Source organism: Alkalibacillus filiformis, assembly GCF_030814115.1.
Lineage (GTDB): Bacteria > Bacillota > Bacilli > Bacillales > Alkalibacillaceae > Alkalibacillus > Alkalibacillus filiformis.
Map to the genome: position 1 here is coordinate 1 of NZ_JAUSUP010000002.1, position 57,168 is coordinate 57,168.

Annotated in this window: 64 protein-coding genes and 1 riboswitch; of the genes, 22 read left to right on the forward strand and 42 right to left on the reverse strand. The window is 38.6% G+C overall.

The window, feature by feature from the left end; translation table 11 throughout:
* Window positions 1–161: 161 nt before the first annotated feature.
* From J2R98_RS05550 to J2R98_RS05595, 10 genes are read right to left on the reverse strand one after another with little or no spacing between them, the layout of a single operon-like run.
* Window positions 162–1,079 carry a type II secretion system F family protein gene (locus tag J2R98_RS05550; RefSeq protein ID WP_307066938.1) on the reverse strand — a complete coding sequence of 306 codons (918 nt, stop codon included), beginning with the start codon at window positions 1,077–1,079 and terminating at the stop codon, window positions 162–164.
* Window positions 1,080–1,082: 3 nt separating this feature from the next.
* Complete coding sequence (locus J2R98_RS05555) at window positions 1,083–2,054, reverse strand: type II secretion system F family protein (protein WP_307066939.1); 972 nt, start codon at window positions 2,052–2,054, stop codon at window positions 1,083–1,085.
* A complete protein-coding gene (locus J2R98_RS05560) occupies window positions 2,051–3,520 on the reverse strand; it encodes a TadA family conjugal transfer-associated ATPase (protein ID WP_307066941.1) in 1,470 nt (489 codons plus the stop codon). Before J2R98_RS05560 ends, J2R98_RS05555 begins: the two co-directional genes overlap by 4 nt.
* Before the next feature lie 15 nt (window positions 3,521–3,535).
* Window positions 3,536–4,348, reverse strand: a complete 813-nt coding sequence (locus tag J2R98_RS05565) for a CpaE/TadZ family protein (RefSeq protein ID WP_307066943.1) — start codon at window positions 4,346–4,348, stop codon at window positions 3,536–3,538.
* Between the two features lie 23 nt (window positions 4,349–4,371).
* Complete coding sequence (cpaB, locus tag J2R98_RS05570; protein ID WP_307066945.1) at window positions 4,372–5,046, reverse strand: Flp pilus assembly protein CpaB; 675 nt, start codon at window positions 5,044–5,046, stop codon at window positions 4,372–4,374.
* 9 nt (window positions 5,047–5,055) lie between these two features.
* A complete protein-coding gene (locus tag J2R98_RS05575) occupies window positions 5,056–5,955 on the reverse strand; it encodes a pilus assembly protein TadG-related protein (RefSeq protein WP_307066946.1) in 900 nt (299 codons plus the stop codon).
* 14 nt (window positions 5,956–5,969) lie between these two features.
* Window positions 5,970–6,353, reverse strand: coding sequence for a TadE/TadG family type IV pilus assembly protein (locus tag J2R98_RS05580; protein ID WP_307066948.1), 384 nt, complete (start codon window positions 6,351–6,353; stop codon window positions 5,970–5,972).
* Entirely contained in the window at window positions 6,353–6,868 is a 516-nt protein-coding gene (locus J2R98_RS05585) for an A24 family peptidase (RefSeq protein ID WP_307066950.1), read from the reverse strand. The genes J2R98_RS05580 and J2R98_RS05585 overlap by 1 nt, the downstream gene beginning before the upstream one ends.
* Window positions 6,869–6,912: 44 nt before the next feature.
* A complete protein-coding gene (locus J2R98_RS05590) occupies window positions 6,913–7,110 on the reverse strand; it encodes a Flp family type IVb pilin (protein ID WP_307066952.1) in 198 nt (65 codons plus the stop codon).
* Between the two features lie 14 nt (window positions 7,111–7,124).
* Window positions 7,125–7,466, reverse strand: a complete 342-nt coding sequence (locus J2R98_RS05595; protein ID WP_307066953.1) for a DUF192 domain-containing protein — start codon at window positions 7,464–7,466, stop codon at window positions 7,125–7,127.
* A 150-nt stretch (window positions 7,467–7,616) separates the two neighbouring features.
* Window positions 7,617–7,703: riboswitch (cyclic di-GMP riboswitch) on the reverse strand.
* Between the two features lie 353 nt (window positions 7,704–8,056).
* Between J2R98_RS05595 and J2R98_RS05600 the strand changes: the two genes are divergently transcribed.
* A complete protein-coding gene (locus J2R98_RS05600; protein ID WP_307066955.1) occupies window positions 8,057–9,406 on the forward strand; it encodes a hypothetical protein in 1,350 nt (449 codons plus the stop codon).
* A gap of 53 nt (window positions 9,407–9,459) precedes the next feature.
* Here the strand turns inward: J2R98_RS05600 and J2R98_RS05605 are convergent, their stop codons facing one another.
* The gene (locus tag J2R98_RS05605; RefSeq protein WP_307066957.1) at window positions 9,460–9,750 is read right to left on the reverse strand and encodes a 4a-hydroxytetrahydrobiopterin dehydratase; all 291 of its coding nucleotides are present in this window, start codon (window positions 9,748–9,750) and stop codon (window positions 9,460–9,462) included.
* 12 nt (window positions 9,751–9,762) lie between these two features.
* Window positions 9,763–10,206: an SRPBCC family protein gene (locus tag J2R98_RS05610; RefSeq protein ID WP_307066959.1), complete on the reverse strand. Its 444-nt coding sequence runs from the start codon at window positions 10,204–10,206 to the stop codon at window positions 9,763–9,765.
* A 159-nt stretch (window positions 10,207–10,365) separates the two neighbouring features.
* On the opposite strand from J2R98_RS05610, the gene J2R98_RS05615 reads away from it, so the two are divergent.
* Window positions 10,366–10,836, forward strand: coding sequence for a GNAT family N-acetyltransferase (locus tag J2R98_RS05615; RefSeq protein WP_307066961.1), 471 nt, complete (start codon window positions 10,366–10,368; stop codon window positions 10,834–10,836).
* Between the two features lie 603 nt (window positions 10,837–11,439).
* Here J2R98_RS05615 and J2R98_RS05620 read toward each other — a convergent pair.
* From J2R98_RS05620 to J2R98_RS05630, 3 genes are all read right to left on the reverse strand, one after another.
* Window positions 11,440–12,216 carry a putative bifunctional diguanylate cyclase/phosphodiesterase gene (locus J2R98_RS05620; RefSeq protein ID WP_307066963.1) on the reverse strand — a complete coding sequence of 259 codons (777 nt, stop codon included), beginning with the start codon at window positions 12,214–12,216 and terminating at the stop codon, window positions 11,440–11,442.
* Window positions 12,217–12,223: 7 nt separating this feature from the next.
* The gene (locus tag J2R98_RS05625; protein WP_307066965.1) at window positions 12,224–12,859 is read right to left on the reverse strand and encodes a GAF domain-containing protein; all 636 of its coding nucleotides are present in this window, start codon (window positions 12,857–12,859) and stop codon (window positions 12,224–12,226) included.
* A 169-nt stretch (window positions 12,860–13,028) separates the two neighbouring features.
* On the reverse strand, window positions 13,029–14,735 hold the full coding sequence (locus J2R98_RS05630) for a sigma-54-dependent transcriptional regulator (protein ID WP_307066967.1): 1,707 nt from the start codon (window positions 14,733–14,735) through the stop codon (window positions 13,029–13,031).
* A 210-nt stretch (window positions 14,736–14,945) separates the two neighbouring features.
* Between J2R98_RS05630 and J2R98_RS05635 the strand changes: the two genes are divergently transcribed.
* The 3 genes from J2R98_RS05635 (at window position 14,946) to J2R98_RS05645 (ending at window position 17,139) form a co-directional block, all read left to right on the forward strand.
* Window positions 14,946–15,476: a GbsR/MarR family transcriptional regulator gene (locus J2R98_RS05635; RefSeq protein ID WP_307066969.1), complete on the forward strand. Its 531-nt coding sequence runs from the start codon at window positions 14,946–14,948 to the stop codon at window positions 15,474–15,476.
* Between the two features lie 18 nt (window positions 15,477–15,494).
* The gene (locus J2R98_RS05640) at window positions 15,495–16,166 is read left to right on the forward strand and encodes a cysteine hydrolase family protein (protein ID WP_307066971.1); all 672 of its coding nucleotides are present in this window, start codon (window positions 15,495–15,497) and stop codon (window positions 16,164–16,166) included.
* An 88-nt stretch (window positions 16,167–16,254) separates the two neighbouring features.
* The gene (locus J2R98_RS05645) at window positions 16,255–17,139 is read left to right on the forward strand and encodes a glycine betaine ABC transporter substrate-binding protein (RefSeq protein ID WP_307066973.1); all 885 of its coding nucleotides are present in this window, start codon (window positions 16,255–16,257) and stop codon (window positions 17,137–17,139) included.
* A gap of 143 nt (window positions 17,140–17,282) precedes the next feature.
* Here the strand turns inward: J2R98_RS05645 and J2R98_RS05650 are convergent, their stop codons facing one another.
* The 5 genes from J2R98_RS05650 to J2R98_RS05670 form a co-directional block, all read right to left on the reverse strand.
* Window positions 17,283–18,143, reverse strand: coding sequence for a MurR/RpiR family transcriptional regulator (locus J2R98_RS05650; RefSeq protein WP_307066975.1), 861 nt, complete (start codon window positions 18,141–18,143; stop codon window positions 17,283–17,285).
* A 22-nt stretch (window positions 18,144–18,165) separates the two neighbouring features.
* Complete coding sequence (locus tag J2R98_RS05655; RefSeq protein ID WP_307066976.1) at window positions 18,166–19,542, reverse strand: aspartate aminotransferase family protein; 1,377 nt, start codon at window positions 19,540–19,542, stop codon at window positions 18,166–18,168.
* A 275-nt stretch (window positions 19,543–19,817) separates the two neighbouring features.
* Window positions 19,818–20,144 carry a DUF6241 domain-containing protein gene (locus J2R98_RS05660; RefSeq protein ID WP_307066978.1) on the reverse strand — a complete coding sequence of 109 codons (327 nt, stop codon included), beginning with the start codon at window positions 20,142–20,144 and terminating at the stop codon, window positions 19,818–19,820.
* A gap of 404 nt (window positions 20,145–20,548) precedes the next feature.
* On the reverse strand, window positions 20,549–21,013 hold the full coding sequence (locus tag J2R98_RS05665) for a hypothetical protein (protein ID WP_307066981.1): 465 nt from the start codon (window positions 21,011–21,013) through the stop codon (window positions 20,549–20,551).
* 57 nt (window positions 21,014–21,070) lie between these two features.
* A complete protein-coding gene (locus J2R98_RS05670; protein WP_307066983.1) occupies window positions 21,071–21,733 on the reverse strand; it encodes an HAD family hydrolase in 663 nt (220 codons plus the stop codon).
* A 121-nt stretch (window positions 21,734–21,854) separates the two neighbouring features.
* On the opposite strand from J2R98_RS05670, the gene J2R98_RS05675 reads away from it, so the two are divergent.
* Entirely contained in the window at window positions 21,855–22,457 is a 603-nt protein-coding gene (locus tag J2R98_RS05675) for a YczE/YyaS/YitT family protein (protein WP_307066985.1), read from the forward strand.
* Between the two features lie 15 nt (window positions 22,458–22,472).
* On the opposite strand, the gene J2R98_RS05680 is transcribed toward J2R98_RS05675, so the two are convergent.
* Entirely contained in the window at window positions 22,473–23,000 is a 528-nt protein-coding gene (locus J2R98_RS05680; RefSeq protein WP_307066987.1) for a hypothetical protein, read from the reverse strand.
* Window positions 23,001–23,162: 162 nt separating this feature from the next.
* On the opposite strand from J2R98_RS05680, the gene J2R98_RS05685 reads away from it, so the two are divergent.
* Window positions 23,163–24,689, forward strand: a complete 1,527-nt coding sequence (locus J2R98_RS05685) for a BCCT family transporter (RefSeq protein WP_307066989.1) — start codon at window positions 23,163–23,165, stop codon at window positions 24,687–24,689.
* Window positions 24,690–24,743: 54 nt separating this feature from the next.
* On the opposite strand, the gene J2R98_RS05690 is transcribed toward J2R98_RS05685, so the two are convergent.
* Entirely contained in the window at window positions 24,744–24,959 is a 216-nt protein-coding gene (locus J2R98_RS05690; RefSeq protein ID WP_307066991.1) for a DUF6366 family protein, read from the reverse strand.
* A gap of 95 nt (window positions 24,960–25,054) precedes the next feature.
* On the reverse strand, window positions 25,055–25,633 hold the full coding sequence (locus J2R98_RS05695) for a YusW family protein (protein ID WP_307066993.1): 579 nt from the start codon (window positions 25,631–25,633) through the stop codon (window positions 25,055–25,057).
* Between the two features lie 168 nt (window positions 25,634–25,801).
* Here J2R98_RS05695 and J2R98_RS05700 point away from each other — a divergent pair, with 168 nt between their 5' ends.
* A complete protein-coding gene (locus J2R98_RS05700; protein ID WP_307066995.1) occupies window positions 25,802–26,125 on the forward strand; it encodes a nucleoside triphosphate pyrophosphohydrolase in 324 nt (107 codons plus the stop codon).
* Between the two features lie 29 nt (window positions 26,126–26,154).
* On the opposite strand, the gene J2R98_RS05705 is transcribed toward J2R98_RS05700, so the two are convergent.
* Window positions 26,155–27,144 carry an HNH endonuclease domain-containing protein gene (locus J2R98_RS05705; RefSeq protein ID WP_307066997.1) on the reverse strand — a complete coding sequence of 330 codons (990 nt, stop codon included), beginning with the start codon at window positions 27,142–27,144 and terminating at the stop codon, window positions 26,155–26,157.
* Between the two features lie 178 nt (window positions 27,145–27,322).
* Between J2R98_RS05705 and J2R98_RS05710 the strand changes: the two genes are divergently transcribed.
* Window positions 27,323–27,541, forward strand: coding sequence for a hypothetical protein (locus J2R98_RS05710; protein WP_307066999.1), 219 nt, complete (start codon window positions 27,323–27,325; stop codon window positions 27,539–27,541).
* A gap of 60 nt (window positions 27,542–27,601) precedes the next feature.
* Here the strand turns inward: J2R98_RS05710 and J2R98_RS05715 are convergent, their stop codons facing one another.
* The 3 genes from J2R98_RS05715 to J2R98_RS05725 form a co-directional block, all read right to left on the reverse strand.
* On the reverse strand, window positions 27,602–28,192 hold the full coding sequence (locus tag J2R98_RS05715) for a histidine phosphatase family protein (protein ID WP_307067000.1): 591 nt from the start codon (window positions 28,190–28,192) through the stop codon (window positions 27,602–27,604).
* A 107-nt stretch (window positions 28,193–28,299) separates the two neighbouring features.
* Window positions 28,300–28,872 (reverse strand): hypothetical protein, encoded by a 573-nt coding sequence (locus J2R98_RS05720; protein WP_307067002.1) that lies wholly within the window; start codon window positions 28,870–28,872, stop codon window positions 28,300–28,302.
* A 340-nt stretch (window positions 28,873–29,212) separates the two neighbouring features.
* Window positions 29,213–29,689 carry a PaaI family thioesterase gene (locus J2R98_RS05725; protein WP_307067004.1) on the reverse strand — a complete coding sequence of 159 codons (477 nt, stop codon included), beginning with the start codon at window positions 29,687–29,689 and terminating at the stop codon, window positions 29,213–29,215.
* Between the two features lie 97 nt (window positions 29,690–29,786).
* On the opposite strand from J2R98_RS05725, the gene J2R98_RS05730 reads away from it, so the two are divergent.
* Complete coding sequence (locus tag J2R98_RS05730; protein ID WP_307067006.1) at window positions 29,787–30,077, forward strand: hypothetical protein; 291 nt, start codon at window positions 29,787–29,789, stop codon at window positions 30,075–30,077.
* A gap of 27 nt (window positions 30,078–30,104) precedes the next feature.
* On the opposite strand, the gene J2R98_RS05735 is transcribed toward J2R98_RS05730, so the two are convergent.
* Entirely contained in the window at window positions 30,105–31,280 is a 1,176-nt protein-coding gene (locus J2R98_RS05735) for a pyridoxal phosphate-dependent aminotransferase (protein WP_307067008.1), read from the reverse strand.
* 104 nt (window positions 31,281–31,384) lie between these two features.
* Between J2R98_RS05735 and J2R98_RS05740 the strand changes: the two genes are divergently transcribed.
* Window positions 31,385–32,173, forward strand: coding sequence for a carbon-nitrogen family hydrolase (locus J2R98_RS05740; protein WP_307067010.1), 789 nt, complete (start codon window positions 31,385–31,387; stop codon window positions 32,171–32,173).
* Window positions 32,174–32,264: 91 nt separating this feature from the next.
* Here the strand turns inward: J2R98_RS05740 and J2R98_RS05745 are convergent, their stop codons facing one another.
* A complete protein-coding gene (locus J2R98_RS05745; RefSeq protein ID WP_307067012.1) occupies window positions 32,265–32,423 on the reverse strand; it encodes a hypothetical protein in 159 nt (52 codons plus the stop codon).
* 447 nt (window positions 32,424–32,870) lie between these two features.
* Here J2R98_RS05745 and J2R98_RS05750 point away from each other — a divergent pair, with 447 nt between their 5' ends.
* On the forward strand, window positions 32,871–33,083 hold the full coding sequence (locus J2R98_RS05750; protein WP_307067014.1) for a hypothetical protein: 213 nt from the start codon (window positions 32,871–32,873) through the stop codon (window positions 33,081–33,083).
* A gap of 108 nt (window positions 33,084–33,191) precedes the next feature.
* Window positions 33,192–33,683, forward strand: a complete 492-nt coding sequence (locus tag J2R98_RS05755) for a spore coat protein (protein ID WP_307067015.1) — start codon at window positions 33,192–33,194, stop codon at window positions 33,681–33,683.
* A gap of 50 nt (window positions 33,684–33,733) precedes the next feature.
* On the opposite strand, the gene J2R98_RS05760 is transcribed toward J2R98_RS05755, so the two are convergent.
* Both J2R98_RS05760 and J2R98_RS05765 read right to left on the reverse strand, forming a co-directional pair.
* On the reverse strand, window positions 33,734–34,264 hold the full coding sequence (locus J2R98_RS05760) for a chromate transporter (RefSeq protein WP_307067390.1): 531 nt from the start codon (window positions 34,262–34,264) through the stop codon (window positions 33,734–33,736).
* A complete protein-coding gene (locus J2R98_RS05765) occupies window positions 34,264–34,830 on the reverse strand; it encodes a chromate transporter (protein WP_307067016.1) in 567 nt (188 codons plus the stop codon). The genes J2R98_RS05760 and J2R98_RS05765 overlap by 1 nt, the downstream gene beginning before the upstream one ends.
* Before the next feature lie 135 nt (window positions 34,831–34,965).
* Between J2R98_RS05765 and J2R98_RS05770 the strand changes: the two genes are divergently transcribed.
* Entirely contained in the window at window positions 34,966–35,415 is a 450-nt protein-coding gene (locus J2R98_RS05770; RefSeq protein ID WP_307067018.1) for an Lrp/AsnC family transcriptional regulator, read from the forward strand.
* Window positions 35,416–35,453: 38 nt separating this feature from the next.
* Here J2R98_RS05770 and J2R98_RS05775 read toward each other — a convergent pair whose 3' ends face one another.
* The gene (locus tag J2R98_RS05775; protein ID WP_307067020.1) at window positions 35,454–37,067 is read right to left on the reverse strand and encodes a gamma-glutamyltransferase family protein; all 1,614 of its coding nucleotides are present in this window, start codon (window positions 37,065–37,067) and stop codon (window positions 35,454–35,456) included.
* Between the two features lie 820 nt (window positions 37,068–37,887).
* On the opposite strand from J2R98_RS05775, the gene J2R98_RS05780 reads away from it, so the two are divergent.
* A complete protein-coding gene (locus J2R98_RS05780) occupies window positions 37,888–38,472 on the forward strand; it encodes a TetR/AcrR family transcriptional regulator (RefSeq protein WP_307067022.1) in 585 nt (194 codons plus the stop codon).
* A 7-nt stretch (window positions 38,473–38,479) separates the two neighbouring features.
* On the opposite strand, the gene J2R98_RS05785 is transcribed toward J2R98_RS05780, so the two are convergent.
* Window positions 38,480–39,241, reverse strand: a complete 762-nt coding sequence (locus J2R98_RS05785; RefSeq protein ID WP_307067024.1) for an SDR family NAD(P)-dependent oxidoreductase — start codon at window positions 39,239–39,241, stop codon at window positions 38,480–38,482.
* 668 nt (window positions 39,242–39,909) lie between these two features.
* Between J2R98_RS05785 and J2R98_RS05790 the strand changes: the two genes are divergently transcribed.
* Window positions 39,910–40,470: an ATP-binding protein gene (locus J2R98_RS05790; protein ID WP_307067026.1), complete on the forward strand. Its 561-nt coding sequence runs from the start codon at window positions 39,910–39,912 to the stop codon at window positions 40,468–40,470.
* A 14-nt stretch (window positions 40,471–40,484) separates the two neighbouring features.
* Window positions 40,485–40,982 carry a GNAT family N-acetyltransferase gene (locus tag J2R98_RS05795; RefSeq protein ID WP_307067028.1) on the forward strand — a complete coding sequence of 166 codons (498 nt, stop codon included), beginning with the start codon at window positions 40,485–40,487 and terminating at the stop codon, window positions 40,980–40,982.
* A gap of 626 nt (window positions 40,983–41,608) precedes the next feature.
* Here J2R98_RS05795 and J2R98_RS05800 read toward each other — a convergent pair.
* From J2R98_RS05800 to J2R98_RS05820, 5 genes are all read right to left on the reverse strand, one after another.
* Window positions 41,609–41,986, reverse strand: coding sequence for a VOC family protein (locus J2R98_RS05800; RefSeq protein WP_307067030.1), 378 nt, complete (start codon window positions 41,984–41,986; stop codon window positions 41,609–41,611).
* A gap of 18 nt (window positions 41,987–42,004) precedes the next feature.
* Window positions 42,005–42,940: an acetamidase/formamidase family protein gene (locus tag J2R98_RS05805; RefSeq protein ID WP_307067031.1), complete on the reverse strand. Its 936-nt coding sequence runs from the start codon at window positions 42,938–42,940 to the stop codon at window positions 42,005–42,007.
* A gap of 387 nt (window positions 42,941–43,327) precedes the next feature.
* Complete coding sequence (gene aceA, locus J2R98_RS05810; protein WP_307067033.1) at window positions 43,328–44,608, reverse strand: isocitrate lyase; 1,281 nt, start codon at window positions 44,606–44,608, stop codon at window positions 43,328–43,330.
* Window positions 44,598–46,175, reverse strand: a complete 1,578-nt coding sequence (gene aceB / locus J2R98_RS05815; RefSeq protein ID WP_307067035.1) for a malate synthase A — start codon at window positions 46,173–46,175, stop codon at window positions 44,598–44,600. Before aceB ends, aceA begins: the two co-directional genes overlap by 11 nt.
* 301 nt (window positions 46,176–46,476) lie before the next feature.
* The gene (locus J2R98_RS05820) at window positions 46,477–47,331 is read right to left on the reverse strand and encodes a patatin-like phospholipase family protein (RefSeq protein WP_307067037.1); all 855 of its coding nucleotides are present in this window, start codon (window positions 47,329–47,331) and stop codon (window positions 46,477–46,479) included.
* A 133-nt stretch (window positions 47,332–47,464) separates the two neighbouring features.
* Here J2R98_RS05820 and J2R98_RS05825 point away from each other — a divergent pair, with 133 nt between their 5' ends.
* Entirely contained in the window at window positions 47,465–47,857 is a 393-nt protein-coding gene (locus J2R98_RS05825; protein ID WP_307067039.1) for a hypothetical protein, read from the forward strand.
* Between the two features lie 166 nt (window positions 47,858–48,023).
* Window positions 48,024–48,350, forward strand: coding sequence for a hypothetical protein (locus J2R98_RS05830; protein ID WP_307067041.1), 327 nt, complete (start codon window positions 48,024–48,026; stop codon window positions 48,348–48,350).
* A 48-nt stretch (window positions 48,351–48,398) separates the two neighbouring features.
* Here the strand turns inward: J2R98_RS05830 and J2R98_RS05835 are convergent, their stop codons facing one another.
* Window positions 48,399–48,899: a hypothetical protein gene (locus J2R98_RS05835; RefSeq protein ID WP_307067043.1), complete on the reverse strand. Its 501-nt coding sequence runs from the start codon at window positions 48,897–48,899 to the stop codon at window positions 48,399–48,401.
* Window positions 48,900–49,174: 275 nt separating this feature from the next.
* On the opposite strand from J2R98_RS05835, the gene J2R98_RS05840 reads away from it, so the two are divergent.
* The 3 genes from J2R98_RS05840 to J2R98_RS05850 are packed head-to-tail and all read left to right on the forward strand — an operon-like array spanning window position 49,175 to window position 52,217.
* Window positions 49,175–50,224 carry an MMPL family transporter gene (locus J2R98_RS05840; RefSeq protein WP_307067045.1) on the forward strand — a complete coding sequence of 350 codons (1,050 nt, stop codon included), beginning with the start codon at window positions 49,175–49,177 and terminating at the stop codon, window positions 50,222–50,224.
* Window positions 50,205–51,626, forward strand: a complete 1,422-nt coding sequence (locus J2R98_RS05845; protein ID WP_307067047.1) for an efflux RND transporter permease subunit — start codon at window positions 50,205–50,207, stop codon at window positions 51,624–51,626. The genes J2R98_RS05840 and J2R98_RS05845 overlap by 20 nt, the downstream gene beginning before the upstream one ends.
* 30 nt (window positions 51,627–51,656) lie before the next feature.
* On the forward strand, window positions 51,657–52,217 hold the full coding sequence (locus tag J2R98_RS05850; RefSeq protein WP_307067049.1) for a TetR/AcrR family transcriptional regulator: 561 nt from the start codon (window positions 51,657–51,659) through the stop codon (window positions 52,215–52,217).
* Window positions 52,218–52,366: 149 nt separating this feature from the next.
* Here J2R98_RS05850 and J2R98_RS05855 read toward each other — a convergent pair whose 3' ends face one another.
* The 3 genes from J2R98_RS05855 to J2R98_RS05865 form a co-directional block, all read right to left on the reverse strand.
* Window positions 52,367–52,963, reverse strand: coding sequence for a PH domain-containing protein (locus J2R98_RS05855; protein ID WP_307067051.1), 597 nt, complete (start codon window positions 52,961–52,963; stop codon window positions 52,367–52,369).
* 73 nt (window positions 52,964–53,036) lie between these two features.
* Window positions 53,037–53,696, reverse strand: a complete 660-nt coding sequence (locus J2R98_RS05860) for an HAD hydrolase-like protein (RefSeq protein ID WP_307067052.1) — start codon at window positions 53,694–53,696, stop codon at window positions 53,037–53,039.
* A 280-nt stretch (window positions 53,697–53,976) separates the two neighbouring features.
* Window positions 53,977–57,132: a DEAD/DEAH box helicase gene (locus J2R98_RS05865; RefSeq protein ID WP_307067053.1), complete on the reverse strand. Its 3,156-nt coding sequence runs from the start codon at window positions 57,130–57,132 to the stop codon at window positions 53,977–53,979.
* Between the last annotated feature and the right edge of the window lie 36 nt (window positions 57,133–57,168).

A 57,168-nucleotide genomic window follows, 5' to 3' on the forward strand; every position in this document is an offset into this window, starting at 1 on the left:
TACCCATTTTATCCCTCCTCATTGCCCAAAATTAGATTAAATACATTGTAAGCTTTTCCAATTTTGGTGTCCAAAGGATTAAGGGGGCTTAAAAGCTCAAGCACTTTTTATCAGCGCCCGACCCAATTTATCGGCGCCCACGAATTTTTATCAGCGCTCAATTAGAACACTTCTAAAATCTGAATAACGGCTGGGCCTAACAATACAATAAAGATCGTTGGGAAAATGAAAAGCACGAGTGGGAACATCATTTTAATTGGGGCTTTCATTGCCGCTTCTTCTGCACGTTGCTTCCGTCTCTGCCTCACTTCTTCTGACTGGACGCGGAGGATCTGTACCATACCGACACCGAGCTGTTCGGCTTGGATGACACTTCCGACTAGTAATTTAATGTCATCCGCTTCAAGTCGTTCTCGCACACCAGCTAGGGCTTCTTTTCGTGTTTTACCTAATTTCAACTCTTCTAAACAGCGGCGAAACTCCGATGCTAATACACCTTCCTGCTTTGAGATCACCTTACTTAAAGCTGAGTCAAAACCTAAACCTGCTTCCATACTAACGGCTAACAAGTCGATAAAATCCGGTAATTCTTTAATCGCCCTCTCGCTACGCACTGCCGTCTTCCATTTCAAATAAGCATAAGGTAAATAGACAGCAAATGCGAACGCCAATATGATAATGAACAGACTGCGTCCAAAAGAAACGTTACCAACAATCGATAACCCGACTGCAATGAACGGAAACGATATGACTAAGATAAGCTGGACGAGCCTGTACTCAAACGGTGACATCCCAAATGGACTACCCGCTCGAAGTAATTTCAACTCCAACTCTTGTTCTTTTGCTTGCGAAATATTACGTCTAAAACTTTTGCGAAACTGTTTTAACTTAGGAGCGAAAAGGCGTTGAAATAAAGATGGCGCTTTCTCTTTTACTGGTTCTTGTTCACCTTTCCCTTGTTCTCCTTCATCAATGACCCAAGCGCGGCGTCGATTGTGCTTTTCTTTACGTTCCTTACTATACAGCACAACGCCTATTGTAAATAAAGTCATTGTTAATACAAATAATAGAACCTCCATCTACTACACCTCAATTGACGTAATTCGCCGAACTAATAAAAACCCAATCGTTGCCGAAATTGCTGCGAGTATTAATAAGATAACACCGATCGGTTCAATAAACATAACCGTCATATAACTTGGGTTCACGACATAAAGCATTCCCATCAAGATCACAGGTAACAAGCCTACGACAAGACCAGACATGCGACCTTGAGCTGTTAACGTTTGGATTTGGCCTTGAATTTTCACACGTTCGCGGATCGTAAAAACAATCTGTTCAAGTACAACGGCTAAATTACCGCCAACTTGACGTTGAATGACAATGGCTTGAATCATTAAGTCTAAATCATCACTCGGAACACGTTCTTTCAAACGGTTCAAGCTTTCTTCGAGAGATGTGCCATATTGCATTTCTTTCAACAACAAATCAAGTTCTTCTTTCACAGGGTAAGGTGATTCATTTCGGACATTTTGTAAGGCTTGCGGAAAACTAAACCCTGCTTTAAGGGCACTCACAATAGACGAAATCATTTCAGCTAAATGATCATTAAATAGTTTGATCCGCTTTTTCTTTTTGTACGATACAACGACATTCGGAATAGAGCGTCCGACAATAAAACCAATAATTAAAAATATAAAGTGATTAAAAATGAGATAAGCAATACCACCGGTTAATAAAATAGAGATCCACTTAAACATAATGAACTCTTCAGGTTTAAGTGGGATTCCCGCTTGATGCAAATCCATCTCTAACTTAGAACCCTTATCTTTCTTTTTTAAGCTTTTACGGATTTTCTCTTTCGTTAAGCGGAATTCCACCATCATTTTTCGCTGTTTGTTACGTTCACCTTTGTCCATGTTTTCTTCTTCAAACAAGTATTGATTAACTCTCTTTTTCATTTGATCATTTCTTAGCAGCACTTTTGAAAACAACGCCAGAATAAATAGGGTGACGGTTAAGAAGAACGTCCCGAATAAAAGCGCATCGATCATACGCCCCACTCCTCTTGTTCAACAAAAACATTAGCAGGGATTTTAACGCCAGAACGTTCAAGTTGCTCATAAAACTTCGGCCTTACGCCAGTTGGAACTAAATGACCGATAATTTTCCCTTGTTCATCGACACCTTCTTGTTTAAATTCAAAAATATCTTGTAAAACAATGACATCGCCTTCCATCCCTTGTACTTCAGTGATCTTTTCAATACGACGTGTTCCATCTTTAAAACGTGATTGTTGGACAATGACATCAATCGCTCCTGAAATTTGGTCACGAATCGCTTTAATCGGGAGCTCTACTCCTGCTAGTAACACCATCGTCTCAAGACGTGATAACATATCACGCGGACTGTTAGAGTGACCGGTAGCAAGCGATCCATCATGACCTGTATTCATCGCTTGAAGCATGTCTAGTGCCTCAGCTCCACGCACCTCACCAATTACGATACGATCTGGGCGCATACGCAGTGAGTTACGAACGAGATCACGAATCGTAATCGCACCTTTTCCTTCGATATTTGGTGGACGTGACTCGAGTGACACGATGTGGTCTTGTCCTAATTGCAATTCCGCTGCGTCTTCAATCGTCACAATGCGTTCATCATTTGGGATGAAGTTCGATAACACGTTTAACGTCGTCGTTTTACCTGAACCTGTACCACCACTAACAAACATATTCAAACGTGCTTTAACACACGCATCGATAAACGTGGCCATCTCCCGTGTTAACGTCCCGAAGTTAATTAAATCTTCAATTGTAAAGGGGTCAGCTGAGAATTTACGAATTGTAATCGTCGGTCCATTTAAAGCAAGCGGAGGAATAATCGCATTTACACGTGACCCATCAGGAAGGCGTGCATCAACCATCGGGCTCGTCTCATCAATACGTCTTCCAATCGGTGCGACGATTTTTTCTATAACGTGTAAAACGTGGTCATCGTCACGGAATTTAATGTCCGTAAGTTCAAGTTTACCATCGCGCTCACAATAAACTTGTTCTGGTCCATTCACCATTACTTCACTTACTGATTCATCATGTAATAGCGGATTAATCGGCCCAAAGCCTGTTAAGTCGTTTAACAGCTCGTCGATTGCTTTTTTCCGGTCAACATTACGAAACGAGTCATATTCTTGAATCGCTTCAATTGTGATGTCTTCAACAATCGATTTTAAATCTTCAAGTTCCTCATCACCTTTTACTTCTTTTAAAATTTCACGGTGGACGTAGTTTTTAAATTCTTGATGTTGCTTTGCTTTCTCAGGGTTTTCACTCTGTGTTGTCACAACTTGTTTCGGCTTCGATTTAGCTGGTGTTTCTGTAACAGCTTGTTGTTCTTCATAAACTTCTTCAACTGACGGTTCTTGTTCTTTCAACGCCACGTCACTTTGGCTCTCTTGCTCTTGTTTAGCTGGCTGCTCGTTGTTCTGCTGTTTTTGCTGTAAACGCTCTAGTAAACTCAACTTCTGACACCTCCTTTATGACTTGGAAAAGACCTTAGATAAGAGTGAACTTTTTTTCTTCTCGCTTTTCGTCCTATCTGTCACTGTTAAACTTTGTGCTAGTTTAAAAATACTCTTCGATACGTCTGATTTACTATGACTGACCGCAACTGGTACGCCTAAGTTTAAGGACTGTGCTGCGATTTTAAAGTTGTTCGGAATATAATAGGCTGATTCAACTTTCAACATTTCTGGTACCTCATCAGCTTTAATCAGACTTTCCATGTTATGCCGATTGATGACAAGTTCAGTTCTTTCCCCTAAGCCTAATTGTTCAATAGTCTCTAGTAACTTTTTCGTATGGCGTAAAGAGGCGACTTCTAACGTTGACACGGTTAAGATGCGATCAGCATTTTCAATTAAGTCGACCATCTGCCCCGTTAAACCTTGACCAGCATCTACGATTATATAGTCATATTGCTCTTTTAAAAGCGGCATTAATTTCTCAATTACTTCAGTTGTGACCAATTCTGCATATTGTGGTTGTTCAGGTGCTAACAACAAGTCAACACCTGACTGATGTTTGGCAATATAGTTTCCGAGATTGTAAGAGTCGAGTTGATTGATTTCCTCAGCTAAGTCTTTAATTGTTAAAGGAGGCTTCACATCAAACGCAAGGCCGATATCACCAAATTGAAAATCACCATCAAGAACACAAACGTCAACATTCTTCTTATTTAATGCGACAGCTAAATTCACAGCCATAAATGTCTTACCGATCCCGCCCTTAGCGCTACATATTGAAATAACTTCCCCTTGTTTATGTATACGTTCTGTTTCGTGTGGCACTTTAATCCCTCCCAACTACCACTCTATGACTCATCTTCGTTGTTCGAAGTATTACGTGAGTGAACGATGAAATGAATCGAACCCCGCTCATCAGCATTAACTAATTCAACAGCATCACTTTGGTCTAACTCCAATGTCATTGAACTGTATTCAACGAACTGCTCGCCAGCTGAATTAGCGACTAGCTCACGCCCGACAGCTAATACACGAACCTCTTCTAATATCACTTCTGAAACTTCCTCATCATCTTCTTCATACGTTAAAATGGCATCCACATAGTCTTCAGGATCGATTAAATTGGATACTGACCTAACGATATCAACCCCGACAGACACACCTCGATAACCTTCTTGCACTTTCTTTGAAACGAGCTGTGTTTCATCCATTTCAGAACGAAGACGATGCTCTAACATCACTTCGCCAGCTTCAATAGTTGTCGTTGCAATTTGACCAACAATCTCGTCAGTCGACTGTATAGCCGTTGAGTGGGCTTGTTCAGCCGGCATTGAGACAACCTCTACATCCTCATCAGAAATGATCTGATTTTCTGAAATGACTTGTGTTGCTTGGACAACATTGACTAACTCGACTTCTTCCTCAGCCACTTCTGGTTCATCTACTTGTGTAGAATAAAAAAAGATAGCGGTCGTAATGATTCCCATTAAGATCGCTACTAAAAATAACATTCTCGACTGCATATTCATCACCTACTCTGAAAGTCTAACTGTAAATGCTCCTTTATCTGGTGCTTCATCTAACTCAAACCCTGTACCTGTTCTTTCTATAAATTCCCCTTTGATTGTTTTTTCCTGACTATCCATTGGCTCTGTAATATAAAAGTATGCAAACCCGGTAATTTCGACTTCTTTCATTTGATTTTGGTCATGGTTGTGAGGTCGATAAACGGGCACTAGTAAAATACGTGGACAGTCCCTTTCATACATGTTGTCACAACTATCAATTAAAATATCAACTGCTTCCTCTGTAGGACCTGCTATATTACCCGTCTGTGTTTCAACGACTTCACCAATAGCTAATTCTTCTTGGAAACCATTTAATAGATTATCCTTGTATGTGCTAGCACCTGGGCCTTCTAATGCCAATACGCCAAAGTTACCTGTATCAACGTCTTCTTCATCAACTTTTAATTCATACTCTTCCCCATAATTAAGCTCAATCGATTCGTCAATCCCTAATGGTGCAGCACCAACCGCGCGCCCTATATTGCCTAAACTCGCTGTTGCTCTTGCTCCAATTTCTACTGAATCGATGCCAAACAAACTCATAAATGTCGTATCATACGTTCGCCCAAGCTCGACGGTCACTTTCTCACCCATATTGATGATATGACCGACCTTTGAATCAAGCTCATTATGATGAACAAGCGTCTCTTCTAAAATGTTTAAGACGTGACTTTCATCCTCTTCCGTTAACTCTTGTGCACTAGAGATCGCAGCTGCATTAGCTGTCTTTTGCAAATGCGTTCGCTCAGAGAAATACATGCCACCATCAATGACTAAACCTAATAAAGCAATTAAAGCTGTTAATGAAACAGCGGCAATGACGATCGTTGCCCCTTCTTCCTTCCGTCTAAATTGCTTTAACATCACTTTTTCTCCTCTCACTCAATGCGAATGGTCGAATCAGATGACAACGTCACCGCATCAGAAAAAATTTGACTCGCAAATGGCGTAAATGGTTCAATCGGATAGTTTAACGTGACCGTGACGTACTCACCAGGACTCCGTAAGTCTTCACTAGGAGATATTTCCACTACTAATTGGTCACTACTGCCTGTATGAAAATTCTCTTTCGCAAATTCCGTAATCGCCTCATCTTCATAACCAAACCCGCCTAATCTCACAGTCTCTTGTGCTGTAAAATGCAGGCCTGTATACGTATAAAGCATCCGCCCAACATCAAAGACACCAACTAGCATGAACAAGAGAAGCGGAATGATTAGCGCAAACTCAACCATCGATTGCCCTTTTTCATTACGTCTCATTACATCACCACTCCATCTAATAGAAATGAAGCGACTGCCCCACCGACAATCGCCACACCGTATGGAAACGTCATCTTTAAGGTGCTTTGCTGATTAAACTGTGGTTTGATTCCATATCTCATATTTAAAATGGCTCTAAACAAGTTACGCACCCGTTGAATTAAACCTTTTCGGAATATAAGCATAGCCAATCCGACTAATCCACCTAATAGTGCCATGTAAATAGCTGTAACAACGACAAATATTGGACCTTGAAATGCACCAATAACCGCTAACAACTTCACATCACCTGCTCCCATTCCACCCATCAGATATGGAATTAATAGAATTGCAAATCCTATTAAACTACCTAATAAAGCATCACCTAACCCACTTAATCCGTAAAAAAAAGAATTGAGAAGCAGAGCAGCGACAAAAGCAGGTAAAAGAACTTTATTATAAATTTTGCGTTCTTTTAAGTCTGTCACTAAACAAATAAGTAAAACAATAAATAATAGCGCATTTATAACCGTCATGTGCTCTGCCTCCAATCAGTAAGAAAATTAAGCTAGGTAGGGAATTATTCAGTCTCCACGTCTTCAGCACCAGGAGCTTCTCCAAAGTTATCAATTACTTCGTTAAATACACCCATGATTTGCTCTCCAAAAGTAGCAAGTACAGCTACAACACCAACAGCAATAACACCAAGTACTAGCGCATATTCCGCCATACCTTGTCCTTCTTCTTCTAATAAGAATTCTTTGAAAAACTGTTTCATCATTAAACACTCCTTTAATTTTTTTGAATTTCGAACTTGTCACCGATTTGTGTATCGGTCTTCTCAATGACGCCTGATTCGACTTCTATGACTGACTTTGCATGTTTTCTAATTTTCCCGAAACGGTAAGGGGACAACCGCTGATCGAGACCGACGACTTCAAGGGATTCATTAATGTAAATGACATCAATCGGAAATCTCATGAAAAATGTGTGTACCGACTGGCAGGGTATAATGTGCAATCCACAACCTGAGTTAAGACTTTTTTGAAACATAAGGCCTTTTAGCCGTTTCAAAAACGTATCCGCAGCCTTTAACTCACTGGCAATTTCCGTACCGTTTCTCAGGTTGATCACTTTCACGACTTCACCTCCGTGAATACAAATTAAACCCCGCCAATACCAAAAGGCGGGGTTTGACTCGTGGAAGAGAATAAACGATACGACAGCAAACGCGTCGGAATTTGCTAAACCTATCATTTAACCTCTATCGCACTTCCCTGATCCTTCGGTAACTGGCTAGCATCGTGCATTTGCACGGAAGCCCCTATAGCTTTGCGTCACTGGTTTTCACCAGCTTTGCCTTTATCGAGATACAGCAACTATTCGATTACTTGCATATCTCTTAATTTACATAATAGAGAAAAAGCATCAAAGGATAAATAAGGAAATGCGACTATTTTCGTCATTGTGTTTAGCGATGAAACAGCAAATTCATTCAAAACTCATAGTCCATTTTACAGACTAAAATGTCTGAAAATTGTCGAAAATTGATTTTCTATAGAAAAAAATATAAAATTACTAGTCTTAAAGACTCTGTTTTTTTAATTTCGTATTTTTTACAAATTTCTGTCCGTTTTTATAAAAATATGCCAAATGAACTAACCTTTCATTAGAATAATAGTTTGTTACAATGAAAGTTAGACTTTAAAAAGCGAGATGAAACTATGACGAAGCTTAAATTCTACTTATATACATCATTCGTAGCGTTATATATGATTAACCTGTTTGCTAACAGCGAGATTTTGACTTACACCCAAGGAATGATTGGGGTTATAGCGCTTGTCGTTTCAGTTTATGGTGCTAGTAAGACGTATCAAATCATCGGGGTTGTTTTTACAATCATCGCAACTCTATTATTCGCGACACATGACATACCAATTACAAACACCCTCCCCTATTTCACGTCAATGGGGCTATTAATATCGTTGTTATATGTTATACCTTTCATAAACCATTACATGATTGTTGGACGGTTTGACCAGTCGCTGTACAAAATCTTACAATCTAACACACAAAACCTTGGGAAATTTTATACGAAATCTTATTTAACGAGTTATGCGTTAACGTTGTTTATTTTTATTTCGATGATCCCGATGTCTTATCAGTTTATTAAAGATCGGACAAAAGACTTCAATGACCATTTGACACACCAGTTTGCGACACGTTCCATTTTAAGACCGTTAGCTACTGCAAATGTATGGAGTCCTATTGAAGTCTACACTGCTCTAGTCGTCGCTATTACAGGAGCCTACTACTTACAATTACTGCCGATTTTATTAGCTTTTTCGATTATTATGGTGATCATCGACCTTTTAATTAACTATAATCGTTACAAAGGTTACACCATTTCTACTGAAAGCGACTCCAATCCCTTAAGTCGAGAAACGGTCCGTAAACTAATTCTACTCGTTGTATTTCTCGTCCTGTTTGTTACGACTGCTACGGTGACACATCGGGCATTAAATCTTGAGTTTTTCGATGCCATCGTCTTAATCATCATTCCATATACGCTCGTGTGGGCACTAGTGACAAACCGCTTCACGACACTCATTCGCTACAATCAGAAAGTATGGGATGGTCAACTATGGACGATGCAAAATTTCATGATGTTATTGTTACCTGTTGGCTTCTTCAACGAAGTCGTTACTGATACAGGCGTTTTCGATCAACTGCTCGAAGGCTTATCGTGGTTACAACACCAACCGCTACTCCTGTTCATATTCATTATGTTCAGTTCAATGACGTTAGCTTTTTTCGGGTTCCATCCATTAGTGACGTTAAGCTTAATTGGATTGTTTGTAACACCATTTTTAGACACCATTAGCCCACTAAGTATTTCGATTGTGATGATTATCTCTGTCGTACTAAATGACATGACAGGTACATTTAACATCCCAATTACGATGCTTAACCAGTACTTTAAACGTAACCCATATCAACTGACTTCATGGAATATTGGCTATGCACTCATTTTTGGTACTGTCGGCATCGCCATTGCATACTTGTTCATTTAAAATAAATCACCCCTGAAAGTTAGAAGTTAAGATCTAACTCTCAGGGGTGTTTTTTACTTATAGCCATATAGCTCATCACAATATTTTGCTAATGAGAGGTCTTTTTCCGTAATGCCACCTTCATCCCATGACGTCCACTTCACGGTCACCGTTTTATAATCAATAACAATGTGAGGGTGGTGATCTTTTGCCTCTGCTTGATTAGCGACTTGCCTTACAAAATCAATACCAACTAAATACTCATCAAACTTGAATTGCCGCTTCAACGTCCTACCTTGCTCAAGCTCCCATTCCGTTAATTTCTCTAACGAACTTTGAACATCAGCATCTGACAGTTTCGCCAAAATATTGCCTCCTTACTTAGATTCATTCAATTCTTCAATATATGCTTTTACTTTATTTAAATGTTCCCCATCTTCTTTAATTATAATCTTTTTAATTAAAGGTTTATAAATTAAGTTTCTTAAACCTGATGTCGTGATGTTTCCATCAAAATTAACCGTCGTCTGACCATCATGCTCTACGAACGTATAACGATACGTTAGGTACAGCTTATTTTGCTCACTTTTGACAACAAACCGTTGATTCGGTTCATACTCGATGACTTCCCACGTATTATTAACGTTCTGCCCCTTAATGTGACGCGTTTCAGTCATTTTCGTCCCTTCAGTCACTTTATCTTGATTAAGCTTTAAATCAATTATATGATCTAACTTTTCCACTGCATACTCATATCTTGATATAACTCGAAAAACTTGATCAATTGGCGCATCAATTGTAATAGATCTTGTAAAGCTCACAGCTCAATCCCCCCTAAAACTCCCTCTATTTCATATGACTATTTTAACATAAGCGACGTGTAACTTTCATAATAGAAAAAATATTCCCAAAGTCTATTGTCGTTCGTTCAACGTAAGAGTAAAATAAGACTAAAATTCAATAAGCTAGGTGATGAAGTCATGCAAATTAGAGAGATTGAAGACCGAGATAATAAAGCTATGGAGCATATTATTAAAAAATCACTAGAATCCTTTAACTTAGATATACCTGGAACAGCTTACTTTGACCCTGAATTAAGTAACTTAACTGAACATTACGCTAAACAATCAAAAGCGCAATACTGGGTCATCGTTAATGACGAAAATGATGTATTAGGCGGTGTCGGCATTGGACCATTCCAAGACGACATTAGTGAGTTGCAAAAGCTATACGTTAAACCCGAGGCACAAGGGTTAGGTTTATCCAAAAATCTAATGGAAGTGGCACTTAATTTTGCCAAACAACATTACACACACTGTTACTTAGAGACGATGGAAATATTACATGCCGCTAATCATTTGTATGTCCAATTCGGCTTTGAACAACTTAAGCAACCGTTAGACGGATCAGACCATGGTACAATGGATACATGGTTTATTAAAGAGTTATAAAGGTGATTTAATATAGGGGCTCAACATAAATGTTACAGTAGTCAATTCCCCTCTCGTTTAACGATTACTTGAAAGCTCTCGAATCCTGTTAATGTCATGTCATAATGTATAAGCACGCAAATCCCTTTGTTTTAGCGGTTTAAAACAAGGGTAACAAGCGTTACTTTCGGTTAAAGCACAGAGTTGGTATCAGGTGAGGAGCGAAGGTGGCGACTCCAGGTCGGCTAAAAGCGGTCACGTCCTGTGACCAACGCCGACATTAGACCGTCCGGGTCGTCACGGGAACAGCACGAGGCTCGAGACCCCACAGGCCCCGCCTTTTGGGCCGAGTGATGCACCTGCGTCTACAAGCAATGCTTCGAAGAAGGCTTCCTCGGTGCAAGTTTCACAGATGCAGTTTCGATGAGGTTGCCTGGCTCGAGCCGTGCCCCTGCATAGAAAACACTGCGACAAACGACCTTAGGGAGTTTGAGCAGATGTTGCACTTGTGCCCTGTGGGTAAAAGCGTCCACCGAGAGCGGATCACATGATACCAACGGTTAAGGTTGAGAACGTAAAAAACAGTCCAATGAAAGGATATTCCCAACATTGAACTGCTTTTTATTAAGCCAAACTTTCTTGATCTAGTACTTTCACAGTTGTAATATATTGCTTAACTTCATCTAGACTCATCGGTTTTTGGAAGTGATAACCTTGGAAGTACTCACATCCCATAGCTTTTAACGTCGTAAATTGCTCTTCATACTCAATACCTTCAGAAACAACTTTCAAATCTAGGTCATGAGCCAATTTAATAATCGTCTCACAAATCGTTCTGTCTACAAAACCATCATGAATATTTTTCACAAAGGAACCATCTAGTTTGATCGTATCTAACGGTAAGTTTCTTAAATAATTTAAAGACGAGTAAATTGTTCCAAAATCATCAACCCATACTTGAATGCCTAACTCTCGTAATTGCTCGATTACTTGGGCAGCTTCTTTTAAATTAATCACTAAAGACGATTCTGTGATCTCTACAGCTAACAAATCAGCTGGAAATCCTGTTCTCTCTAAAGTTGCTTTCAGCTCTTCTACATAGTGACCTTTAACGATATGTTTAGCCGATACGTTAACTGACAGAATAAACTTCTGCCCTAACGCATCCATTAATTGCTTCATCTCACGACATGCATACTCACAGACGTAACGATCGATCTCATCGACAAACCCTTCTTCTTCCGCAAAAGGAATAAACTTATTCGGCGGAATCGTCCCTTGTTCAGGGTGTGGCCAACGTACGAGCACTTCAAAACCATAGACTTTACCACACCCACTCATTAACGGTTGATAGTTCGGGCGAATTTGACCTTCTTCAATACCGCGACGAATCATGAACATATATTTCTCATTTCTCACGGTCTGAGAGTGTAGATGGCCAATTGACCTTCTCTGGGTCTTTATATGAATCTTGTAAATTAACATGACGTTGATTGGCTTCAATATAATTGGTCACAATCAAGGTAATTAACTCTTTAAAAGATTCAATTGTCGCTAATTCCTCATCGCTCGGCTCTCTTACCTCTGTAGAGTACATTGCGAATACACCCACAACATGATTGCTTTCAGGCGCAAAGATTGGAACCGACCAACACGATTTAAGTTCTAACTCTTCAACTACACTTCGAAAAGGGTCCCATTTCTCATCTATACTAATATCAGTCGTGACAACAAGCTCTCTGCGACAAGCAGCCGTACCACAAGTACCCATACCTTCATACAGTTCGATCCCTGTATAATGACCCATCATTTCTTCAGGCAAACTATGAGTAACACCACCTGTAAAATGAGTACCTGTCTCATCTAACAGCATAATCGTACCTTTAGACGATTCAAAACGTTGTTCAAAAAATTTAATCGCTTTAATTAATACATCTTTTAATGGTACACCATCACTTATATATTCCGTTATATATTGATACCCTTCCACAAACTCTTCAGGGGTTAATACAAATTGATTTTGATCCCGATCATAATCACTCATGTTACGGGCCTCCTAACCATACTTTAGACTCAGATTACACGCAAAATTATTTATATTTAATATTTCCTCTTTCATATATATCAATTCCACTGTTATATATAGACTTTAGAATTAGAACTAAATATCTAAATAAAACCACATGTTTTCCAGTGTAACATATTATAATACCTTAAGCTCTTTTTAATTTACGCCATAATGTTGAACGATTTATTCCTAGCCTTTTAGCGGCTCTCGATTGATTATAATTTTCTTCTTCTAACACAGATTCAATCACTTGAATCTCTATATCCTCAAGTGTTCCTTCTAACTGATAAATTGACGCAGTACGTGAATCACGCTTTTCCTTTAAATATCGTTTAACGTGATCAGCTTTCAACACATACCCTTTCTCAGCTAGTACAACGGTTTGGATGAACGACCTTAACTCCCTCACTTGTCCAGGCCAATCATACTTAGCTAATTCCTTAACGACATCACCTTGAACTTTAATAACACTAGTTCCTAAGTTTTGATGAAAATGGGCAACAAATAAAGTCAACAATCCCTTTAGATCTTCCTCACGCTCATTAATAGATGGAACGAAAATTTCTAACGCCTTATAAGACAATCGCGAGTCAAAACGGTGTAATAAAGACTCTGTCACAGACAATACCACTTTAATATTGGCTTCAATCGCTTTATTTAAAAAACGACTTAACAAATTCAAACGTTCAATTGCAAGCTGAGAGGTATGACGCAAATAGATCGTTCCTACATGCGAGGCTAACAGTTCATCTAAATACTCATACTGGCAACGGTTTAAGTCAACTTCGAGGAATGTTTTCCCAGTTTGACTTAAGTCATGCATATACTGAGCTAGCAAACCTCTCCCAGTCCCTGGATCACCAACTAAGAAAAATAAATTGTGCGTCTCTAAACCACTATGAATGACTCGCATAACAGCACTCATCGCTTCACTCTCAGCAATTACAGTCGGCTTTTGTTTAACTTCAATCTTTTGAACCCAAGAAAGCTGACTTAATAAATCATTATTCGTAAAAAAACTTAAAAGAAAATAATGCTCACCATTATTTTGTAAAGTCTCTATCTTTATATCGACTTGTTCGTTTTCCTTTACATAATATCGCCAATTAATTTTGTTTGTAAGAGAAACTTCTTTCGTAATACTCATAATTTCCTCTTCGTCGATCGGACACGAAGAAAAACGATCCCATACATCAATTAGCACTTCACCATTTCGGTTAACAATCATAAAGTCATCGTACTTCTTATGGATAATATCCGACAGCAACTCGATTTTAGATAAGTTCCATTCATAAAACTCATATTGTTTCTTCGCAAAATCAATAGCATCTATCACTGTCTCTCGTCCGGTTTGAATTAAGAAGCTTTCTAGTCCATGGTGTTTAGCTGACTCTGAGGTACCTACATCACCTAAAATTAATTCATAGCCTAATTCCTTTAACTGAATAACAGTTGGTTCAATCTCATCTATATGTTCAATCGTAAATACATCAACAGATAAATCCAAAATATCAATAATAGCTTGAGCACCTAACGTCATTGTAGGATAACAAACGATTGCCTTCTTTTGGTCAAAATCGTTCGCCATTGTTAAAACACGCAACAAATCATAACCAGAAATCGAAACATCGATCACTGGTATATTCGTCATCTCACGAATTAAGTGTGCCGTTACAGCACGACTTATGATGACATCATAGCCTTCTTCTTCAGCACGACAAGCTATTCTAGCTCCTTCTTCCATATTACCAACTTCAATAGATAAGTCGACTCCGTAAATTTCATCACGGCACTCTTCAATAAGCGGAACCATTGATGCATAAGGTGCAATGAATTTCACCTTTATGTTCATATTTACAACACCTCTATATTAAATGTTTATTTTTTATGTTTAGTAATTGCAATATACAACATAAACCGATATATTTCGACTGTTTTAAGCATTTTTTCAACAAAATAAGACATAATAAATAGACCCACACTTGACATTTTGAATTATACGTTTAAAATGTATTATATAAATTAAATTATTTAATTACCTTTCTGAAAGGTGGATTTCTAAATGAGTGAAGACTTAACGCGCGTACATGAGTCTGAAGACGTCATGATTAGTGCGATTGCTCAGTCGATGACTGTCTACGGGGTTTCTGCTTCTGTTGGGCGAATTTATGGAGTCCTTTATTTCTCAGAAGAACCATTAACATTAGATGAGATTAAAGACCAAGTTGCCATGAGTAAAGCAAGTGTGAGCAATGGCATAAGAGAGTTAATAGAAACGGAAATGGTAACGAAAGTTTGGAAGAAAGGCGAACGTAAAGATCATTTTATCGCCGAAAAAGACTTCCTAAGAAATTTCATTAACTTCTTTGTGAAAACGTTACGTGTCGAACGCAACTTAATTAACAAAGCCATTGAACAGACCGAACCAACGATTTCAGAAGTTGCAGAACAGACCGAAGATGAAGAAGCTGAGCGAATCGCTAAACGAGATTTAGAACTGATCCAAGAATCAAAAGACTACCTAGATTGGTTAATGCGTCTAGCAAACTCTTTAGAATCAGGCAAAATCTTTGAACATCTACCGAAGAAATAGACAAAAAGGGGACATTCTATGAAGAAAAGCGATTCAGCCTTAGTGTTAATTGACTTACAAAAAGAATCAAACTTTGGCTTAGATCATATGGAAGAAGTCATTAAAAATACTGAAAAGCTATTACCAGCTTTTCGAGCGTCTAATTTACCTATTATTTATACACGTCATATTAATAGAGCTGACGCTGTCGGCTTATCAGAAGGCGAACCATTAAACGAAGATGGATCACCTTTCTATTATCATGACGGCACAGACCAAATTGAAATCTTTGACGAGATAAAACCAGAAAAAGATGAAATCGTCATCGATAAATACCGTTGGAGTGCTTTTCATGACACTAGTTTAGATCTTATGCTAAAAAGCTTAGGCGTCAAACACTTATACATTGGCGGTGTTGTAACAGATGGTTGTTTAATGACATCAGTGTTTGATGCATATTTTAGAGATTATCAAATTAATTTGATCCATGATATCACTTCAGCAAGTAATGCAGGTGCCCATCAGTCAGCGATTTTAACGATGACGAATTGGGTTTACAACATGAAGATTTATGACACAGATCAGCTTATCAAGAAGTTAAATGGACAATCACACAATTTCTTTGAAACAGATCGCGCTGATGCGATGCAATTTACAGCAGAAACGATGCAAGATCAATTTAATAAAATTGTTAGCAAACTAGCTGAATAGTTAGTTTCTAAATATAAAGAAACAATCACTTAGTTGAATCACTTTACAATCACTTAATTCAATTAACAGAAAGGGAGTTTTTGTTAACATGAAGAAACTTATTGCACTTACTGCAATGATCACTATGCTTATTCTTGCAGCATGTGGTGGGGATAACGGACAAGAAGGTACAGAAGAAGCTTCAGAAGAAAAAGGAGAAATCGTATTTGGCCAGACATCTTGGACAAGTACAGAAGCACCAACACAAATTGCAAAGCAAATTTTAGAAGAAGTTGGTTATGATGTTGAGATTACTTTACTAGACCAACCCGTTATTTGGGAAGGTTTAGAGAACGAAGAGATCCACTTCTTTATGGATGCTTGGCTTCCATACACAGAAGCTGCACTATGGGAAGACTATCAAGATACACTACAACAAGTATCAACAAGCTATGAGGAAGTTCCTCTAGGCTGGGTTGTTCCAGAATATGTTGACGCCGATACAATTGGTGACTTAGAAGGTCGCGCTGATGAATTCGATGGCGAAATCGTTACAATCGGTGAAGGTGCAGGCATTGTTGAATTAACGTATGACGTTATGGAAGAGGAAAACTATAACCTAGATGGTTTCGAAGTGACGCCAACTAGTGAAGCAGCTATGTTAGGTGTTATGAACTCTAAGATCGATAACGAAGAACCATTTATCATTACAGGGTGGAGACCACACTCTATGTTCGCACAGCATGATCTTAAATTCTTAGAAGATACAGAAGGTCACTTCCAGTATGATAATGTTTACGTTCTTTCATACCAAGGTATTGAAGATCAACCAGAACATCAAGAAGCATATGACATCTTATCTCAGTGGAGCATCGACGTTGATGACTTAGAAGAAATGATGTATGACTACGAAAACAACGATGTTGACTTCGAAGACTCTGCAGCAGAGTGGATTGAAGAAAACCGCGACACTGTAGATGAGTGGATTAACTAAATTTGTGAGCAATTCCCCTAAAATAATTATATAGTGTTAAGAACAAATGGGCGGGCGCTGAAGTATTAGCGTTCGCCTATTTGTTTATGAAAAAAGCCAGGGACCCCCTGACTTTTTTCGTCATTTCCTCGGAAATATTGTCCCTATTTGTCTAAATCATCACTAAAGATATTAAAACGGTCCCACACAACTTCTAACTCTTCTAAATGCTGTTCAATCTCTTTACGTTTACGACGCCCTACTGCTGTAATCAATGCGTTAATTAAGCTTAACGGAGCAACAAACGAATCGATCAATGATGACATGTCACTCCTAGCACACAATGACACATCAGCATATGGAATGAGTGGTGACATTCTATTATCAGTAATAGCAACCACCTTCGTTCCACGATCATGAGCAAATGAAACAGCCTCAACTGTATTTTTCGTATAACGCGCAAAACTTAAGCCTATAACAACATCATCTTCATCAAGGCGGAACAACTTCTCTGACACACCGTGCGGATTACGAATAAGTTCCGCGTTTTCTAACATGACATCAAAATAGAATTCTAAAAAAGACCCAAGCGAAACAGCACTTCGATTAGCTACTATAAAAATGCGCTTCGCATTCACAATTAAATCAACGGCTTGATTAAAGTCATCCATATTTAACTGCTGCGTCATTTCACGAATGCGATCGATGTCCTCTTCAAACATCTCAACTGTTGCTTGTCCTTCTTCATCATAAATATCTTCAGAGATTTTGAGTTGTTCAACAGTCGTTAATTGCTTTTTCATTGCATCTTGAAGTGACTTTTGGAACTCAGGATAGCCACTGTAACCTAAATAAGTGGCGAAGCGATACACGGTCGCTTCACCAACTCCTACTTGCTTAGCCAATTCTCCAACTGTCAAGAACGGAACAGAGTTCATATGGCTTAACACGTATCGTGCAATTTCACGCTGTGACTTGCTCATGTCAGGAAGTTTATTTGTAATTACTTGATACAAATCAGCCATAAAACTCCACCCCTTAAAAATTTTATCTTAAACGTTGTATTGCTTGTTCATGTGCATCGATTGTTGCCTGTATATCCTCATCACTGTGGACAGTGCTCATTGAATAACGGTTTCCAGGCTTAGTATAAATGCCAAGGTCTAGTAATTCATAATCTAATTGTTTTCTTAAATTCATATCTGCTTGACTTAAGTCACGATAATTTTTTACCGCTTGATCTGTAAATACTATATTAAAGATACTTCCCATACCAATCGTTTGCATTGGAATTGAGTAACGATCATATAAGTTCTCCAGCTCATTTCGTAGATACTCAGTCTTCCTCAACAAGTCATCCATAACGCCAGGTTTCTCTAATTCTTCAATCGTCGCAAGTCCTGCAGCTAATACCGTCGGGTGACCATTATATGTGCCACTATGGAATAAGGCACGATCTGTAGCTTGCTGACTACCACCTGAAGTTAAGATGTCTTGACCTCTTTCCGGCGACATTAAATCCATTAACTCAATCTTACCACCAAGTGCACCAACAGGGAAACCTCCACCTAACACTTTTCCTAGTGCTGTTAAGTCAGGTTCTACACCGTATAACGATTGTGCACCTCCAACATTTAAACGGAAGCCTGTTTTGACTTCATCAAAAATTAATACAATCCCTAACTCTTCTGTCACTTCTCTTAAACCTTTCATAAACGACTCATCAGCAGGGATAAAGCCACCTTGAACAGGCTCTAAAATGACAGCGGAAATCTCATCCTGTCTCGCTCTTAAAATTTTCTTGGTTGCTTCTATATCATTGAACGGTAACACAACGGTATGCTCTAAATGATAGTCTGACATTCCACTCGACTCAGCAACAGCATTCGGTTGATTCACTTCACCTGCTTGCTCCATATCTGGGTTAACACTTACAAGCATTTGATCATAACCACCATGATAATGCCCTTCAAACTTCGCGACTTTACCCTTTCCATTGTAAGCCTGAGCTAATCTAATACCTAAAAGCGTCGCTTCTAACCCTGAGTTTGTAAAACGAATTTGGTCCATACCAGGGAATAGGTCTACTAGTTTTTGCGCCATTTGGTACTCTAAATTGTGAGGAGCACCAAAGACAAACGAACCACACTGGCCCATCTGTTTATACACTGCATCTTTAACCGCTTCATGACCATGCCCTAGAATTAAAGCACCATAACATAATAAATAGTCTATATAATTATTGCCATCAACATCTGTTAACTGACTTCCTGTTGCTTGATCCATAATAATTGGATGCGGCGCAAAGTGTTTAATATTAGCCGTCACCCCACCTGGAATTACAGACTTCGCTTGCTCATAAGCCTGCTTCGAACCTCTCGTCTTATCTTCAAAATTCATCTCTCGCACAACATGTGCACTCATTTTCCACACCCTTTTGTCTTTTGTGAAATTATCATTTCATATATCTATTTATATGATAATTTTATTTCATTATCACAAACTTTTCAAGGAAAATGAAAAATTTATTTCATGAATTTTGAGTGTGATGGGTATTTTTCAGTCGAACGCCCAATTAATTAAGCGTTCGCCTGATTATTGAGAATTTCGCCCGATTATTTAGATTTTCGCCTAATAAATTAAAAAATCGCCTAATTGTTAAATAATTAGGCGATTTTCCAAGACGAAATCAAATAAGGTTAATCCAAATAAACATCTCGATACTCTTCATAGGCTGTTTCATCTTGGCTTAAATTTGCTTCAATGTAAGATCGCTCTTCCTCTTCACTTAAAATCCCTGTCGCTTCGCCAATTTCACCATTTTGCATATTCCATATCACATTATGGTCTTCATCAGCACGTGAAAAGTCACCTTGAGACCAGCGATTCAATATATCCAAGTACACTTCACCCCCTGGCATTTCTCCACGAGCTTGTTCTACCCCTTCAATTAGCCACTGGATTCTTTCATCCGTAATTAAATAGAATCCCCTTTTAATATCGGCCTCGATCTTTTGATGCGACATTTTATGGATGTAGTCTCTTACCTCGTATTTAGTCAAATCAGACTGACTGACAGGGTCTCCAAAAGGGGTTAACTCTACCGTATGTACTTCCCCTCTTTCAATCTCTTCACCATCCTCTTCTTCCTCTGAATCTACAATTCGCCCAACAGGTAAAGCTTCACGTTCTTCATCTTCCTGATGCTTCTGTACGGTCTAACAAAACGACAACAGCAAAGAAAACAACAATTGATAGTAAAATCGTTAATAAGGTTACTACGATCCATTTATATATTGTCATGGTCATCACTCCGTACCAATAGCATACAATTTTGTCCACATTTTTTACAGGTGTTTTCCTGGTATTTCCGTACAAAAAGTCCTACAATTCCCGACAAAAAAAGAAGCCCGTTTAAACTCGAGCCTCTTTAATGAAGGTCATACACAATCCACGCTAATACATCACTCAACAAGTTCAATTCAACTATAAGATCTTCTATATACCGCTCTTCCTCACTAAAAGTTATAACATGGTTTCTTAAAACTTTTAGCATTGATGTTTGGTTGTTCACCACACTAAATACATTACTCCATTCCTCTTCAGTTATTTCGTCTAATTCTTCTTGGCTTAAAATTTCAGTTTCAAGGAGGTCAATAATGCGATGTGCACGAGCTTGAGCATTACCAGCTGGTTCGTCAGTTGTTTTACTTTCAAAATCAATGTCATACTCCTCTTCCAACTCAACTAAACTAGTTGTGAAACGCTCAATGCTTTCATGGTGTGACCCTCCTATACCACTTTCTTGGTTAGCGTTAGATGCGAGATTTGGATATAACAAAAATATTATAGTTGTAAAGGCAATAAGCACACTAACTGAGACAACAGCCAACACTTTGTTACTCAGAGAAAATCACCTACTTTAAGATTTGATCCCTACACGGAAATCCTTTTAAAACACCGGCCAACTTTTTTGCGTTGCTAACTTCGCCATATTTTCATCAGGATTCACGACGATTGGGTAGTCGACTAGATCCAATAACGGCGCGTCCGATTCGCTATCCGCATAGGCATAAAGCGTTTCAGACTCCTCGTCCTTCTCATTTCTTTCAAGCCAAGCACGTAGTTGGTTAACTTTTTCATCTCCATTTACAATACGTCCCATCTTACCAACACAGACACCCTCATCATCGAAAACAAGTTGCGTACCAATCGTCGCGACGTTTTCTAACCCGACTTCACGAACGAACGCATTTAAAAAAGGCATTAATGCACCTGATAAGATGACAATGTCATCACCGTCTGCTTGGTGACGCTTAACCTTTTCTACTAACTCACGGTTTACTTTTTCTAGATCTCCTCTAGCTAACTCATCAAAAAACGATGCTAAATCTTCTTGTGTCTTACCTTTAAACGACTTCACGAAGCCATGGAAAAACTGGTGCTTAAACGCCTCTTTCCCTTTAAAAATTCCGACGAACACACTCTTAACTAACCCAGCGCTAACTACAGCCCACTCTTTTACACCGTACTCTTTTTTAGCAACTTGAAACATCACTTTAAACGAATTGCCTTGATACAACGTGCCATCAAAATCAACTGTTACAACTGCCATACAAACACTCCATTCGACTTGTTCTTCTTACTATTTTAGCATACTAAATTCCATATATCACCAGCTGAGGTTCCGTGTTACAATATAATTTATTTATAAAAAGCAAAAAGGGATGTTCCATATGATTTTTAAACAATTGATCATCTTCTTCACCGGTCTAGTTATATTTGCATATGGCATATCACTTGCCATTCAAGTGCAATACCTCGGTATTCACCCTTGGGATGTATTAAGCATTGCTCTCTTTGACCTAATCGGGTTAACAGTCGGGACTTGGACGATCATCATTGGCCTCGTCATCATGATTTTTACATTTTTCACAAGACGTCAGTATATCAATGTTGGGACATTCCTTAATGCCTTTTTAGTCGGTGTGTTTGTGGATCTGTTTCTATACTTACAATGGTTCCCTGTTGGAAATACATTAGTTGAGGATATCGCTATTATGCTGTTAGCGATCGTCGCGATGGGCGTTGGAGGCGGAACATATTCTGCTGCACAAATCGGGCTTGGCCCTCGTGATGGTTTCATGCTTTCAATCGCTGATTTAACCGGTAAATCGATTCAAAGAATTCGTATTTATGTCGAGTCCTGTGTACTTCTAATTGGATTAGTTTTAGGGGGACCTGTCTTTGTCTTCACGTTCATTTTCACGCTGATTCAAAGTCCTATTTATCAAAAGATTTTTCTTAGCATTAAGCCGTATACGACGTGCATTCAGTAAACTAAGTGGTTCTGGTTATTCGTTTGAAAAGATGAGCTCACCTTCAATCGAATAGCCTTTAACCTCTGGTGTTCTATGTTCATCTCGCAATATGTAAAAAATACTTCTGTCATTTCCATCAACGACCTCTGCTACTTCCCCATCTACTTTGATCGTGTCGACCTTCGAATCCCATACTTCACCATAAACCAGCCATTCTTCATCCATTCCCCTAACTGTTGCTGGAAGTACTTTTTCTTTATAAACAGAAAGTTGGTCGGCTTCATAGTACTCTCCTCCACCAATCCCTGTTAAATAACGCCACTGTCCATCATCTTCTTCAAAATAAGCTGTTGCTAACATGGCATCATTAATCCCTTGAAATGGCCTCGTATAAAACATCATGCCAAAGTCATCAAACTCTTTTGTTTTCAAAACATCAATGACCTCAAAATCATTTGAAGACGCTTCTATTGCCGCTTCCATCGATGAATTCACTTCTTCTTGGTCACCACAAGACACTAACAAAATACTAAGCGTAAGTAGAGTAATTAAACGAAACATACTAAATCTCCCCTAAAACAGATTATTTACACTATTGTGCGTACTACTTTAACACAAAATTTTCCATTAAACATCAGTTGCTCGATAAACTTTTTAAAAAAACGTTTTTGTACTAAAACTTTGTGAAATATATAAGTAGAGTTGTTTGAAAGGAAGATGCCAATGAAGTGGAGTGAAAAATTGAATCATTACAGTGTTTTTATCGTCTCAGCAGTTGTTGTGTTAGCTATAGTCATTTGGGGAGTTGCCGCTCCAGAGGCGATGACAAACACAATGGAATCTATAATGAAGATAATGATCGAACAGTTTGGCTGGTTTTACGTTCTAGCCACAGCTTTGTTTGTAGGTTACTGTTTATTTTTAGGATTTGGACCATACCGCCATATGAAATTAGGCCATAAAGGCGAAAAGCCCGAGTATACATACTTCACTTGGTTAGGCATGTTATTTGCAGCAGGCATGGGTGTTGGTCTTGTGTTCTGGGGTGTGGGTGAGCCGTTATCCCATTTCAACGATCCACCTGAAGGTATTGAACCGGGCAGTCAAGAAGCTGCTAACTACGGAATATTATATGGGATTTTCCACTGGGGGATTCACCCGTGGAGTATTTATGCCATCGTAGCCCTAGGACTAGCCTTTGCTAAGTTCCGTAAAAATTTACCCGGTCTGATTAGCTCTGCCTTTTACAATGTCATTGGTGATCAAATCTATCGTTGGCCTGGTAAGACGATTGATATAATCGTTATTATCGCAACGACGATTGGAATTGCCACATCATTTGGTATGAGTACCCTTCAAGTCGGCAGTGGTTTATCACATGTGTTCGGCATTGAAAGTGGTAATATGGTTTACTTAATGATTATTGCAACAGTGACGTTTATTTTCTTACTGTCAGCCGTTACTGGTTTAAATAAAGGGATGCGCTATTTAAGTGTTTCTAACTTAGGCTTAGCAGGTATTCTTCTTATCGCTGGCCTTGTGTTAGGACCGACTATTTTCATCTTTGAACAAATTGTTCGTGCAATCGGGCAGTATACGACTAGCTTACCAGAACTAAGCTTTATGACAACACCTTACACAGATAACGAATGGATGGGAGATTGGACGTTATTTTACTGGGCTTGGGTGATTTCTTGGAGTCCATTTGTCGGTACTTTCATCGCCCGTGTGTCAAAAGGACGCTCACTACAAGAATTTATTATAGGCGTTCTATTTGTCCCAACAGTTATTACTATTTTATGGTTTGTCACTTTTGGCGGGACAGGTTTGCATTTAGAGTTAAACAATGACCTGGGCATAGCTGAAACAACCGCAGAAACACCTGAAGTTGGGATGTTTTTAGTTCTTGAACATCTACCTGGTAGTTTACTATTAAGTATCGGCGCGTTAATACTGATTACGATTTTCTTTATTACATCAGCGAATTCAGCTACCTATGTTCTCGGAGTATTCTCATCGGAAGGTGACTTAAATCCGAAAAGCTCAACCTTAATCGTATGGGGGCTACTCATTTCATCCATTGCGACAGTCTTACTTCTAAGTGGTGGTTTACAAGGATTACAAGCAACCGCAACGATCACGGCTTTCCCATTTACCTTTTTAATGATTCTATTAATGTATGCAATCTATAAATCATTAAAACGCGAGGGGCTACAGAAACATAAAGTCGAAGAAAAAGAAGACTGGTAAACGTAACAAAAGCTCTTGGATCTATTCCAAGAGCTTCATTTATGGCGTTCACTTTTAATTGAAAAACAAGGCGTATGCGAAAAATGCTACAACCAGAACAATGATTAATATTCCAGTCCCCTTCCAACCAAGACCACTCGCTAAGTCAGCCGCACTACCATGACTCGCTCGGTTTAACGAATCACTTAAATTGCCACCTGGGTTATTTCTCAACTCTTCTTGCCTCATTCTTTCTTGGCGTTCTTCTGGAGACTCCTGATTCCGACTCATATGATCACCCCTATAACTATTTCATTCTATAGAGGCGATCAGTATTCCTTCAACAAAAAACACGCGAATTCAATAGAACTCACGTGTTAGAACGATTAATAATCTTCTTCAATTTGCAAAATCTCGCCATCTTCAAACTCGACATCTAACTCTATTTCTTTAACCTCACCTTCCATGATCTCAAGGTGGTCATAGATTCTTTGGAACACTTCATCTTTAGACATATTCGGTGAAAACTGTACCGCTTCAAACATTCTTTCAAGCTCTTCTATCGCCTGTTGCCCTTCACGATCAGATTCTTGACCGTTATCTACTTCAACTTCAGCTTCTTTATCTCCATTATCACCAAGCTCATATTCAAAGCTCCACTCACCGCCGTCTTCAAACTCCATCTCTAATTCAAACTCTTTAATCCCATAATTACGTCCCTCTTCGGCCTCTTCTTCCATTTCCTCAGATTCTTCATGCAAGTCCTCATCTTGATCTTCTAACCCAGTACCCTCTTCATCATCACGGTTTTGTGACTCACTTGTATCTTCTCCAGCTTCCATATCACCTTCCTGATCCTCAGGTGCCGGATCTTCCATTCCTAAGCCGTCATCAGGCTCATCTGTCGTTCCACAAGCCGCTATGACTAACATTGAACTTAATAGCAACGTCATAAATAACTTCATCTAAATACACTCCTTGTTGTCTCATTTGATGCCACAATCTTTTCTTACCCAATTATTCACTTTTTTATGCTCTAAGATAGGGGTATTTTTCCAAAATAGGAATAAAGACTAGAAATGAAATTGAAGCTGTCAGATAAATTGATTACAATGGAGGAAAGGAGTGAAATTATGCCAACATATAACAAACTAGTCAGAGACAAAATTCCTCAAATAATTGCAGCAACTGGAAAGAGTTATACAACAGATATACTTTCTGAAGAAAAGTACATAAAAGAACTTAAAGCTAAACTTAGTGAAGAACTTAATGAATACTTACAAACCAACGAAGATAACGAAGCATTAGAAGAATTAGCAGATGTTTTAGAGTTGATTCACAGTCTAACTAAAGTTCACGGTTCATCTATTGAGCAATTAGAAAAGATTAGAGAGGAAAAAGCACAGCAACGTGGTGGATTTAATGAGAGAGTTTATTTAAAAGAGGTTGAGGGTTAAAATAATAGCTTAGGAATCATCCCAAGCTATCATTTGGGTACCCAAATATCATCAAAACCATTTTTTATCGAGTAATCATATAGAAGTATAATTTTTTGCTCATGGTAATTTTTAAGTAGCGAGTTTGATTCGTCATGGGCTCTTTTCTTCAAATGATCATTTCGGTCGATAATTGTTTCTAAATAACCTCGTTCTGGAAGCTTATCACTTTTAGAACTATTACAAGCACCACAAGCCATTACCAAATTCCATACTTGATCAGACTGAACAAAAGACCAAGGGATAAAGTGGTCAACATGACTACTGCGATTACTTTTAGTTAAGTCTTTACCACAATAAAAACACTCTGCCTCAAAATAACTTAACAAAATACGCTCGAAAGGTTTTAAGGTACCTCTCTTAGCGATACTTTCAACTTTTTCTAATAAGTATTGAGTAGATGGATACTCATTCAATTCTTCTACCATTTTGGCCATATGATAGTTTGTAAGGTTCACTAACAACCTTTGATACTTCATCATGAACTCACGAACAGCTGGGTGAAATCTAAAATACTCTCTTTTGTGATCAAACTCATAAAATAACCCTTTTGTATCACCCCATAAGGCACCAAACACATTTTCTTTCATTACACTTTTTACCTTTGAAACTAGTTTTAACTGCAGTTCGTGGTTAATCTTATCGAAACTAAAATCTTGTGGTATACCATGTTCGCTCTGAAACTTTTTCATTTCAGTTACAACTCTAGCATTTTTCGGACCTCTGTTCTGTTTAACCAAATCGTGATGAATAATTAAATTCCAATATATTTTCGCAAATGCATATGCTAACTGGTCATAGCCAAGTTCCAGATTGTCATTTACTTGATATAAGTTTTCTATTAGTGATTTAATTAACGCGTATTTGTATGTAGATGATTTAGCTGACTTATTGGATAAAACATTAGTAAAAACTCTCCAAATATCTTCATCTATTAAGTAACTTTCATTCAATTCTCCAACTTTTAACTTATGTCCCAACTAAAGCACCACCAAACCCAGTAAATGTAAAAGTTTTATTTTCACTCTATAATAACATACTTAAACACAGGACTATATTTTTCTACTTACCTTCCTTAACAATAACAAACTGAAAAAGGAATTCCCCAAACTTTGTCGTAATAGTATAGAGTATAAGTCTTTAGTTGGAGGGGTTTGTATGGCATCGAGACAGTTGATCATTCCTGGTGGTTTGTTGCTAGGGATGGGTATTGGAATGCTTTTTGGTGAGACTGGTGCTGGTATGTTTATCGGGATTGGTTTAGGGATGTTAATTAGTGTTTTGTTAACATTTTCGAAAGGGTCCAGTGAACGTAATCTTGAAAAGCGGGTTGCCGAGTTGGAAGAGAAGTTAGAACAAGATGAAGAATCTGCTTAACAATGTTAATACTAGTTGGGTCTACGTTGCGTTTGACGTAGACCCGTTATTTTTCTCAACTTACAAATGAACTTGTGAGTTTGAGAACTTTATTATTCTTTTATTGTCCTTAACTTGCCATAAATGCACACCTGTATCACCCGTATGTAAGACAACATTCGTATCCATTGGTAGGTTCATGAAGCTTTGATACAGCATATTGATCGTGCCACCATGAGCAACTATGACTATTCGTTCCGCTTCTGTTTCCATCAGTTTAGACCAAAATGTTTCGATCCTCGCTCTGAAATTGATCATTGATTCACATTCGTAAAGTTCATCATGTCGCTTACGCCCTTCTTTAGGAAGAGGGTATTTTTCTTTGGCTTCTGATTTTAATTCTCCTGCTAACTGACCATTGTTCCATTCCATTAGCGCACTGTCTTGTTCAACCGAGACACCAACATGGCCAGAAACTGTCTCAGCTGTTGTTAAAGCACGCTTTAATGGACTTGAAATGATCCTGTCGATTTCGTAATGATCCCGAATCCACGCAGCGAGATTCGCGGCTTGATTTTTCCCAAGATCGGTTAATGGAAAATCCGCTCGCCCTTCATGTCTATTTTCAATGTCTGCGACTGATTGGCCGTGTCTTACAATTAGTAGTTCCATTCCCCCACCCCTTTTAGTTTATTGTATAAGAATGGAGGTAGAACATCTAGCTTCCCTTTTACATTTTTTTCTTTTCCACAAGAAAAAGAGCACCCGCAACAGATGCTCTAAGAGTTCTTAATCGCTCGATCCCTCGATTTTATTAACGCTCTTACAAACCAATAAGTGATATAAGCAGATACAAGGTCAATTATAAAAAGGTAAATGTAGTGGAAACCGCCACCCATATGTGTGATGCTGAACAATATTTCTATTGGGGCAATTACAAAAGCAAAGATGGCACTTAACCCTGCCGCCCAAATATAAAAGTTTTTTCCATTATTTGTACAGTATTGGTAGACGAGCATAAAAGCCACTGGTAAAGCTGATGCTACCATTGTAAAAGCTGAAGGTAACATTGTGGTAATGAAGTGTAAATTTCTAAACAAAACTTGTGATTCTAGGTAGTTACTAGAGTAATTCCAAAGCATATGAATCAAAAGGCCAAAGAATAATATTTCAAACATTCGTGTACGATCAATGGCGAAATACAAAATAATTAGAGGTGCAATAAGCAAAATTACATTGGCCCAAAACTGCCACGTATCCCATGATGAATACTCATGCCAGTAACTCTCTGTCAGTTGACTCAGCCGTTCGGTCAGCTCAAAAATTCGATTCCAATACTCTTCATACGTCACAAAAGCAACCCCCGAACTTGTAAAAAATTCTACTTACTTAATTTTAGTTAAAGTAGAATTTTTATACATGTCGAAGTTATATTGTTCGGTATAAATCACTGCTTATTCGGTAATGATTTGCCCTATTCGGTATTAAACTCCGCTTATTCGGTAATTATTCCTTCTATTCAGTATTAACCCCCGCCTATTCGGTAATTATTCCTTCTATTCGGTATTAACCCCCGCTTATTCGGTAATTATTCCTTCTATTCGGTATTAACCCCCGCTTATTCGGTAATTATTCCTTCTATTCGGTATTAATCACTGCCTATTCGGTAACTATTACGTCGCTCGCCTATCACTAAGCCCCAAACCCTTCTGGCATGACAGCTGCAACGACAAGTCCTTTGGCAACAAGCTCTTCTCCAGCGTACACTTCTGTATGGACGTTAAATTTTTTCGGATGAACTTCTTCAACTTGTCCTGTCGCTCGCAGTTCCACATTTTGAGGTGTTGGCTTTAAGTATTGCACTTCAAGTTTTGCCGTGACAAACCGTGGTGGTTCCACACCCTCTTCTGGCTCGAATCCATTTTTACGATGCAAAGCTAAGGAAGCTGAACCTGTGCCGTGACAATCAATTAGTGATGCTAACAACCCTCCATAGACGAAACCAGGAATGGCTGTATGTTCTGGTTCTGGTTTATATAGTGTTAACGTCTCTTCTCCATTCCACCCTGTACGGAAACCGTGGCCTAACTTATTATTGCGACCACACCCATAGCAATGAGCAAGATCCTCTGCATAATAATCTTGTATAGCGTGTTTAATCGTTTCCACAGCGAATCCCCTTTCTAGATCTAGATTAAATATTCGAAATTTTAACAAAATATGATACAATATAACTATACTGATATAATTTATAAGGAGCGATTTTATGAAAAGATTCATCTTCTCAGTCATCATGACAATCGCAGTTTTGTACCTCATCATTTATGCGATTTACCACTTTACTGACTTTCACCTCATGAGTATCGCTTTTGTTGTCGGTATTGTGTCTTGTGTATTTACTTATAGTGGATCAACACCGCTTTCGACGAAGGTCTTTGATGTTGCAACAAGAGGTAATGCGGCCCAGCAACAAATGGATAACGACTTCATCATTTCACCATCATTTCTCGGTTCTATCTTAACGCTATTATCTTCATTTATTGTTTTATTCGTCTAAAAGCTCGCGACAATTAGCGGGCTTTTATTACTTCTTTAAAACACCCAAACGACCGACACGCTCCATCGCTTCTTCTAATCGCTCTGGCTCATCGAGTAAGCCGATCCTGACATAACCTTCACCTGTTTCACCAAAGCCTTTGCCTGGAGCGACGACGACGTGTGCTTCATTTAATAAAAGGTCAGCAAATTGCTCTGACGTATAACCGTCAGGCACTTTAAACCAAGCAAAAAAAGTCCCTTTAGGTCCTGTCACATCCCAACCAATTGATCGCGCTGCTTTTACTAATGCATTTCGCCTCGTTTCATATGTCTCGACTAACATATCTACAGCAGACTGAACACCTAACAAAGCCTCTGCCGCCGCTTCTTGTACCGCACCAAATAAGCTGACATACAAATGATCTTGAATTAAATTTAAACTTTCAATGACTGACGAATTCCCTACGGCAAAACCAACACGCCAACCAGCCATGTTATACGTTTTGGACAATGTGTACATTTCAATGCCAACGTCTTTTGCCCCTTCTGATTCCAGGAAGCTTGTCGGTTTTTTACCATCAAAGCCAATGGCACCATAAGCAAAGTCATGCACGACACAGATGTTATGCTTATTCGCTACACTTACTGTCTCATCAAAAAATTCACGTGTCGCAACTGCTGATGTTGGGTTGTTTGGGTAATTCAAAAACATTAATTTCGATAAATTAAGCGCTTCATCACTAATTGCATCATAATCTGGTAGAAAGTGATTCTTTTCTAAAAGCGGGAAAAAGTGTGGTTTGGCATCAGCTAATGCGATTCCAGACATATAATCCGGATACCCTGGGTCAGGTAGTAATGCTGAGTCACCAGCATTTAATAAGCATTGACTAATCTCAACTAAGCCTGTTTTCGTGCCAAACAGAACAGCGACTTCTGTCTCAGGGTCAACGTCAACACCGTATTCGCGTTTATAAAACTTTGCCACCGCTTCTTTTAAAAATTGGTGCCCGCGAAAAGGTGAGTATTTATGATAATCAGGGTTTTCTGCTGCTTGTTGCATCGCTTTAACAATGTGATCAGGTGTAGGTTGATCGGGGTTTCCTTGTCCTAAGTTAATGACATCATGCCCTTCACGTTTTAACGCCTGTGTTTTACCAACTAAACTAGCAAAAAACTGCTCAGGTAGGCGCTTTAACGCTTCTGACTGTTCAAATCGCATCTCATGTCCTCCTTACCGAATTCACTCATTACTTTGAAGGTTATATGCTTTTTCATCTTTTGTAAAGACAGAAAATTCTAAACAGATTGAATGGAGGTGCTTTCATGCAAGTTTCTTTACTACAGCTAGATTTAGCTTTTGGTGATGTTGAAGCGAATAAGGAGAAAATTACACACAAGCTTCATAAAATTCCTAACGACACTGATGTCATCGTTTTGCCGGAATTATGGAATACGTGTTATGACTTACAGCGACTTGACCAGCTAGCTGATTATAATGGCTGGGATTCTCGTGCTTTTTTAAGTCATTTAGCGTATCGACATAAAGCGGCTATTGTTGGTGGGTCAGTTGCAAAGGTTGGAGAGTCAGGTTTTACAAATACGATGTACATTTACAACGAGAAAGGTCATTTCATTAATGAGTATAGTAAAGCTCATCTTTTTCCACTAATGAATGAACAGAAATATTTTAAAGCTGGTGATGGTGATGGACTATTTGAAGTGGGCGGCATCCCAAGCGCTGGGTTAATTGGTTATGATTTGCGGTTTCCTGAATGGGTACGCGCACATGCCGTTCAAGATGCTGAAGTGATTTATATTGTCGCTCAATGGCCTAAAGATCGAATCAACCATTGGCGCACACTACTTCAAGCTCGGGCGATTGAAAATCAGTGTTTCGTTGTGGCATGTAACCGTGTAGGAGGAGGTCCGAATTTTTCTTTTGGTGGTCACTCCATGGTGGTTGGTCCAATGGGTGAAGTGGTCGTTGAAGGCAGTGATGAAGAAGACATCCTAACAGCAGCGTTAGACCTGGATCAAGTTGCTAAAGCGCGGGATATAGTGCCTGTTTATAACGATATAAGAAATGACCTTTATGATCTTCGTTTGAGGTAAAAAAATATGCCGGTCAGTGCGAACACTAACCGGCTTAGGCGTTTCATCTATATGAATAGTATGAATTGAATTGATTATCTATCTAACTAAATTAGCGGTGTGCTAGATCCATTTCAGCTTCAGCTTGAACTGGTTCTAGGCGTAGATCTGATTTCTTCTTCTTAATGCGCGTCACAATACTGTCCATGAAATACACCGTCGCTAAAAAGAAAAACACAATCGTTGAAACAAGAATTAAAGATGTTGTCATAACCATCTACCCCTTTCCAGCAAATTTTACTGTTTAACAGTATTTCCTACTATATAGTACCACATTTTATTATAATTTCAAGTTATAAGTATCATTCTTTTAAAAACTTTCAAATCCTTATAAATGCTATCAAATGCTCGGAATTTGCATCAAGTGTCAAGAATGCGCTCTTAACGGCATTGTAAGCGCTTCCTAAATACGATCAACACTTTAATTTTAGGCAAAATCGGCTTATAACTCGTTATTTCCACCCCCTCTATAACCGTTAGATTTTCGGACAAGTTACAAAAAAGGGCTACTTAAAAACAGTTTGTTTTACTTCCATAAGATTGGAGCCCCTTCGTTTCTCTTTTAAAACTCATAATGTAAATGTGAGAAGGTAGGGTTATAGATTTAAAGAACATCTCCTACTAACAATATATTAACTTCTTAATGGAGGTGACAGGTATGAGTGATCAAAACAATAAAATGCCAGAAGATTTACAAGTAGTATCCAATAAAGTAATTGATTTATTAGTAGATACAACATTCAAGAAGCATGACGTGAAACTACAAGAAACACAAGTAGACGATGAAACTAAAAACCAGTTGAAAGAGTTAGTAGAAGACCTACAAAAGTCGGTCAAATCGCTTCAAAAGCACAATAATAATGATAATTAATGAATTCTACTAAGCCTATATGCTAGTAAAATAATGGATTGGCCTTTCCTAGTATTCAACCATTTTCATATGTAAGTAGTGTACGAAATAATAGAGGAGGGAAATAGAATGGCAAAGAAGCAATACTTTGCATCAGCACCTGGTGCATACAACAATGCTAATACAAACCAACGTGCACGTGCTCCAAAAAGATTTAATGCACTAGACCCAAAATCTTGTCACCCATTTGATGACAACACACAACAAGCAAATCAATCTATTAAAACGACTCAGCAATCTTTTGAGTCAATCGTCGTCAAAGATTCATGTGACGTTGAAGTAACAACAACTAACACTCAAGCAGCTGTAAACGTTCAAATTGGATTACAAGCAGCGATTGCGCTGATCATTAGTATTTCAGTAGCTGATAGTGACCGTGCCGAAGAAATCACACAAGACTTATATGAAAAGATTAAAACAACCCAAATTAACCACCAGCAGACGTATATTGAAAACTCTCGTGGTGTACAAGTGACAACAACGGATACAGATATCGCTGTAAACGCACAAATCTTATTACAAGTACTACTTGCAATTGTTGCACGACTAAACCTCCTTTAATAAGGAAACCCCAACTATTTATGCAAAAGCCATAAATAGTTGGGGTTATTTTATGATAATATAACCGCTCCATAAGTTAGAGCGCCAATGATCACGTAAGCCGGATGAATATTCCACTTCTCTAATGCTAAGAAACTTAACGTTACTAAGATTATAGTTTGAAATAACCCAGCTCCTTCATATGATGTAGCGAAAAATTGATACGCAAGCACGGCTAGTAAAATCGCAATCGCCGGACGAATCAGTGCTGTCATACGTTTTACTTTCGGTGAGTTTTTAAACTTCATGAGTAGCTTCAATAAGACGATCATCGCGATTAAAGATGGAATGACTGTTGCTGAGATCGCGACGGTTGCCCCGATGACGCCACCAACTTCATAGCCGATATAACCGGCCATCTTTGTCGCAATGGGTCCTGGTAGTGCGTTACCTAACGCGAGCACTTCACCGAATTCTTGAGTCGTCATCCATTCAAAACGTTGAACGACTTCATACTCAATCAAAGGGATCGTCGCTGGACCACCACCATACCCAACAATACCTGGAATTAAAAATGCGATAAATAAATGCCAATACTCGATCATGCTGCTTCACCCTCCTTTTTCGAAGGGGATTTTTTCAATAAGGCATATAAAATGAGCGCGCCGATTAAAATTGCTGGGTGTAAATTAAACAGTTCAAACGTAATTAAGCTGATAACACCTAGAGCAATTGCCACTGGCCAACCGAGGTCACGTTTAGAGTGACGTAAAAAGTTATAAGCTAACATAAATAACATGACACCTACAACTGGTGCAATAGCACTCGTCATTCCTTGTACTACTGCATGTTCACGATAATTAATTAACACGGATATAAGTGCAATCATAATAATAACAGTCGGTAAAATAGTGGCTGCTAATGCAGTGACAAGCCCGGTTTTACCACCGACACGATAGCCAATATAGCCAGCCATTTTCGTCATGATCGGTCCGGGAAGTGTATTGCCAATAGCTAATATATCAGAGAACTCTTCATCATCCATCCAGCCGTATGTTTCGACGACTTCTTTATGCACTAAAGGGATCGTCGCTGGTCCGCCGCCATAACCTAACATGCCAGCACGGAAGAAGCTAATAAATATGTCCTTCTGTAAAGAAAAATCCAATGTTGTCACCCTTTCTGTCCTTCCACGCTTAAGTGTCACTTCAAATTCACTAAATTTTCGACAGTTAATATGACATTTTGACTACTTTCTTTTATAATGAAAATAGAAATCAAATCTCATAAGCGTGGTGTCTTGATGAAATTAACGGATACGGATTTTAAGATTTTAAATATTTTAAGCGAACAAGGGCGTATGTCTTACGTTGACTTAGCTAAAGAGCTTGGACTATCCCGTGTAGCTGTTCGCGATCGAATTAATCAAATGCAAGAAGCTGGTGTCATCGAGAAATTCAGTGTTGTCATTAACTCAGAACAAGTCGGCAAAGGAGTCTCAGCATTTTTTAACGTAGATTGTGAACCGAACTCACTTATTCACGTTGCCGAAAAGTTGGCCGAGCATCCTAGTGTAGCAAGTTGTTACCAAATGACAGGCCCAAGTACTCTCCATACACACGTATTAGTAGAAGACTTTCATGCATTAGAAAAATTTATTAACGAAGAGCTTTATGCTTTAGAAGGCATTACGCGTGTTGAAAGCCACATTTTATTACGTCGCTTCAAAAGCAGAACAGGACTTAAATTGTAAAAATCAGGCTGAGAGATCAGCCTGATTTTTTCATGTTCTTACCAAGCTGCGACTTCACCATCAGTTCGCGGTTCAGTACCGCCACAAAGCACGCCTGTCTCTGGGTCGCGCCAAATAATTTGTCCACGACCGAATTCGTTCGGATAAAGGGTGCGCTGAATGTGATGACCTTTTCGTTGCAACGCCTGTGCAATATGGTCAGGGAATGTTGGCTCAACTTTAACGACTTTATCTTGAACCCACTGCCACCTTGGTGCATCAAGTGCTGCTTGCGGATTTAGATGAAAGTCAATTGTGTTCATGACGACTTGCGCATGGCCTTGTGGCTGCATAAATCCACCCATGACACCAAATGGTCCAACTGGTTGATCACCTTTTGATAAAAATCCAGGAATAATCGTATGGAACGTCTGCTTCCCTGGCTTCAGCACGTTTGCATGGTTTTCATCAAATGAGAACGTGTGACCACGATTTTGCATCGCAATGCCTGTCCCAGGTACGACAACACCTGAACCAAAGCCCATGTAGTTACTTTGAATGAACGAGACCATGTTACCTTCACCATCAGCAGTTGATAAATAAACGGTACCACCACGTGGCGGCTCACCTGGTTCTGGTTGTAATGCTTCATCGCCAATTAACCCACGGCGCTGTTCGGCATACTCATCTGATAATAGGTCTTCAACCGACACATTCATATGGTCTTCTTGCGTGATGTATTCTAAACCATCTGTAAACGCAAGCTTCATCGCTTCAATTTGCTTATGATATGAATCAACATTTTCACGATCAGTAAACTCATAACCTTCTAACATGTTTAACGCCATAAGCGCGATTAACCCTTGTCCATTCGGCGGGATCTCCCAAACATCATAACCACGATAGTTCACTTTAATCGGATCAACCCACTCTGGCTTGTATGCTGCTAAATCTTCTTTCGTTAAGTAACCATCATGCTCTTTGAAAAAGGCATCAATTTCATCAGCTAATTGACCGCTGTAAAATGACTCTGCCTTCGTCTCGGCAATTTCACGTAGTGTGCGCGCATGACCTGGTGACTTCCACATTTCACCGACTTCAGGCGAACGACCATCAGGTGCGAACGTGTTGAACCAGTTTTGGAAAATGTCGTCTTTAAACGTTTCTTTAAACTTGTTGTATGCTGACTTCCAATGGAACGCTAACGTTGGTGATAGTGGATAACCTTCTTCGGCGTACTCAATCGCAGGAGCTAGCACATCTGTTAGTGGAAGTTTACCAAAACGCTCTGATAGCTCTGCCCATGCCGCTGGTGTACCAGGTACTGTCACAGGCACTTTACCAAACGTAGGCATTTCTTCATAGCCTGCTTCTCTTAGTTTTTCCACAGATATGTTTTGAGGTGCATACCCACTGCCGTTTAGACCGTGAATTTTTCCATCGACCCATACAAGCGCAAACGCATCAGAACCAATTCCGTTTGAAGTCGGCTCTAACACCGTTAAAGCGGCCGCCGTCGCAATCGCTGCATCAATCGCATTACCACCCTGTTTCATAATATCTAAACCAGCCTGCGCCGCTAGTGGCTGAGACGTCGCCACCATGCCTTTTTTACCGTATACAACATTACGACGCGAAGCATAAGGATAATTTAATGCATCATAACTTACCATTTTGTTCCCTTCCCCCTTATCTTTCCATACAATTATTAAACATTTTTAATTATACTATCACAATTAGTAAAGTTGTTCGATAGTTTTTAGACGAAAATTGTGTGAAGTCTAAATTTTTGTTCTTTTTTGACGTAAAAAGAGAAACCTTGCTTTGGAAGGATTAAGGTTAGAGGTTAAATTTTTCTGGGTGCTGATAAAATTGGGTGAGCGCTGATAAATTTTCGTGAGTGCCGATAAAGCTAGGGTGAGTGCTGATAAATCTGAGTGAACGCTGATAAATTTGGATGAGCGCTGATAAGTGAACGCCAAATAGTTTCTGTGAGCGCCAAATTAATCCTCACGAACGCCAAATAAATTTCGTGTGCGACAAATTATTCCCCGCGAACGCCAAATAAATTTCGTGAACGCCAAATTACTCCACGCGAGCGCCAAATAATCATCTCGAAAATCACCGCCAAAACAAAAATAAAACCACAGATCTAATCTGTGGATTAAATAAACTTACTAATCTAGCTCTTTACACTCCGTATTACAATAAGCCATCCCATCTTGAGAGATTTTGCATTTCGAACAAAGCGGTTTGTAACAAGAACGACATTTACTCACTGCTCTCGTACTACAAAAGTGGCATTTTTCCACAGGCACCCTCCTAACCATTCATCATACAATTAATTTCTAACTATCATATGTAAAACCCTTGTCGCCTACTATAGGAGGTTTTGAGAGAGATTGTAGAAAAATGTCAACACTGTATAAAAGCATAAGAGTTAATTATGATTATCAATAGTTTTATAATAGATATTAAAGAGGGGTGTTAGATTTGAATTTAGGGAGTTATTACAACAAAGCTAATCTACAAATTAAGGATTCTTTACTGCTATTAATGTCTCACAAACCTTTTAAACAGATTTCTATTACTGAAATCACACGTCAAGCTAATGTTAATCGTAGTACTTTTTACAGGTACTATAATAATAAAGAGAGTTTACTTTTTGAGATTGAAGAGGATATGATTAGTGGTCTAAGGAAATCATTTAAAGCTCCTTATGACCATAATAAACAAAAAAATCTAGCAAAAGTATCCCACTCCACAATTGTAATCTTTAATTATATTTTGGAAAATCAGGACTTCTTCACCTTGATCGTTCAATCTAAATACTTAGGTCGTTTTCAACGGAAGATGATTAACGAAATAGTAGACCTACTAGAAAATGACTTACTATTTGTTACTCAACCAAATAAAGACCATATAGACCATAAGCAATACATTTACTTCAAAGCTTATGGAATATATGGCCTTATTTTCGAATGGATTAAAAATGGATACAAAGATACGCCTGCTCATATGTCAGATCAGTTAGTTAAAATCTTTAACTCACACTCTATCGCCATTTACAAGCGGTAAGATAATTTTAGTTAGGGTTTAGACCGCCATCAATTGTATAATGACTGCTATTAATATAAGAAGCCTTGTCTGAAGCTAAAAATGTTACTAAGTTTGCAATTTCTTCAGCTTCTGCATAACGTCCCATTGGAATTGCAGAAGCTTGTTGTTCTTTAGCAGATTCTGAATCCTCTGGGTTCATTCCTGATTCAATTGAGCGCATCATTTCTGTATCAACTGGTGCAGGGCATACTGAATTGACACGGATTCCTTGGTCGACACCTTCCAACGCAGCCGTCTTGGTCAGCCCAATAACAGCATGTTTAGAAGCAATATAAGGTGACATTCCTGGGGAGCCAATTAGACCAGCTACTGAAGATGTGTTAACAATTGCTCCTCCACCATTTTCCGTCATTACAGGAATGACATGCTTTAGACCATAAAATACACCTTTTACATTAACATTTAATACAGCATCTAAGTCGTCCGCCTGCTGTTCTGTAATCAAACCAAATTTCCCATCAATTCCTGCATTATTAAAGAAGACATCAATTGATCCTAATTGTTCTTTGGCATATTGAACATAACCCTTTACTTCTTCTTCTTTAGCAACATTGGCAGCATAAGTAAAAACTTGCTCACCTAGTTCTTGCTTTGCCGATACTAAAGCTTCTTCATTTAAATCAACTAATAAGACTTTAGCTCCCTCATCTAAAAATTGCTTTGCTGATGCAATCCCAATACCTCCTGCACCACCAGTAATAACAACAGATTTTCCATTAAAACTCATAAAAACACCTCTTTCTTGTTTATTAATTTAAGCATAATGAAATATTTATTATTTTGTTATTCGAACACTTCTCTAAAGCAACATTTTCATGTATTTTGTCGCAAAAAAATATAAGAATAACGCCTAAAAAATGAAAATTCACCGGATGGTCTCTTAACATCGAAGTGGATAAATCCTTATTTACTGTTAATAACTTTTGGAAAAGTGAACAACTTATGTGGAAAAATGCTTTTAAAAGACCTCCACCTGTGTATAACCACTAAAAATTCTTAATTTAATCCACAATTTAGTGTAGTTATGCACAAAAAACCTGTTGATAAAGTAGACTTATTCACATAACAACTACAATCTAGTCTGTAATCACAGCATGGTGGGGACTGACCAAGTTTTTTACCTAAACAGTTTTTGTAAATTATTAGTGAAAAAGTTATGATAGAATTATGTTTATGGAAAGGAATGGGAACTTGATGGAAGTTAAAGGATCATTTTAGGTTTGCCGAGGAAAAGCTTCAGGAACCTCTTTACAATACAACAGCGTTTTCCACCAAAGGCCCTATTGATAGCCAAATACTCGATATTACAACTACTTACTTTAACTTACTCAACCAGCTTGAGAGGTTTCTTGAGAAGGTGAGTTAGTGTTTATGGATAATTAGGAGGAAACATTTATGGACAAATTCGTCTTCATCTTCGGACCACAAGCTGTTGGGAAAATGACAGTGGGGGAAGAGCTAGCGAAAATGACTGATCTAAAACTTTTCCACAATCATATGGCTATTGAAATGCTTGAGCCGCTTTATGGATTCACACCTGAAATGTGGCGTCTTACTTCATTAATACGCAATGAGATTTTCGATTCATTTGCTAATAGTGATGCTTATGGATTAATTTTCACGAAGGTATGGAATCTTAGTTCAGAAAAAGAAAACGAAGGAATCGAGAGACTTTTTCAAAAGTTCGAGTCTAAAGGGTGTGACGTATACTTCGTCGAATTGGAGGCCGATACAGAAGAAAGGTTGCAACGGAATAGATCTTCTCATCGTTTAGAACAAAAGCCGACGAAAAGAAATACCGCGAAATCCGAGAAAAATTTACTATCAACTGCTGAATCACTTAGGTTAAATACAGAAAAAGGTGAAATTAAGCGTCCTAACTATATAAGGATCAATAACACATTTATGAGCGCCGAGGACGTGGCCAAGCAAGTGAAAAAGCAGTTTAATTTATAATGAGGTGTAATACCATGAACATTCGAGAAGTGCATGTGAGTGATGCTGAAAAGTTATCCACACTTATTCAACAAGTCGATGAAACATCTGAGTACATGTTGTGGGAACCTGGTGAGCGAAACATTAGCGGAGATCAACAAGAAAAGATGATAGATAGTTTCCTAGAAAAAGCAAACTCTACTATTCTCGTAGCGGAATTTGAAGGTCAACTTGTTGGATACTTGCTTGCTATGGGTGGAAACGCAAGAAGGAATAGTCATTCTGCATACGTTGTTCTTGGTGTGCTGCAAGGTTATAGAGGGCACGGAATTGGGACTCGTCTCTTCAGTGAGTTAGAGCGTTGGGCAACTGAGAGCGACATCCACCGACTAGAGTTAACCACAGTCGTTCGTAATGAAGCAGGTGTGTCCTTATATAAGAAGATGGGATTTGAAATTGAAGGCACGAAAAGAGATTCGTTGTTTATTGGCGGAGAGTTTGTGGATGAATACTATATGTCTAAGATTTTGTAAACTTTCAGTAGATAATATGTTATGTACTGATTCTTGGCGTGGGTTCAAATCCTATGCTTAAAAAAAGAGCTGGCATTACAAAGAAAGATATGATAGTTTAAAGGGTTTATTACCAAATTAAGAAAATTATAGTACACTATAGCTATCAAAATTTGTTAAGGCTTAATAAAGGAGGTATTTTTATTAAACTCTTATGGTTAATACTCGCTTTGATTCCCGGACCATTTTTATTCCACTTCTTTGAAACAACAGAAAGCATAAGAGGTGAAGAAGCTTCTTTCATGTTAGTGAATACATTATTGTTATTCCTAGTAATTATTGTTGGTATACTATCATTGAGTGTTAAGCCCTTGTATTTTTTTGTGGCGAACGCTGTTATGATAATTATATCGGTGATTTTAGGAACAGGATTTATAACACCTCCAAACCCTTCATGGTTTAACCCCTTTAGAATGGAAACCGTTATCGTATTAACTGGAATAGTTTTGGTAGTAGGACAATTAATAGTTCGAGTGATTTCAAGCTTCATTTATCAACTGGTGACTAATAGATACAGTTAAATTCTACCAAAACCTTTAGCAGGACTTTTGTAAAAACGCCTCGAATTTATAATCGAGGCGTTTTGATTATTCAGATGTTATTCGAATAAAGTAACCATCTGGATCTGCTACTTTAAACCCTCTCATTCCCCAAGGGTAAGTTTCAACATCCTCCTCAATCGAAAGGCCATGATCCAAACAGCGTTGATAGACTTCTTCCAATCGGTCAACAACGACTATTAACTCAAAGCCATTCCCTTTAACGTCACTTTTAGCTCGATTGTTAAAGTAGTGTTCATCATCTAAAGTTGCTTCAGAGGTAATTAATAGTGAGAAGCAGTCGTAATTGAACCTTAGACATTGCTCATTTCTACCATAAAGTTCCAAATCGACAATGTCTTGATAGAATGTTAGAGACTTTTCAAGGTCTTTTGCATATAACTCCACTCGAAACAGAACACTCATTTTTTCACCCTCCTAAAGTTACTTAAATATCTTCTGCGGCAAGTAAGCCGATACTAAATAATTCGGCACGTCTACGATTTCACTAATTTTCAAATCGACTGCAACACTTGATAGCGCATAAGCTTCTTGGTCACTCAAGCCATACGTTTCACTTAAGTGCTCGATCATGTATTCAACGGCTTTTTTCGATGCGACCATGAGATCATCACTATGGCCTGTTGTCACATAATAACCTTGTTCATCTAGCCCTGTTGTTAAAGGACCGGGCATGATGAAGCGTGGCTCTTGGATTGTTTTTCCTTTGTGAAGCTTGAACTTTAACTGGATTTCCATTGGTGCTTCGATTGCTGTTCCGCATACCTCCCCATCACCTTGAGCAGCGTGCGTATCACCAACTGAAAATAACGCACCTTCTACCCAAACTGGCAAAAGTAAGCGCGTTCCTTTCGTTAAGTGGCGAATATCCATGTTGCCACCATTTTTTCGCGGTGGTACGACGCTATGTTCACCCGCTTCAGGTAGCGCAACGCCAATCGTTCCAGGAAATGGCTTCGTCGGGATTTCAATGCCATCTGCAAACTGCGCGACGTTCTGGTTATTTAAATCCCACACTTTTAAGTATGCATCTTCAAATTGTTCGTTTAGTAGGCCGAAACCTGGAATGATCGCTGTCCAACCCCAGCTCATCGTACCGAAGTGCTCAATTTCCACTTCTAACGTATCACCAGGCTCAGCCCCTTCAACGTAAACAGGACCTGTGACAGGGTTGACTTTACTAAAATCTAAGTTCGGCACATCTTGTGAAGTCGACTTCGGAGACAACTGCCCACCTGATGCATCATGCACTTCGAAATTAACGCTCACTCCAGGTTTGACTGACATGACTGGCTCTAGGCTGTTGTCCCACACTGTATGGTGGCAATGTTTGTGGATCGTATGATTTCCATGCTTCATCGAATCACTCCTTTATTAGAATAATAGCATAAAGGAGTTTGAATTTTTAGTAAATATAAATTTGGAAATCTACTAAAATATTATTTTTTGGCGTTCGGGCAGGTGATTTTGGCGTTCACGGATTTTTTCTGGCGCTCGCACATGTGATTCTGGCGCTCGCGGAAATTATTTGGCGCTCACTCACGGGGTTTTATCAGCGCTCACATAAATTTATCAGCGCTCGCTAGAGGTTTATCAGCGTTCGCACAAATTTATCAGCGCTCGTGAGAAGTTTATCAGCGTTTACATATATTTATCAGCGCTCGGATCGTCTTCTAATCATACTACGCTTAATTCTACGACCTCAGGAAAAAGGTCCAGCGCTAAGCTGGACCTTCCTTATAAGGTTCATGATTTCGTAAACTGCTCTTCTTCAGTCGATCCAGTGAGTGCTGTTGTAGATGACGTCCCGCCTGAGATGACTTGTGCGACTTCGTCAAAGTAACCTGTACCGACTTCACGTTGGTGGCGAGTTGCTGTGTAGCCGTACTGTTCTGCAGCGAACTCTTCTTGTTGTAGCTCTGAGTAAGCTTTCATCCCTTCATCTTTATACTTACGTGCCAGGTCGAACATGCTGTTGTTTAGTGCGTGGAAGCCAGCTAGTGTGACGAACTGGAACTTGTAGCCCATCTTACCGAGCTCTTTTTGGAAGTTGGCGATCTCTTCGTCATTCAGCTTTTTCTTCCAGTTAAATGACGGTGAACAGTTGTAAGCGAGTAGTTTATTCGGATATTTCTCATGAATGGCATCAGCAAAACGCTTCGCCTCTTCTAAATCAGGTTCAGCAGTCTCACACCATAATAAGTCAGCATATGGAGCATAAGCTAAACCTCTAGCAATCGCTTGGTCGATACCTGGCTTCGTGCGATAAAAACCTTCAACAGTTCTCTCACCCGTCAAGAACGGTTCATCGTAAGGATCAACGTCACTTGTAATTAAGTCTGCCGCATTCGCATCCGTACGTGCGATAATGACTGTTGATGTGCCCATCACATCTGTTGCTAGTCGAGCTGAGACTAAGTTACGAACGGCATCTTGTGTAGGCAACAATACTTTACCCCCTAAGTGACCGCACTTCTTTTCTGAAGAAAGCTGATCCTCAAAGTGTACAGCTGAAGCACCGGATTCAATCATCCCTTTCATTAATTCAAATACGTTCAGCTGACCACCAAAACCAGCTTCTGCATCCGCTACAATTGGCGCGAACCAATCGATTGAATCATCACCTTCTGCATGATGAATTTGATCTGCACGCTGAAGCGCCTGGTTGATACGCTTTACGACATTCGGTACACTGTTTGCTGGATACAAACTTTGGTCAGGATACATTTGTCCCGATAAGTTCGCATCAGCTGCCACTTGCCAACCACTTAAGTAGATTGCTTTAAGACCTGCTTTGACTTGTTGTACAGCCTGATTACCTGTAAGTGCGCCTAAAGCATTAACGTAATCCTCTTCATTAATCAGCTTCCACAACTTTTCAGAACCACGTTTAGCTAAAGTGTGTTCAATATCAAGGCTCCCTTTTAGCTTCACGACTTCTTCTGGTGAGTATGGACGCTCAACACCTACCCATCTTAAATTCTCTTCCCAATCTTTCTTAATTTGCTCAACTCGATTATCCGTCATGTTTGACGCCTCCTTTAAAAATATAGTCATATGCTGGAATTGTTAAAAACTCAACAAAGCTTTCATCTTTAATTAGATTTAAGAAAATGTCTGTCGCATCAGGCTCTTCATTTCTTAAATCTTCAGGAACTAAACTTTCAACCAACTGAACCGTAATATTCTCACCGTCACGAAGCTTGCCTTCAGGGTGATTAATCCACTGCCAAACTTGTGCTCGTGAAATCTCTGCTGTTGCTGCATCTTCCATTAAGTGATTTAACGGTGCAGCTCCACGGCCTTTCAACCAAGCAGCAATATACTGAATACCCACTGTAATGTTCGTCATTAACCCATCTAACGTAATATCGCCTTTTGGAAACTCAAGCAGATCCTCACGCGACACATCGACATCTTCGCGTTTCACATGAATCTGATTCGGCGTTTCCATATGCTGATCGAAAACTTCTTTCGCCAGTGGTACCATCGCAGGGTGCGCCACCCACGTACCGTCGTGACCATCTTTTACTTCACGTAGTTTATCTGCCTGCACTTTGTTAAAGGCTGCTTCATTTTTCGCATCGTTACCTTTAACTGGAATTTGCGCAGCCATACCGCCAATCGCAGGTGCATTGCGCTTATGACACGTTTGAATCGTCAGTAAAGAATAAGCGCGCATAAACGGCACTTCCATCGTGACATCAACCCGATCTGGCAAAAGAACGCTTTCATGATTTTGAAAATTTTTAATCGCACTAAAAATGTAATCCCAACGCCCGCAGTTCAAACCTGCTGAATGCTCACGCAACTCATACAGTATTTCATCCATTTCAAAAGCAGCTGTAAGTGTTTCGATTAAGACTGTCGCCTTGACTGTCCCTCTAGAAATTCCAAGATACCCTTGAGCGAAAAAAAACACATCGTTCCAAAGTTTCGCCTCAAGATGATTTTCTAACTTCGGTAAATAAAAGTATGGGCCAGAGCCACGACTTAATAACTCACTAGCGTTATGGAAGAAATATAGTCCAAAATCGAATAAACTACCTGACATCGGCTTTCCGTCCACTTCGATATGCGCTTCATTTAAATGCCAACCACGTGGTCTTACAATTAAAACAGCCGGGTCGTCAGATAGTTGATACTGTTTACCGTTATCTCCCGTAAAGTCAATTACACGACGAATCGCATCCTTTAAATTAATTTGACCGTTAACGACGTTTTCCCACGTCGGCGCTGTTGCATCTTCAAAGTCAGCCATAAACGTCTTCGCCCCTGAATTTAAGGCATTTATAACCATTTTTCGATCGACCGGACCTGTAATTTCTACGCGTCGGTCTTGTAAGTCTTCAGGAATTGGATTGACCGTCCAGTCCCCTTGGCGAATCTCATCTGTATCACATAAGAAGTTTAGCGACTGGCCTTCGTTGAGCTGTTTTTGCCTTTCTTTTCTTAAGTTCAATAAGTTCTGCCTTCTCTCATCAAAATGACGATGTAACTTTACTAGAAATTCAACCGCTTCATCTGTTAAAATCTCTTCGATGCGATCAACACGATCGCCCCTTACGTTAAAACCATCTACTTTTGTAACCAAAATTGAAAGCCTCCCTTTTCTGTATTAATACAACTGATAAAATAATAAATTGTTATATAACAGTAACTCCAAAAAAATTACTCATCTTTTTTAGATAAGCAGTACGCACACTCTAACGAATAACTTCTTTCATCCACTTGCTTTCCACACTCCGGGCAATAAGGTCTGTTCATGGTCCACCCTCCTCATATATAACAGTTTAATAAATTGTTATTCTGTTATAAAACAGTTTATGTGATTATTTTAAAAATTGCAACACCTTTTTCAGAATTTTTTGGAAGAAATAAAAAAGCTACACCTTTTAAGGCGTAGCTACAAACTCTTTCAATGGGCTGATAACGCTTTTCGCATCTTCATAACCTAAGTTATATAAGGCTGTTAATTTATCTTTATTGCGTTCCACACGTCCAACTTTCATCTCTTCAGAAGGGCTGATCACTAAGACATTACCTTTCTTCTCTTCATCAAAAATATATTGCAACGTGTCATTGTACACTTCATGACGCTGATCTAAGGCTTTAAGCAGGCCTGGATAATCACGATATTTCCGACGTATATACCAACTAAATGATTGCGGCTTCTTATAATACCCGCGAGCTTTTGTTAGGATGACGACGTTTTTCGTATTACCATCGCGCTCTGACTGGCGCACCGGAATAGGATCTGCAATTCCACCATCCATCAGTGGTCGACCATCAAACTCGACAACAGGTGCTACTAACGGAAGTGAACTTGATGCACGAAGCAATGTTACCATGTCATCAGCATAATCTGACTTGTTATAGTACAGCGCTTCACCTGTCATACAATCTGTCACACCAGCAACGAAATCTTCTTCAGCCGTATTAAACGTCCCATAATCAAACGGCGCTAACTGATTCGGAAGCGTATCAAAAAGAAAGTCCATCCCAAACAACTGACGCTTCTTAATATAATTGCGAAGTGACAAATACTCTGGGTGATCGACAAAGTCAATGTTTACTTGACGATTACGATCCATTTGACGCGCAATATACGAAGAGCCATTACAAGCCCCAGCGGAGACTCCAATCGTATAAGGAATATATAAATCATGCTCCATCATATAACGTAGCACACCAGCCGTATACGTCCCACGACTGCCGCCACCTTCTAAAACTAAACCTGTTTGTTTCATCGAATCCCTCATTCTGTTAATGCGTATATATTATTTTATCACTATAAGAATTCAATCAAAACTATAGCACTTAGTTTAATGTTCATAAAACCTTTAAATGGACATACTGTTCTTAATAAGGGGGGGATACAGCATGAAAAAAGGAATTACAGGCTTAACTATTATAGCTTTTCTTGTAATTACACTATCAATCACACTCAACTCTCAAGAAACTGAAGAGACCGCCACAACAAGTATTAGCCAAGAGGAAACTCAGCAAGTTAACCAAATGATGATCGATATAGGTAAACAACTGCAGAACTTTGAGGTTTTTGCAGAAGCTGGTGAAGATATTGTGTATGATTCTTCAGAGGGCATGACAATACCGACTACGATCAACACATCTGAACACAGGGATGTTATGTTAGCCTACACAATTAACAAAATGGTTACCGACATTTTTAAAGATCATGAAGAAATTCTTGAAGAATTGAACTTCTCACAGGAGGTCCACATTCTAGATCAAAACGGAAATAAAATCGAATAGCATAACTAAAGAGGTGCGAATCTGCACCTCTTTTTTTAATTAATACCTCTCAAACGACTCAGCTACATCAATTAAGTCCTCTAACTTAAAAAGAAAATTTGTGTTAAAATTTATAATTTTAAGTCGATAAAAGAATAGAATCAATCCATCAGAAAGGAGTGATACTATGCAAAAGGTAGAGATCAAAGAATTTGGACTTATGAGTGTTTTTAAGTTTGTACTCATTTTATTTAGTATTCCAGCATTATTAATGGCCGTCATCATCTTCTTTATATCGCTTTCAGGAGTCTTTCAAGGAAGTGTCGGTGAAATCTTCATATTTATCCCTGCTGTAATTATGCTAGCAGTATATGCTGTTATTCACGGGCTTCTAGCTGTACTGTTCGCCTTAGTGTACAATAAGTTTTCACCGAAAGTTGGCGCACTGGAATTAAAAGTTTCATTAAATGAAAATGAAAACACTAGCCAACAACCTACAGTTGAGCAAAACTAAAAGGTTTATAATTCACAAAAGAGGTGCAACTCTGCACCTCTTTTGTGTCTAATACGTCTCAAACGACTCTGCAATTTCAACTAACTCCTCAATCGAGTACTTCTCTCCATCACGTGCGGAAACAGCTATTTGATACATTAAATCGTCATCATCCCAAGATAAGATTTGTGACGCTCCATTATAGAAATACTTTGCGTCCTCTCCACCACTTAATGTCAGTTGCTCTTCATTTTGACCCTGTGTATTTTCAACACTTAAATGGTTATGAATCATCACGATCAAATGCTCTTCTTCACGATCCTCTCCACGAAGAATGACGTCAAACATGTACCGATCAGATGACACAATTTCGATCTCATCCTCACCCATTTCCATAATGAAGATCTCATCTAACTCGAATGGAAGTGAGGTTGGCAGTTTAAAATCAAACGGAACCTCTTCATCGTACCCTTCAGCTTTCTCTAATTCACCTGCATACGGGTGAGCACCTGTTGTCCCAACTCCACAAGCACTTAGTAGCAACAATAACACAAAGCTTAACAATTTCATCCTAATAATCCCCCCCTAAGTAATAGTACGTCACTAAACAAAGTTGAACCTTCATTTTCATCCAATTAAATATAAAAAAGGAATAAGACCTATTGGAAATCCCGACCAACCAATTAAAGTATATTTAAACTTGAATAAACTCACAAGGAAGTACCCCTTGACAATTTAAAATCTAGAAATTAATATTACAATGTAAGTAAGTACTTACATTCTTTATAGCAACTATTCTATTTGTATTTTTTTGAGAATCAATTTATTGAGGGAGGTCAAACAAAATGAAAAGCCTAATTGCACGCTTGTTAATCCGCAAGCCTGTAAAAAGCGTATTTATTACTTTATTAATAATGGCGCTTCTATTAACTGGTGTTCAATTTATTGAAATGAAAACCGGAAACGATACACTAGTAGAACCACACACTGCTGTTTATAAAAATAATGAAATGCTTAATGAAGAGTTTGGTGGTGAATCTGTAATTGTTCTATTTAAAGCTGAAGACTCAAAATCACTTTTATCAGTAGATACATTTGAAATAATGGAAATGATGACAACCTTTTCTAAAGAGCAAGAGAACACCATTCACAGTGTGATTAGCCCTTATACTTTACTTGAGTCTATTCAAGAACAACAACGACGTTCTAAAGAATTGGGCCTTGGTGAAATGAAAGAAGAACTTTTAGATTTATCAGGTAAACTTAAAAGCGACAATATTCAAGCATCAAGATCTCTTAATGAAATGAGTAACCAAATTAGTATATTCACTAGCCAAGGAGACGCTTATTATCATAGGGTTCCTAAAGAACAAGAAACCCTCAATAAGTTCTTGTATGAGCAAAATGGAAAAGGAGAACTTCGACACGGTTTTGCCGATATGATCAAAGATGACCGCTATACTTCCATGACAATAACTTTTCGTGGTGGTATTTCAGATAGTGACAAAAGTGATTTTATAGAAGGATTATCTGAATCTTATAATGAGAGAAATTACCCAAATCTAAATATCACTATTTCAGGGAAGCCAGTACTCGATGACGATATTCGCCAATCAATGCAAGAAAGTATCCAACAAATGCTTGCTTTATCTACTGCCCTGATGGTTCTCGTTTTATTTATAGTTTTTCCTGTATCTTGGCGATTGCTTCCACTAGCAACGATATTCATTGCCTTGCTTGGCACCGTTGGGCTAATGGGTTGGCTCGGGGTTCCAATTACAATGGTTTCCATGGCAGTATTTCCTATCCTTATTGGGTTAGGTATTGATTATGCCATCCAATTTCAAAATCGTTATACAGAAGAATTAAGAAGGGATGTGGAGTCACATGAGTAAAGTATCAAAAACACGGGTTCAAGCAAGAAATAGTTTAAAAATAACTATTCAAAAAATGGCTCCAGCAGTACTAACAGCTCTCGTTACAACAGCTTTAGGATTCATCGCTCTTTATACATCACCCGTACCTATGATTAAAGATTTTGGGAAAATGCTATCGATAGGAATGATAATTAGTTTTACCGTTGGGATATTCATTTTAATCCCTTTACTATATATACGTGATGGCTTCTTTAAAGGGAATATGGATAGTTTTAAGCAAAAACCCACTACCTCTATATCGATTTTTGACCGTTTTTTAAATTGGTGGACGAAAAAGGTTATGATGTTTAGGTGGGTGATTTTAATTGTAGCCATTGGCCTTGCTACACTCGGTATAGTGTTGGATTTAGAAGCTCCTGCAGAGACAGATGTTGAAACATTCATGCCTCAAGAATCTGAGGCACTTAGTGATATCAACTATGTACGCGAAGTACTAGGGTCTACAAGTCAAGTTTCCCTCATTTATGAAGGAGAAGACATACTTAGTGATTCTACGTTTTCTTGGGTTGAAGAGATTAGCGAAGGTATTGCTACTGAGTTCCAAGATGAAGTTGTGAAAGTTCAATCTTTACCTAAATTATTGGAAGCAGTGGAACAAAAACAAATCCTAGGTGAGTCAGATACTGCGAATAAAGTTGATTTGATAGAAAGGCTACCCGAAGATCAGCGTAAACGCTTTATTAATACTACTAATACAAAAGGTGTAATTCACATTAGCATTAAGAAAATGCCTACAGAAGAACTCGATGATTTTGTTGAAGAACTTACTTCATTCATTGAAAAGAATCGGATTGGCTCACTTGAAACAACATTAACAGGACAATCAATAGTTGACTTAGAGATGGTGACAACACTTACTACTGGACGTTATCAAATGACACTACTTGGTATGGGACTGGTGTTCCTCGGCCTTCTAGCTATCTATCGTCGACCTGAGAAAGCAATAGTCCCCTTATTACCTATACTTTTAATTGTTGGCTGGTCAGGTCTTATAGTGCATGGACTCGGCATTGAATATACTCCATTAACCGCTACATTAGGAGCTTTAATTATAGGTATTGGGACAGAATTCACCATATTGCTGATGGAACGTTATTACGAAGAACGTCAGAGAGGAGAATCTAACGAATCATCAATTCTGATCGCTAATCAAAGAATCGGAAAAGCTATATTTGCATCAGCTTTAACAACCATCGGTGGGTTCAGTGCTCTTCTACTCTCAGACTTTGCAATTTTAAGTGATTTTGGTATGATGACTTTAGTTAATATCGGCTTAGCTTTAATAAGCACCATTCTAGTCCTACCTGCATTACTAATGATTATCGGGCCCCGAATTGTAGGAAAAATTTCAAGCACTTAAATGATAGCTGAGTTCGGAGAAGGAGATACCATGAAAGACAAAACTGAGCAAATTATCCAGTCTGCGTTACAAGCTTTTATACGAAAAGGTTTCCAAGCGACAACACAAGAAGTTGCAAACGAAGCAAAGGTTGCTGAAGTAACGCTATTCAGGAAGTTCGGAAATAAACAAAGGTTGTTTATAACAGTCATCAAATCAGTATTAGAAAAGAACTTTCAATCTCATATATTAGAACAGGCTAAAACGAACGACACCGAGGAGTTCCTCCGTTCTATTATTGATAATCGTTTAGATGTCTTATCTAGAAATCGCAGCCTTGTAAAGATGCTTATTGCCGAGAATTTAATGGGAAACCTCCCACCAGAAATTAATTTACCTGACATGATCTTTACATCATTGACTCATGGTATTGAACAACACGCACAACAAAACGATATCACTATCGATTCAAACCATTGGGCACGACAACTGAGTGGTATCTTCTTGAGCCACCTCATACTTCCTACCGACAAACCATATAATGAACTTCCTGAAGAAGAAAAAGAAGCTTTGTTAAATAAATATGTTTCTACCTTTTTAATCAATGAATAAAGAACACCTTATTAATCAGTATAATTAAGTGCATTAAAAACTGACCATTGATCATATGGTCAGTTTAATGGTCTTTACTCATAATAAATAGCATTCGTCATCAATTTTAGGAGAACCTTCCTCGAAACACTGGTTCACCAAAACACCGATTAACCTTCTACAAATTCATCTTCAACGTCCCAATTGAAAGCATCAACCGCATAGTTGATCGTCCGATTCGTGTCGTTGTCCGAGTAATCAAAAGGAATCGTTATCGATTGCTCATCGTTTGAAAATGTATAAGACAACACAGCGTAATCTTCCTCATTAACTTCACGAGAAACTTCCGTTATGTCATCCCAAGCAATACTTTCCTCAGAAAACGTCCAATACGTATTACTATGAACCCCTTGGTCATCGAAATAGTGATAATGATAGATTGGTAGAATTAAAAGAACGATGCTGAGCACAAACAAAACTAAATGCACAGCCGTCAAATTGTACTCTTTATCTTTTTTGTCATAATACATTTTTGTAAATAGAAATGAGAAAAGAATAAGAGCAATTAAAAGCATCGCGCCCCCAAAACCTAAATAAGCCTCTGTTGGACGAATGAAAGACGTTTGATCATAAGAGAAAAACAATAAATCTTGAACCAACATAATGACTGGAACAGGAAGGATTACAGAACAAATAATTAAAATAAGCCCAGTTGTGCTAATGTAAGGCAAAATGTCATTAGAGTCGATGTTTTTCAAAAACTTCACGTAAACCACTCCCCGATACAACTATTTATCTATTATTATTTTACCCTAAAAATACCTGGTTGGCACTTTTTGTCTAATAGTCTGCAGGGAGCTTTTTCAGCACATTCTTTATGTCGTCTATTACAACATCTGCCTGAGCTAATTCTTCCTCTTGAGCAAAGTCAAACCGACAGCCAACAGAATATAACCCATTAGCCTTGGCAGCCTTAATGTCTGATAAGCGATCACCAACGACTACACCACTTTGAATGTTAAACTTCGATACTATTTCACGAACCAAGTCTGCTTTATCTAAAGAGTTAATCTGTTCAATGCTAAATACTTCAGTAACAAATCGATCTAGCTCATAAAATTCCACAATCGTATTCAAGTAATCTACTAATCCATTACTGGCGATAAATATGGAATACCCCTGTTCTTTTAAACGACTTAACGTCTCTATTACATTAGGGTATAAAGCCCCGTTTCCAGCTCGAATATTGACCAAAAGCTTCTCCAGAAACATTTGATCAACTTCTAGCCTTATACTCTCTGGTTGGTTCGGAAGCAACGTCTCCCACACTTTAGGTAGCGGCACACCCATAATCGAACGGTATTGTTCTATTGGCGTGTCCCCTTCCCATAACCCCCGCAAGCGTAAGTCATTAAAAGTATCATCAAGTGCGAGCTCTAGTATTTTGTCTGTTTGAAATAATGTTCCGTCCATGTCGAAAATCATGTTTTTAGAGTTCATGTTATTCTCCTATTCTATTGCTTCACCAGCTAACATAGAGTGATATAAACAGACTGATAGGGGTGAGCTAATATGTTACTTTCAGCCATTGCCATAATCAACTTATACATGGCCTATACCGCTTTTGTTGAAGGTAGAAGATTGCAAGACAAAGCGAAGAAGTCCTTTGCCTACTTCCTATCAACTACTTTCATTGGCGTTTCATTATTGATCTTGTTCTCTATGACATTGTATATTCCTGGTGGTGTTGATAAGGTGGAGATCATCTACCATTGAGTCATTACAATATATTTTTATTCGCCTTAGGTACTAAGTAAGCTGGCATTTCTTCACGTAGTTGCCACACGAAATCGATTGGCTTTTCACCGGAGTGCTTTACATAATCTGCTGTACCTAAAAATGTGTAAGGTGCTGCATAGCCGTGCTCTTGTTTATATTCCCTAACAAAAAGAGCAATCTGATGTTCCTTTTGTCGATGGTAAATATAGCGTTGTGCTGTCTCTGATGCTTTCGATGTTTGAGATTGCGTTTGCCAGTGGAACAGTTTTTCGTTTATAGCATAGTCCTCATATAAAGTAGAAGGTGAAAAGTCTTTCTCTGTTTTATTTAAAGTAATAAAGAAAGTATCCAAACTTTTATCGTCGAAGTATTTTACACCTTCTCGAAACTCTGGTCGTTGCGTTTCATTAAAATACTCTAATGCAGCCATTATTTGATCTCGAGAGTATTTCGCATGGACGCGAAGTGGTGTATCAAACGTTAGGTCATGTTGTTTATCTGTCGTTTCTAGATGATTCAAATTGTGTTCAAGTATGCTTCTAACCTCTTGTTTCATTTCAGGTGACTGCAACACTTGAAGAATACCCTCTGAGATCGATTGAAATCCTTCTTTTTCTGGTTGGTTTAAATAGAAGGTATAATACAACATGTTCTGCATTATTTCCTCTTCTTTATTTCTAACCTCTAAGTCCTCAATAAACCTTAAATAAAATTTTAGTAACTTCTCTGAGTTTAAATGCAATAAGTAAGGCAACCTTTTCGTAACTTTCTTTTCATACTCATATCTGAAATTTTCTTTAAGACCTGCTTCAACCAATAGCCTTGCAAATGACCGATCTCCATTTCGCCCGTAGAATTCATATGCTGACATTTGATAAAAGTTAAGAAAGTTGTTTAACGTTAGCGGCTGGGTCGTCTCTTGAGAGTATGTTTTCAGCTTCTGTATAATATGCGTTTTACTATTGGTCGCTTGTTTTATATTTTGCAAAATATAATCTTTAGCCTGACTTTCTAACTCTATAAAACTACCTTTTGGAAGGTTAGAAAATCCATTCTCAACGTAATGTCTAATAGCATGTCTTGTTCGTCCAACTAAAGCTCGAAACTTCTCTTCAAAGCTATAGTTATTATGAGCTTGTCCTATAAAATCAAGGACTGTTAAACACTCTTTTCCTTCAGCAAGTCGTAAGCCGCGCCCCAATTGCTGCAAAAAGACCGTTAAACTCTCTGTTGGCCTTAAGAAAAGGACTGTATTGACATCAGGCAAATCAACACCTTCATTATACAAATCAGCAACGAAAATAAACTTAATCTCACCGCTTAGTAACTTACGTTTAGCACTTTCTCTCGTTTCGTCATCAGATCCACCGTGTAACGCAATTGAGTCTATTCCACTCTCATTAAAAACTTTAGCCATATATTTGGCATGTTCAACACCTACACAAAACCCTAATCCTTTAACCTCCTCAACATCCGTCACGTATTTATATAGGCTCTTTAATATTTGTAGACTACGCACTTTGTTATGTGTAAAAAGGTTTTCTAACTCATTTAAGTCATACCCTTTTCTTGTAAATTTGACGTTAGATAAGTCAACTGTATCAGTGACACAAAAATATTGAAATGGACTTAATAGTTTGCGATCGACCGCTTCAGTTAACCTAATTTCAGCAGCAATACGGTCATCAAAGTAAGTTGTCACACTTTGACCGTCCATTCTTTCCGGAGTTGCTGTTAATCCTAATAATACTTTTGGTTCAAAATGACTAAGTAGATCTTGATACGACCTAGCTGCGGCATGGTGGAATTCATCAACTATAATGTAGTCATAATAGTCAGAGCTCATTTTATTGACCAAATCTTTACTGTTCAAGCTTTGTATACTAACAAACAAGTGATCTAAACTATTAGGCGATTCTTTTCCAACAAGCAACTCACCGAAATTATGGTCTTTAAGGATATGCCTAAATGTATCTCGGCTTTGTTTAAGGATTTCTTCACGGTGAGCGACAAAGAGCAGTCTTGCAGGCCTTCCATTTTCTTGTTTAAAACGCTTATAGTCGAAAGCTGATATAACAGTTTTTCCAACACCTGTAGCTGCTACGATTAAGTTCTTGTACCGTCCATGGACTTCACGTTCTACTTTAAGTTTTTCAAGCACTTCTTTTTGGTAGTGGTAAGGCTTAAGGTCAAATAAAGCTGAAGTGACTTCCTCCTCATTCTGAAACTTTGACTTTTTTAACATCGTTTTCAAATGGTCACGGTCTTCTTCATTACGGTGGTCAAATGGTATGAATTCATCATCATTCCAATACGATTCAAATGTAGCGTCGACTTTTTTCATCACATCAAATGAATCCTTTTCAGTAATCTTTACATTCCATTCGAGTCCCGAAGTTAAAGCAGGGTTTGATAGATTGGATGAGCCAATGTAAGCTGTACTAAAATTCGTCTCACGTTTGAAAATATACGCCTTGGCGTGTAATCGTGTTCGCTTCGTATCATAAGAGACCTTCACTTCCGTGTTAGGAAGCTGACTTAATTCATCAATTGCCTTATAATCTGTTGCTTCCATATACGAAGTCGTAATGACCTCTAACTTACCACCGCGTTCGGTAAATTGGCGCAACTCATCTATAATGACACGTAAACCGCTCCATTTTATGAAAGATACTAGCATTTGAATATGATCAGACGTTAAAATCTCCTTCTTTAACTCACTCATCATATTGGGCTCACTCTTCGCACCTGTAAAAAGCGAGCTTTCTGAAATTGGTGTTACTGGTCGAACATTTTTTTGTTTATGGTCTAGGCTTTTGACTGAGTTCAGCTTTGAATATAAAGATGTTAAAATCTCACCTTCATTTGTAATTTGTAACGATTTTAACTCGTCTTCTTCTAGCTCTCGACTTAAATAATCGATGATCTCATTGCAGACACGAATCTGTTTAATTAAAGAGTCACTTGCCTTTTCATTTTCTCGTACTATTTTTAAAGCTCGTCTTGTTATGTAAGAAATATAGGCCGAAAGCTTTTTACTCGCCTCCTCTTGATCAATTGGCTCTTTGCCAATCTGAAACTTTTGTTGTTCGAGTTCTGATAATGCCCCTTTTAACCTTTTATTGATGACCTCTTCATATATACCTTCACGCAGCACTTCCCCACCACCCTTTTTTCGCGCTTAAGTTTAGAG

Bases quoted from the DNA above. Each gene is read 5' to 3' on its own strand.
- J2R98_RS05550 (WP_307066938.1), bottom strand. From the start codon at position 1,079: ATGGAGGTTCTATTATTTGTATTAACAATGACTTTATTTACAATAGGC.
- J2R98_RS05555 (WP_307066939.1), bottom strand. From the start codon at position 2,054: ATGATCGATGCGCTTTTATTCGGGACGTTCTTCTTAACCGTCACCCTA.
- cpaB (WP_307066945.1), bottom strand. From the start codon at position 5,046: ATGCAGTCGAGAATGTTATTTTTAGTAGCGATCTTAATGGGAATCATT.
- J2R98_RS05575 (WP_307066946.1), bottom strand. From the start codon at position 5,955: ATGTTAAAGCAATTTAGACGGAAGGAAGAAGGGGCAACGATCGTCATT.
- J2R98_RS05580 (WP_307066948.1), bottom strand. From the start codon at position 6,353: ATGAGACGTAATGAAAAAGGGCAATCGATGGTTGAGTTTGCGCTAATC.
- J2R98_RS05585 (WP_307066950.1), bottom strand. From the start codon at position 6,868: ATGACGGTTATAAATGCGCTATTATTTATTGTTTTACTTATTTGTTTA.
- J2R98_RS05590 (WP_307066952.1), bottom strand. From the start codon at position 7,110: ATGAAACAGTTTTTCAAAGAATTCTTATTAGAAGAAGAAGGACAAGGT.
- J2R98_RS05600 (WP_307066955.1), top strand. From the start codon at position 8,057: ATGACGAAGCTTAAATTCTACTTATATACATCATTCGTAGCGTTATAT.
- J2R98_RS05615 (WP_307066961.1), top strand. From the start codon at position 10,366: ATGCAAATTAGAGAGATTGAAGACCGAGATAATAAAGCTATGGAGCAT.
- J2R98_RS05620 (WP_307066963.1), bottom strand. From the start codon at position 12,216: ATGTTCATGATTCGTCGCGGTATTGAAGAAGGTCAAATTCGCCCGAAC.
- J2R98_RS05625 (WP_307066965.1), bottom strand. From the start codon at position 12,859: ATGAGTGATTATGATCGGGATCAAAATCAATTTGTATTAACCCCTGAA.
- J2R98_RS05630 (WP_307066967.1), bottom strand. From the start codon at position 14,735: ATGAACATAAAGGTGAAATTCATTGCACCTTATGCATCAATGGTTCCG.
- J2R98_RS05635 (WP_307066969.1), top strand. From the start codon at position 14,946: ATGAGTGAAGACTTAACGCGCGTACATGAGTCTGAAGACGTCATGATT.
- J2R98_RS05640 (WP_307066971.1), top strand. From the start codon at position 15,495: ATGAAGAAAAGCGATTCAGCCTTAGTGTTAATTGACTTACAAAAAGAA.
- J2R98_RS05645 (WP_307066973.1), top strand. From the start codon at position 16,255: ATGAAGAAACTTATTGCACTTACTGCAATGATCACTATGCTTATTCTT.
- J2R98_RS05650 (WP_307066975.1), bottom strand. From the start codon at position 18,143: ATGGCTGATTTGTATCAAGTAATTACAAATAAACTTCCTGACATGAGC.
- J2R98_RS05655 (WP_307066976.1), bottom strand. From the start codon at position 19,542: ATGAGTGCACATGTTGTGCGAGAGATGAATTTTGAAGATAAGACGAGA.
- J2R98_RS05660 (WP_307066978.1), bottom strand. From the start codon at position 20,144: ATGTCGCATCAAAAGATCGAGGCCGATATTAAAAGGGGATTCTATTTA.
- J2R98_RS05670 (WP_307066983.1), bottom strand. From the start codon at position 21,733: ATGGCAGTTGTAACAGTTGATTTTGATGGCACGTTGTATCAAGGCAAT.
- J2R98_RS05675 (WP_307066985.1), top strand. From the start codon at position 21,855: ATGATTTTTAAACAATTGATCATCTTCTTCACCGGTCTAGTTATATTT.
- J2R98_RS05680 (WP_307066987.1), bottom strand. From the start codon at position 23,000: ATGTTTCGTTTAATTACTCTACTTACGCTTAGTATTTTGTTAGTGTCT.
- J2R98_RS05685 (WP_307066989.1), top strand. From the start codon at position 23,163: ATGAAGTGGAGTGAAAAATTGAATCATTACAGTGTTTTTATCGTCTCA.
- J2R98_RS05690 (WP_307066991.1), bottom strand. From the start codon at position 24,959: ATGAGTCGGAATCAGGAGTCTCCAGAAGAACGCCAAGAAAGAATGAGG.
- J2R98_RS05695 (WP_307066993.1), bottom strand. From the start codon at position 25,633: ATGAAGTTATTTATGACGTTGCTATTAAGTTCAATGTTAGTCATAGCG.
- J2R98_RS05700 (WP_307066995.1), top strand. From the start codon at position 25,802: ATGCCAACATATAACAAACTAGTCAGAGACAAAATTCCTCAAATAATT.
- J2R98_RS05710 (WP_307066999.1), top strand. From the start codon at position 27,323: ATGGCATCGAGACAGTTGATCATTCCTGGTGGTTTGTTGCTAGGGATG.
- J2R98_RS05715 (WP_307067000.1), bottom strand. From the start codon at position 28,192: ATGGAACTACTAATTGTAAGACACGGCCAATCAGTCGCAGACATTGAA.
- J2R98_RS05730 (WP_307067006.1), top strand. From the start codon at position 29,787: ATGAAAAGATTCATCTTCTCAGTCATCATGACAATCGCAGTTTTGTAC.
- J2R98_RS05735 (WP_307067008.1), bottom strand. From the start codon at position 31,280: ATGCGATTTGAACAGTCAGAAGCGTTAAAGCGCCTACCTGAGCAGTTT.
- J2R98_RS05740 (WP_307067010.1), top strand. From the start codon at position 31,385: ATGCAAGTTTCTTTACTACAGCTAGATTTAGCTTTTGGTGATGTTGAA.
- J2R98_RS05745 (WP_307067012.1), bottom strand. From the start codon at position 32,423: ATGACAACATCTTTAATTCTTGTTTCAACGATTGTGTTTTTCTTTTTA.
- J2R98_RS05750 (WP_307067014.1), top strand. From the start codon at position 32,871: ATGAGTGATCAAAACAATAAAATGCCAGAAGATTTACAAGTAGTATCC.
- J2R98_RS05755 (WP_307067015.1), top strand. From the start codon at position 33,192: ATGGCAAAGAAGCAATACTTTGCATCAGCACCTGGTGCATACAACAAT.
- J2R98_RS05770 (WP_307067018.1), top strand. From the start codon at position 34,966: ATGAAATTAACGGATACGGATTTTAAGATTTTAAATATTTTAAGCGAA.
- J2R98_RS05775 (WP_307067020.1), bottom strand. From the start codon at position 37,067: ATGGTAAGTTATGATGCATTAAATTATCCTTATGCTTCGCGTCGTAAT.
- J2R98_RS05785 (WP_307067024.1), bottom strand. From the start codon at position 39,241: ATGAGTTTTAATGGAAAATCTGTTGTTATTACTGGTGGTGCAGGAGGT.
- J2R98_RS05790 (WP_307067026.1), top strand. From the start codon at position 39,910: ATGGACAAATTCGTCTTCATCTTCGGACCACAAGCTGTTGGGAAAATG.
- J2R98_RS05795 (WP_307067028.1), top strand. From the start codon at position 40,485: ATGAACATTCGAGAAGTGCATGTGAGTGATGCTGAAAAGTTATCCACA.
- J2R98_RS05800 (WP_307067030.1), bottom strand. From the start codon at position 41,986: ATGAGTGTTCTGTTTCGAGTGGAGTTATATGCAAAAGACCTTGAAAAG.
- J2R98_RS05805 (WP_307067031.1), bottom strand. From the start codon at position 42,940: ATGAAGCATGGAAATCATACGATCCACAAACATTGCCACCATACAGTG.
- aceA (WP_307067033.1), bottom strand. From the start codon at position 44,608: ATGACGGATAATCGAGTTGAGCAAATTAAGAAAGATTGGGAAGAGAAT.
- J2R98_RS05820 (WP_307067037.1), bottom strand. From the start codon at position 47,331: ATGAAACAAACAGGTTTAGTTTTAGAAGGTGGCGGCAGTCGTGGGACG.
- J2R98_RS05825 (WP_307067039.1), top strand. From the start codon at position 47,465: ATGAAAAAAGGAATTACAGGCTTAACTATTATAGCTTTTCTTGTAATT.
- J2R98_RS05830 (WP_307067041.1), top strand. From the start codon at position 48,024: ATGCAAAAGGTAGAGATCAAAGAATTTGGACTTATGAGTGTTTTTAAG.
- J2R98_RS05835 (WP_307067043.1), bottom strand. From the start codon at position 48,899: ATGAAATTGTTAAGCTTTGTGTTATTGTTGCTACTAAGTGCTTGTGGA.
- J2R98_RS05840 (WP_307067045.1), top strand. From the start codon at position 49,175: ATGAAAAGCCTAATTGCACGCTTGTTAATCCGCAAGCCTGTAAAAAGC.
- J2R98_RS05845 (WP_307067047.1), top strand. From the start codon at position 50,205: ATGTGGAGTCACATGAGTAAAGTATCAAAAACACGGGTTCAAGCAAGA.
- J2R98_RS05850 (WP_307067049.1), top strand. From the start codon at position 51,657: ATGAAAGACAAAACTGAGCAAATTATCCAGTCTGCGTTACAAGCTTTT.
- J2R98_RS05860 (WP_307067052.1), bottom strand. From the start codon at position 53,696: ATGAACTCTAAAAACATGATTTTCGACATGGACGGAACATTATTTCAA.